The organism is Micromonospora radicis, from assembly GCF_003583405.1.
In the GTDB taxonomy this organism is placed as follows: domain Bacteria; phylum Actinomycetota; class Actinomycetes; order Mycobacteriales; family Micromonosporaceae; genus Micromonospora; species Micromonospora radicis.
This window is the reverse complement of sequence record NZ_QXEC01000001.1, coordinates 516,110-562,353: the sequence shown is the minus strand read 5'-3', so window position 1 is coordinate 562,353 and position 46,244 is coordinate 516,110. Positions and strand designations below refer to the sequence as shown.

General features: G+C 73.5%; 49 protein-coding genes and 1 pseudogene (1 of these 50 cut by a window edge). 17 read left to right on the top strand and 33 right to left on the bottom strand.

The window, feature by feature from the left end; all coding sequences use genetic code 11:
• The first annotated feature begins 250 nt into the window (after positions 1 to 250).
• The 4 genes from D2L64_RS27020 (at position 251) to D2L64_RS02590 (ending at position 2,337) form a co-directional block, all read left to right on the top strand.
• Positions 251 to 451, top strand: a complete 201-nt coding sequence (locus D2L64_RS27020) for a hypothetical protein (RefSeq protein ID WP_147376171.1) — start codon at positions 251 to 253, stop codon at positions 449 to 451.
• 43 nt (positions 452 to 494) lie between these two features.
• Positions 495 to 1,160 carry a Type 1 glutamine amidotransferase-like domain-containing protein gene (locus D2L64_RS02600; protein ID WP_119572781.1) on the top strand — a complete coding sequence of 222 codons (666 nt, stop codon included), beginning with the start codon at positions 495 to 497 and terminating at the stop codon, positions 1,158 to 1,160.
• A 179-nt stretch (positions 1,161 to 1,339) separates the two neighbouring features.
• A complete protein-coding gene (locus D2L64_RS02595) occupies positions 1,340 to 1,681 on the top strand; it encodes a hypothetical protein (protein ID WP_119572780.1) in 342 nt (113 codons plus the stop codon).
• Positions 1,678 to 2,337 carry a nucleotidyl transferase AbiEii/AbiGii toxin family protein gene (locus D2L64_RS02590; protein WP_233558722.1) on the top strand — a complete coding sequence of 220 codons (660 nt, stop codon included), beginning with the start codon at positions 1,678 to 1,680 and terminating at the stop codon, positions 2,335 to 2,337. The genes D2L64_RS02595 and D2L64_RS02590 overlap by 4 nt, the downstream gene beginning before the upstream one ends.
• 129 nt (positions 2,338 to 2,466) lie before the next feature.
• Here D2L64_RS02590 and D2L64_RS02585 read toward each other — a convergent pair whose 3' ends face one another.
• On the bottom strand, positions 2,467 to 3,369 hold the full coding sequence (locus D2L64_RS02585; RefSeq protein ID WP_119572778.1) for an SDR family oxidoreductase: 903 nt from the start codon (positions 3,367 to 3,369) through the stop codon (positions 2,467 to 2,469).
• 327 nt (positions 3,370 to 3,696) lie between these two features.
• Between D2L64_RS02585 and D2L64_RS02580 the strand changes: the two genes are divergently transcribed.
• Positions 3,697 to 3,933, top strand: coding sequence for a hypothetical protein (locus tag D2L64_RS02580; protein WP_119572777.1), 237 nt, complete (start codon positions 3,697 to 3,699; stop codon positions 3,931 to 3,933).
• Positions 3,934 to 3,994: 61 nt separating this feature from the next.
• On the top strand, positions 3,995 to 5,434 hold the full coding sequence (locus D2L64_RS02575; protein ID WP_119572776.1) for an MFS transporter: 1,440 nt from the start codon (positions 3,995 to 3,997) through the stop codon (positions 5,432 to 5,434).
• Positions 5,435 to 5,508: 74 nt separating this feature from the next.
• Here the strand turns inward: D2L64_RS02575 and D2L64_RS02570 are convergent, their stop codons facing one another.
• The 8 genes from D2L64_RS02570 to D2L64_RS02535 form a co-directional block, all read right to left on the bottom strand.
• Entirely contained in the window at positions 5,509 to 6,207 is a 699-nt protein-coding gene (locus D2L64_RS02570; RefSeq protein ID WP_119572775.1) for a hypothetical protein, read from the bottom strand.
• Positions 6,208 to 6,475: 268 nt separating this feature from the next.
• Positions 6,476 to 7,576: a DUF3626 domain-containing protein gene (locus tag D2L64_RS02565; RefSeq protein ID WP_233558721.1), complete on the bottom strand. Its 1,101-nt coding sequence runs from the start codon at positions 7,574 to 7,576 to the stop codon at positions 6,476 to 6,478.
• 74 nt (positions 7,577 to 7,650) lie between these two features.
• Complete coding sequence (locus D2L64_RS02560; protein ID WP_119572774.1) at positions 7,651 to 8,280, bottom strand: MBL fold metallo-hydrolase; 630 nt, start codon at positions 8,278 to 8,280, stop codon at positions 7,651 to 7,653.
• Positions 8,280 to 9,365, bottom strand: a complete 1,086-nt coding sequence (locus D2L64_RS02555; protein ID WP_119572773.1) for an S-(hydroxymethyl)mycothiol dehydrogenase — start codon at positions 9,363 to 9,365, stop codon at positions 8,280 to 8,282. The genes D2L64_RS02560 and D2L64_RS02555 overlap by 1 nt, the downstream gene beginning before the upstream one ends.
• 10 nt (positions 9,366 to 9,375) lie before the next feature.
• Positions 9,376 to 9,765, bottom strand: a complete 390-nt coding sequence (locus D2L64_RS02550) for an FCD domain-containing protein (protein WP_233558720.1) — start codon at positions 9,763 to 9,765, stop codon at positions 9,376 to 9,378.
• A complete protein-coding gene (locus tag D2L64_RS02545; RefSeq protein WP_119572772.1) occupies positions 9,713 to 10,576 on the bottom strand; it encodes an SDR family NAD(P)-dependent oxidoreductase in 864 nt (287 codons plus the stop codon). Before D2L64_RS02545 ends, D2L64_RS02550 begins: the two co-directional genes overlap by 53 nt.
• Entirely contained in the window at positions 10,569 to 12,053 is a 1,485-nt protein-coding gene (locus D2L64_RS02540) for a flavin-containing monooxygenase (RefSeq protein WP_119572771.1), read from the bottom strand. Before D2L64_RS02540 ends, D2L64_RS02545 begins: the two co-directional genes overlap by 8 nt.
• A 36-nt stretch (positions 12,054 to 12,089) precedes the next feature.
• Positions 12,090 to 12,482, bottom strand: coding sequence for a phosphotransferase family protein (locus D2L64_RS02535; RefSeq protein WP_119572770.1), 393 nt, complete (start codon positions 12,480 to 12,482; stop codon positions 12,090 to 12,092).
• A 120-nt stretch (positions 12,483 to 12,602) separates the two neighbouring features.
• Here D2L64_RS02535 and D2L64_RS02530 point away from each other — a divergent pair.
• Positions 12,603 to 12,773: pseudogene (locus tag D2L64_RS02530) on the top strand (4-hydroxy-tetrahydrodipicolinate synthase); the annotation flags it as partial.
• Positions 12,774 to 13,018: 245 nt separating this feature from the next.
• Here D2L64_RS02530 and ygiD read toward each other — a convergent pair.
• The 3 genes from ygiD to D2L64_RS28205 form a co-directional block, all read right to left on the bottom strand.
• Complete coding sequence (gene ygiD / locus D2L64_RS02525) at positions 13,019 to 13,882, bottom strand: 4,5-DOPA-extradiol-dioxygenase (protein WP_233558719.1); 864 nt, start codon at positions 13,880 to 13,882, stop codon at positions 13,019 to 13,021.
• Positions 13,883 to 13,959: 77 nt separating this feature from the next.
• Positions 13,960 to 14,562, bottom strand: a complete 603-nt coding sequence (locus tag D2L64_RS02520) for an MBL fold metallo-hydrolase (RefSeq protein ID WP_119572768.1) — start codon at positions 14,560 to 14,562, stop codon at positions 13,960 to 13,962.
• Positions 14,563 to 14,571: 9 nt separating this feature from the next.
• The gene (locus D2L64_RS28205; RefSeq protein ID WP_119572767.1) at positions 14,572 to 15,141 is read right to left on the bottom strand and encodes a MarR family winged helix-turn-helix transcriptional regulator; all 570 of its coding nucleotides are present in this window, start codon (positions 15,139 to 15,141) and stop codon (positions 14,572 to 14,574) included.
• Between the two features lie 112 nt (positions 15,142 to 15,253).
• Here D2L64_RS28205 and D2L64_RS02510 point away from each other — a divergent pair, with 112 nt between their 5' ends.
• Positions 15,254 to 16,909, top strand: coding sequence for an LLM class flavin-dependent oxidoreductase (locus D2L64_RS02510; protein WP_119572766.1), 1,656 nt, complete (start codon positions 15,254 to 15,256; stop codon positions 16,907 to 16,909).
• Between the two features lie 55 nt (positions 16,910 to 16,964).
• Positions 16,965 to 17,867 carry a pentapeptide repeat-containing protein gene (locus tag D2L64_RS02505; RefSeq protein WP_119572765.1) on the top strand — a complete coding sequence of 301 codons (903 nt, stop codon included), beginning with the start codon at positions 16,965 to 16,967 and terminating at the stop codon, positions 17,865 to 17,867.
• Here the strand turns inward: D2L64_RS02505 and rnhA are convergent.
• Complete coding sequence (gene rnhA / locus D2L64_RS02500; protein ID WP_199714368.1) at positions 17,864 to 18,346, bottom strand: ribonuclease HI; 483 nt, start codon at positions 18,344 to 18,346, stop codon at positions 17,864 to 17,866. The genes D2L64_RS02505 and rnhA overlap by 4 nt on opposite strands.
• A gap of 155 nt (positions 18,347 to 18,501) precedes the next feature.
• Positions 18,502 to 19,746: a lycopene cyclase family protein gene (locus D2L64_RS02495; protein ID WP_119572764.1), complete on the bottom strand. Its 1,245-nt coding sequence runs from the start codon at positions 19,744 to 19,746 to the stop codon at positions 18,502 to 18,504.
• A gap of 512 nt (positions 19,747 to 20,258) precedes the next feature.
• On the opposite strand from D2L64_RS02495, the gene D2L64_RS02490 reads away from it, so the two are divergent.
• The 3 genes from D2L64_RS02490 to D2L64_RS02480 all read left to right on the top strand — a co-directional run bounded on the left by D2L64_RS02490 (position 20,259) and on the right by D2L64_RS02480 (position 22,181).
• Positions 20,259 to 20,747, top strand: a complete 489-nt coding sequence (locus tag D2L64_RS02490) for a hypothetical protein (RefSeq protein WP_119572763.1) — start codon at positions 20,259 to 20,261, stop codon at positions 20,745 to 20,747.
• A gap of 179 nt (positions 20,748 to 20,926) precedes the next feature.
• The gene (locus D2L64_RS02485) at positions 20,927 to 21,541 is read left to right on the top strand and encodes a class F sortase (protein ID WP_119572863.1); all 615 of its coding nucleotides are present in this window, start codon (positions 20,927 to 20,929) and stop codon (positions 21,539 to 21,541) included.
• 82 nt (positions 21,542 to 21,623) lie between these two features.
• Positions 21,624 to 22,181 carry a histone H1 gene (locus tag D2L64_RS02480; RefSeq protein WP_119572762.1) on the top strand — a complete coding sequence of 186 codons (558 nt, stop codon included), beginning with the start codon at positions 21,624 to 21,626 and terminating at the stop codon, positions 22,179 to 22,181.
• 135 nt (positions 22,182 to 22,316) lie between these two features.
• Here the strand turns inward: D2L64_RS02480 and D2L64_RS02475 are convergent, their stop codons facing one another.
• The gene (locus D2L64_RS02475; protein ID WP_119572761.1) at positions 22,317 to 23,036 is read right to left on the bottom strand and encodes an MBL fold metallo-hydrolase; all 720 of its coding nucleotides are present in this window, start codon (positions 23,034 to 23,036) and stop codon (positions 22,317 to 22,319) included.
• Positions 23,037 to 23,124: 88 nt separating this feature from the next.
• Between D2L64_RS02475 and D2L64_RS02470 the strand changes: the two genes are divergently transcribed.
• On the top strand, positions 23,125 to 23,544 hold the full coding sequence (locus D2L64_RS02470; RefSeq protein ID WP_233558718.1) for a YchJ family protein: 420 nt from the start codon (positions 23,125 to 23,127) through the stop codon (positions 23,542 to 23,544).
• A gap of 25 nt (positions 23,545 to 23,569) precedes the next feature.
• On the opposite strand, the gene D2L64_RS02465 is transcribed toward D2L64_RS02470, so the two are convergent.
• The 4 genes from D2L64_RS02465 to D2L64_RS02450 form a co-directional block, all read right to left on the bottom strand.
• Positions 23,570 to 24,811: an MFS transporter gene (locus D2L64_RS02465; protein WP_119572760.1), complete on the bottom strand. Its 1,242-nt coding sequence runs from the start codon at positions 24,809 to 24,811 to the stop codon at positions 23,570 to 23,572.
• Between the two features lie 193 nt (positions 24,812 to 25,004).
• Positions 25,005 to 26,063, bottom strand: a complete 1,059-nt coding sequence (locus D2L64_RS02460; RefSeq protein WP_119572861.1) for a mechanosensitive ion channel family protein — start codon at positions 26,061 to 26,063, stop codon at positions 25,005 to 25,007.
• An 83-nt stretch (positions 26,064 to 26,146) separates the two neighbouring features.
• Complete coding sequence (locus D2L64_RS02455) at positions 26,147 to 26,923, bottom strand: hypothetical protein (RefSeq protein WP_119572759.1); 777 nt, start codon at positions 26,921 to 26,923, stop codon at positions 26,147 to 26,149.
• A gap of 47 nt (positions 26,924 to 26,970) precedes the next feature.
• Entirely contained in the window at positions 26,971 to 28,641 is a 1,671-nt protein-coding gene (locus tag D2L64_RS02450) for a serine/threonine-protein kinase (RefSeq protein WP_119572758.1), read from the bottom strand.
• A 198-nt stretch (positions 28,642 to 28,839) separates the two neighbouring features.
• On the opposite strand from D2L64_RS02450, the gene D2L64_RS02445 reads away from it, so the two are divergent.
• Both D2L64_RS02445 and dinB read left to right on the top strand, forming a co-directional pair.
• Positions 28,840 to 29,199 carry a hypothetical protein gene (locus D2L64_RS02445; RefSeq protein WP_233558717.1) on the top strand — a complete coding sequence of 120 codons (360 nt, stop codon included), beginning with the start codon at positions 28,840 to 28,842 and terminating at the stop codon, positions 29,197 to 29,199.
• Positions 29,200 to 29,296: 97 nt separating this feature from the next.
• Positions 29,297 to 30,487, top strand: coding sequence for a DNA polymerase IV (gene dinB / locus D2L64_RS02440; protein ID WP_119572757.1), 1,191 nt, complete (start codon positions 29,297 to 29,299; stop codon positions 30,485 to 30,487).
• Between the two features lie 88 nt (positions 30,488 to 30,575).
• Here dinB and D2L64_RS02435 read toward each other — a convergent pair whose 3' ends face one another.
• The 6 genes from D2L64_RS02435 to D2L64_RS02410 form a co-directional block, all read right to left on the bottom strand.
• Positions 30,576 to 31,268: a hypothetical protein gene (locus tag D2L64_RS02435; RefSeq protein WP_119572756.1), complete on the bottom strand. Its 693-nt coding sequence runs from the start codon at positions 31,266 to 31,268 to the stop codon at positions 30,576 to 30,578.
• 204 nt (positions 31,269 to 31,472) lie between these two features.
• The gene (locus tag D2L64_RS02430; protein ID WP_147376170.1) at positions 31,473 to 32,921 is read right to left on the bottom strand and encodes a hypothetical protein; all 1,449 of its coding nucleotides are present in this window, start codon (positions 32,919 to 32,921) and stop codon (positions 31,473 to 31,475) included.
• A 126-nt stretch (positions 32,922 to 33,047) separates the two neighbouring features.
• Positions 33,048 to 33,704, bottom strand: coding sequence for a response regulator (locus D2L64_RS02425; RefSeq protein ID WP_233558716.1), 657 nt, complete (start codon positions 33,702 to 33,704; stop codon positions 33,048 to 33,050).
• Entirely contained in the window at positions 33,701 to 34,915 is a 1,215-nt protein-coding gene (locus D2L64_RS02420) for a sensor histidine kinase (protein WP_119572754.1), read from the bottom strand. The genes D2L64_RS02425 and D2L64_RS02420 overlap by 4 nt, the downstream gene beginning before the upstream one ends.
• The gene (locus tag D2L64_RS02415) at positions 34,912 to 35,481 is read right to left on the bottom strand and encodes a hypothetical protein (protein ID WP_119572753.1); all 570 of its coding nucleotides are present in this window, start codon (positions 35,479 to 35,481) and stop codon (positions 34,912 to 34,914) included. The genes D2L64_RS02420 and D2L64_RS02415 overlap by 4 nt, the downstream gene beginning before the upstream one ends.
• 138 nt (positions 35,482 to 35,619) lie before the next feature.
• Positions 35,620 to 37,491, bottom strand: coding sequence for an AMP-dependent synthetase/ligase (locus D2L64_RS02410; protein WP_119572859.1), 1,872 nt, complete (start codon positions 37,489 to 37,491; stop codon positions 35,620 to 35,622).
• Between the two features lie 433 nt (positions 37,492 to 37,924).
• Here D2L64_RS02410 and D2L64_RS27015 point away from each other — a divergent pair, with 433 nt between their 5' ends.
• Entirely contained in the window at positions 37,925 to 38,299 is a 375-nt protein-coding gene (locus tag D2L64_RS27015) for a hypothetical protein (RefSeq protein WP_147376169.1), read from the top strand.
• Positions 38,300 to 38,345: 46 nt separating this feature from the next.
• Here D2L64_RS27015 and D2L64_RS02400 read toward each other — a convergent pair whose 3' ends face one another.
• The 8 genes from D2L64_RS02400 to D2L64_RS02365 all read right to left on the bottom strand — a co-directional run bounded on the left by D2L64_RS02400 (position 38,346) and on the right by D2L64_RS02365 (position 46,015).
• Positions 38,346 to 38,930, bottom strand: a complete 585-nt coding sequence (locus D2L64_RS02400) for a gluconokinase (RefSeq protein WP_119572751.1) — start codon at positions 38,928 to 38,930, stop codon at positions 38,346 to 38,348.
• Positions 38,920 to 40,149 (bottom strand): D-mannonate dehydratase ManD, encoded by a 1,230-nt coding sequence (gene manD, locus D2L64_RS02395; protein ID WP_119572750.1) that lies wholly within the window; start codon positions 40,147 to 40,149, stop codon positions 38,920 to 38,922. The genes D2L64_RS02400 and manD overlap by 11 nt, the downstream gene beginning before the upstream one ends.
• A gap of 23 nt (positions 40,150 to 40,172) precedes the next feature.
• On the bottom strand, positions 40,173 to 41,147 hold the full coding sequence (locus D2L64_RS02390; protein WP_233558715.1) for a sugar kinase: 975 nt from the start codon (positions 41,145 to 41,147) through the stop codon (positions 40,173 to 40,175).
• On the bottom strand, positions 41,144 to 41,782 hold the full coding sequence (locus D2L64_RS02385; protein ID WP_233558714.1) for a bifunctional 4-hydroxy-2-oxoglutarate aldolase/2-dehydro-3-deoxy-phosphogluconate aldolase: 639 nt from the start codon (positions 41,780 to 41,782) through the stop codon (positions 41,144 to 41,146). Before D2L64_RS02385 ends, D2L64_RS02390 begins: the two co-directional genes overlap by 4 nt.
• A gap of 2 nt (positions 41,783 to 41,784) precedes the next feature.
• Positions 41,785 to 42,933, bottom strand: a complete 1,149-nt coding sequence (gene dgoD, locus D2L64_RS02380; protein ID WP_119572748.1) for a galactonate dehydratase — start codon at positions 42,931 to 42,933, stop codon at positions 41,785 to 41,787.
• A 7-nt stretch (positions 42,934 to 42,940) separates the two neighbouring features.
• Positions 42,941 to 43,756: a carbohydrate ABC transporter permease gene (locus D2L64_RS02375; RefSeq protein ID WP_119572747.1), complete on the bottom strand. Its 816-nt coding sequence runs from the start codon at positions 43,754 to 43,756 to the stop codon at positions 42,941 to 42,943.
• Positions 43,753 to 44,658 (bottom strand): carbohydrate ABC transporter permease, encoded by a 906-nt coding sequence (locus D2L64_RS02370; RefSeq protein ID WP_199714367.1) that lies wholly within the window; start codon positions 44,656 to 44,658, stop codon positions 43,753 to 43,755. The genes D2L64_RS02375 and D2L64_RS02370 overlap by 4 nt, the downstream gene beginning before the upstream one ends.
• Positions 44,659 to 44,776: 118 nt before the next feature.
• On the bottom strand, positions 44,777 to 46,015 hold the full coding sequence (locus D2L64_RS02365) for an ABC transporter substrate-binding protein (RefSeq protein WP_119572746.1): 1,239 nt from the start codon (positions 46,013 to 46,015) through the stop codon (positions 44,777 to 44,779).
• Positions 46,016 to 46,200: 185 nt separating this feature from the next.
• On the opposite strand from D2L64_RS02365, the gene D2L64_RS02360 reads away from it, so the two are divergent.
• On the top strand, positions 46,201 to 46,244 hold the beginning of the coding sequence (locus tag D2L64_RS02360) for a FadR/GntR family transcriptional regulator (RefSeq protein ID WP_233558713.1). 715 nt of this gene lie beyond the right edge of the window; 44 of the gene's 759 nt are visible here — the first part of the coding sequence; it begins with the start codon at positions 46,201 to 46,203; its stop codon lies beyond the right edge, outside the window.

The window sequence follows — 46,244 nt, the reverse complement described above, 5'->3', positions numbered from 1 at the left end:
AGGAGCGCCCCACCCGGGCCCGTCACCGGGGACACGGCGCCCCGACCACCCGGCCGATTCCCCCCACCAGCGCCAACCGACCCACCCCCACATCAGGATAAACCCCACGATATCGGATATCCGTCACGGGTCCCCGGGGGGACGACCACAGCGCCGCACCGTACCGCCGAAACGGCGGAACCTTCTTATCTGGACACTTGGGGTTCTGGTGATTCTGCGGACACTTCTTTGAGCCCTTACTTTGTCCAGCGTGCGTGTGACGAAGGCTGACCTGCCCCAAGTTCGTCACCACACCCCACGGCTACAGGAACGGTTACGCACCGAAGAGCAGCTCATCGCCGACGTCACCGAACGCGGCTGGGCCCGCGAGATCGAACGACGCCGCTGCGCCGCCGACCGTATCCGCGGATTCCTCGACGAACTCGGCCCCGCTGGACCCGCCGACACATAATCAGTGACCGGCGGCTCCCACAACAAGACAACTGCGAGGTGCGATGAAGCTACTCCTCACCGACTCCGGCGTCCGAAACGCGAGCATCCGGGCGGCACTGGTCGATCTCCTGGGCAAACCCATCGCCGAGGCAAACGCTCTCTGCATCCCCACGGCAGGCTACGGAGGCCCGTACGGGGAGCCAGGCGGCCCATGGCGCTTCACCAGCGGACAATCACCCAGCCCTATGACGGGGTTGGGCTGGAAGTCAGTGGGCATGCTGGAACTCACCGCACTGCCAAGCCTCGATGAGGACCGCTGGACTTCCTGGGTCCGCGAGGCCGATGCCCTGCTGGTGAACGGCGGCCACACAATGTACCTGTGCCACTGGATGCGAGAGTCCGGACTGGCCGATCTCCTCCCGTCGCTACCCGACACGGTCTACGTCGGCCTCAGCGCCGGAAGCATGGTGCTGGCTCCCCGGATCGGGCAATACTTCACCGGCCCCGACGAGGACGACCACACACTGGGAATCGTCGATTTCTCGATCTTCCCGCACCTCGACACCCCAGATAGCCCGGCGTACTCCACGACCGCAGCGCAACGATGGGCCGCCGAGATCAAGGGCCCTGCGTATGCCACTGACGATCAGACAGCCATCAAAGTGACCGACAGCGGCGTCGAGGTCATCTCCGAGGGGCACTGGAAATTGTTCAACCCGGCGTCGTAAACGTCGACGATCCGTGATCACCGTCACGACTGCGCGAGAGTGTCCAGATAAATCCGGAACAGCGGGAAACCACCATTCAGGCGAAACGGGGGCGATCACCACACGACCGGAGGTGCGGCGATGGTCGGGTGGGGGCGGTGTAGGTCTACTTTCGCCCTGGCTGGGGTTACCCTGACAGCATGCAGGCCGTCTCCCCCGTCGCGACCGGCGTGGCGTACCTCGCCCGGCCCGGTCGTCCCGCCGTGGTGGCCCGCACGCTCACTGAGCTGCGGGGCCCGACGCGCGGGGTGGTGGAGTTGCCGGTGCGGCTGATGTGGAGCAGCGACCGGGCCTTCGACCTGGCCGACCCCGACCAACTGCTCTGGATGTACGAGAACGTGCTCCGGGAGACGACCAACCCCGACGACCTGCGGCAACTGGTCAACGGCCGGACGCTGCGTCGGGTGTGGCGGCGGTTGAACCTGCCCCGTGGCGTACGGGGGGCGTGGGAGAGCCGGCACCGGGGTCTGCGGTCGGCGTGACCGCGTCCCATCCGCACGACTTCTACCGCGAGGTCGCCCGGGTGGCGTTGACCGTCGCCGGAGCGTACCGGTTCGTGCTCGGCGGCGGGGTGGCGTGGGCCGCACACGGGCTGGTCACCCGCCCCACCGAGGACGTCGACCTCTTCGCCGACGTGGAGGGGGCCGCCGCCGCGGCGGCGGCCGGGGTGCGGGACGCGCTGCGCGCCGCCGGGTTCGAGGTGACCGAGGCAGACCCGGACAGCGAACTCGCCGAACTGTTCGACGGCTTCGACCGGGACATGCGGGACTTCGTCGTCACCCGCGACGACCGGCAGATCCGTCTCAGCCTGGCGCGACTCGACCGGCACCGGAGCCCGGTGGTGATGGACCTCGGCCCGGTGATGGACGTCCGCGACCTGATCGCCAACAAGACCGCCGCGCTGGTCAACCGGCGGGAGGTACGCGACTACATCGACGTGGCCTCCGCCCTGCAGCACCGGTCCGTGGCCGAGCTGCTGGAGTTGGCCCGCCAGCTGGATCCCGCGCTGGACGACGACGATGTCCGGGCCGCCGGCCGGTACCTGGACCGGATCCCGGACCGCCGGTTCGCCCGTTACGGCCTCGCGCCGCCGGAGATCGTCGAGGTTCGTCGACAGCTCGCCGACTGGCCCCGTTGATCTCGGCGGGCCCACCGCGCCTGGCCGGCCCGATCGTCATCCTCGGTCACCGCGATCCCGCCGAACCTAGCAGCGTTGAGAAGGGGCCCTCAGCTACCGCAGGTGCCGACCGGGGCCCCTGCGCACGCCTCACTTGGTGAACCGGCCGCCGGTGACGCCGAGGACCTCGCCGGTGATGAAGCTCGACTCCTGCGAGGCGAAGAAGACGTACGCGGGCGCCAGCTCGGCGGGCTGACCCGGCCGACCGACCGGGGTGTCCGTACCGAACTGTTCGACCTTCTCCTGGGGCATGGTCGCCGGGATCAGCGGGGTCCAGATCGGCCCCGGCGCGACGGCGTTCATCCGGATGCCCCGGTCGACCAGGTCGGCGGCGAGCGCCTTGGTGAAGTTCGCGATCCCCGCCTTGGTGGTGGCGTAGTCGAGCAGTTGCGGCGACGGGTCGAACGCCTGGATCGAGGAGGTGTTGATGATCGCGGACCCCTCGTCCAGGTGCGGCAGCGCCGCCTTGCAGAGCCAGAACATCGCGTACAGGTTGGTCTTGAGGACCCGGTCGAACTGCTCGGTGCTGATCCCGGCGATGCCCTTGTCCTGCGCCATCTGGTACGCCGCGTTGTTCACCAGGATGTCGATGCCGCCCAGGTCGGACAGGGCACGGTCGATCAGCGCCTGGCAGTTGCCCTCGTCGGCGATGTCGCCGCGGACCGCGACGCCCCTGCGGCCGGCGGCCTCGACCAGCCGTACGGTCTCCCGCGCGTCGGCGTCCTCCTCCGCACCGAGGTAGGAGATCAGCACGTCGGCGCCCTCCCGGGCGAAGGCGATCGCCACCGCCCGGCCGATACCGGAGTCACCGCCGGTGATCAACGCCTTCTTGCCGTCGAGCTTGCCGCTGCCCTGGTACGTCTCCTCGCCGTGGTCCGGCTTCGGTGTCATCTCGTCGGTACGCCCCGGCGGTGACTGCTGCTGGCTCGGCTGCCCCGCCTGCTGGCCGTACTGCTCGGTCGGGTCCTGCTGGGTGTGCTGGTCCTGGCTCACGGACGTCTCCTCGTGCGGGTCGAGTCGATCCGGTTCTCCCCGATCGCCCTACCCCCACCGGCTGCGCCCCACACCCGCTAAAGCATCCTAGGATCCTGGATAACATCCCTCACCCCGGGGGCCCGGGACCGTCGATCATGGAGATCCGGTCGGGGCATAGACTGCCATAACGGTCGTAACGGCGACCGAAGTTGCATGATCGACGGGAGTGGAGGCGGGAGAGGGAGAGGGAGAGGGAGAGGGTGCTGGGGAATCTTCGTTGGCGCAGGGGGTAACCGCGCGGCGCAGGCCGCCTGGGTCGGGCGGGTCGAGTGCGAGGAGGACACCATGCGTCAGGTGCAGCTGTCGGACGTCGAGGCTCGGGTTTACGACGCGGTGGCGGCCCTGGAGGCACGCGGGCAGGTGCCGTACCCGGACATGATCGCTCAGGAGTGCGGCCTCACCGAGGAGCAGTTGCAGACCCCGCTGCATCTGCTCACCGAGAAGAACCTGCTGCACCGGGAGGACTCGCCGATGGCTGGGCTCGACTTCGGTCCCCGGTTCTGCGCGCAGCAGCTGGCGTGACGGGCGCCGCCGGACGTACGTTGCCCGGCGGACGGGACCGCGCCCGAGCGACGGGAGCACGATGAGTTCGACCAGCCCCCAGCCGTACGACCAGCGACGCCGGTGGCAGGCGCTCGGCGTCGGGCTGGTCGCGGCGTTCATGACGCTGCTGGACATCAGCATCGTCAACGTGGCGATCCCGTCACTGGACCGGTCGCTGAACGCCACCCCGGCCGACCTGCAGTGGGTGCTGTCCGGCTACGCGTTGACCTTCGGGCTGGTGCTGGTACCGGCGGGACGGTTCGGTGACGTGCACGGCCGACGCAACGCGTTCGTGTTCGGCATCGCCCTGTTCACGGTGACCAGCGCGCTGGCCGGTCTCGCCCAGTCCCCCACCTGGCTGGTCGCCGCCCGGCTGTTGCAGGGCGCCGCCGCCGGTCTGGTGAACCCGCAGGTGATCGGGATGATCCAGCAACTCTTCCAGGGGTCCGAACGGGCCCGGCCGTTCGGCCTGCTCGGCGCCACCATCGGCATCTCCACCGCCGTCGGTCCGCTGCTCGGCGGGCTGCTGATCGCCGCGGGCGGCGCGGAGCACGGCTGGCGGTGGGTGTTCTTCGTCAACGTGCCGGTCGGGATCGTCGCGGTGGTCCTCGGTTGGCGACTCGTCCCGCACCGGCCGGTGGGCAAGGCGGTCCGCCGCCGTTCCGATCCGGTCGGGGTGCTGCTGCTCGGTGTCGGGGTGACCCTGGTGCTGCTGCCGCTGGTGCAGCGGGAGCAGTGGCACGGCCCGGCCAAGTGGCTGCTGCTGCCGGTCGGCCTGGTCACGCTGGCCGGTTTCGTGCTCTGGGAGCGCCGGTACGCCCGCGACGGGCCGCCGTTGTTCGACGTGCGGCTGTTCCGGCGGCAGTCGTACGCCCTCGGGTCGCTGATCGCGCTTGTCTACTTCGGCGGCTTCACCGCGATCTTCTTCATCTTCACGCTGTACCTGCAGAACGGGCGGGGCTACAGCGCGCTGGTCGCCGGCCTGGCGATCACCCCGTTCGCACTCGGTTCGGCGGTCGCCTCGGCGGTGGGCGGGCGGATCGTCAACCGGTTCGGCCGGCCGCTGGTCGCCGTCGGGCTGCTCGCCGTGGTGGTCGGGCTCGCCCTGGTGGCCCTGGCCATCGAGCTGGCGCCACACGCCCCGGTGCCCTGGGTGACCGCCGCTCCCCTGCTGCTCGCCGGCATCGGCAGCGGTCTGGTGATCGCCCCGAACCAGACGTTGACCCTGTCGCAGGTGCCGGTGCCGCAGGCGGGCAGCGGCGCGGGGATGCTCCAGACGGGCCAGCGGATCGGCTCGGCGGCCGGCATCGCCGTGGTGGGGGCGGTGTTCTTCTCGATGGTGTCCGGGGACTCCTGGTCGCGGGCCTTCGAACTCTCCCTGCTGGTCTCCGCCGGGATCATCACACTGGCGCTGCTCGTGGCCGTCGTCGACATCCGCCGGCACCGCGCCGGCGGCGACGCGGCCGCGGACCGTTCCTGAGCGGGGTACGGACGCGGATCGGCCGACCCCGGGTACCGGGGCCGGCCGATCCGTCACGCTCCTGGCGGCTCAGCTCACCACAGCTGGGAGACGATGTCCGCCGACTGCTCCTCCCACTGGGCGTAGTGGAACGGGTAGGCCGAGACCTGCACCGTCTGCGCCGCGGTGGTCAGCGGCATGTCCCGCCACCCGCCGACGTTCTTGAGCGCCTCGAAGAACGCGGTCGACGAGTACTCCGGGTCGGTGATCTGCGCGACGCTGCCCCAGCCCGTCGACGGACGCTGCTGGAACAGCCCCTGCGAGTCGTGGTCGTTGGACGCGCCCAGGTGACCCAGGTTGTACAGCTTCGACTCCTGTAGCGCGGTGGCGATGCCGATCACCGCACCCCGCTCGCCGACGCCGGTCTTCTTGGCGACCTCGATGATGGTCTTGGCGTTCTGGCGCTGGGCGTCGTCGAGCGGAACCCGCGACTGCGCGCCCTGCACGCCGTACGGGATCAGCTCCTGGCGGGTGGGCTTGCCGGCGGTCGGCCTGTCGGTGCGGCCACCGGTGGTCAGCCCGGACTCGACGGTGGTGTCCGCGCCGTCCCGGCCAGTGGCCCTGTCGATCGCCGCGACAGCGCCCTCGTGCGGGCCGGTGGTGACGGGTGCGGCGACGGCGGTCGGCCCGAGGGCCAGTCCGGCGAGGGCGGTCACGCCCACCACGCTCAGCGTGGTCTTGCGGTTCGGGTTCGTCGCGATGGCCGGGAGCCATCGAGTGAAGTCCAGCTTCACGATGGTTGCCCTTTCGATCGTTACGAGCCGCTCGGGGTTGAGCCGCTCTCGGGGGAACTGAGGCAGGCCGGTCCACGTTTGGGAGCCGGCACTATGGGGGACACAACCCAGCCGACGTGTCGGTCATTCCGGAAATGCCGCTATCCCCGAAGGCTGCGACCTGGCTCACGCCGCACGCCGGACGGCCGGCCACCACCAGGCACGAAACGGACATCGGCGACGGCGGCCGGTCGCGCGGACACCGCCAGCGCGCGGCGCCCCGGGCAGGTCAGCCGGGGTACGGCGTACCGAAGCGGACCAGGACGTGCCAGAGCTGCTTGAGGTGCTGCCGGGTGTCGGCGAGCGGACCCCGGTCCGCCCAGCGTTCCGGCTCGGTCACCAGTGACGCCGCGGCCCGGCCGATCAGCGCCGCGTGCAGCGGTTCACCCGGCCGGGCGAACTCGGCGTGCACCCGGGCGGCCAGCGGCGGGATGGCCGGCCCACGGAACTCGGCGTCGACCAGGTGCACCGGCAGGGTGAAGCCGGTGTGCCAGCGCAGCGGGAAGCCGTACCGGCGGGCCGCGGCGGCCAGTGTCGCCCCGGTGGCGGTGCCCTGGAACGAGGGGTCGGCCACCAGCTCCGCCACGTCCCGGCCCAGGTCCACGTCGGCGTGCACCTGGGCCTCGACGTAGTCGTCGAGAGCCCGTCCGACGGGTCGGGGCACCCGGGCGTGCCGGTCCCCGCCGCCGCGCGGCGCGGCGACCAGGGCGACCAGGTCCGTGCCGGACCGACCCAGGCAGGTACCGGTCGCCGCCAGCGCCGTCAGCAGCCCGGCCAGCACCGGCTCGAAGACGTCGACGGTGCCGACCTGGCTCGGGCCGAGGTGGCTGTCACCGAGACAGAACGTGGTCCGGTCGAGCACCTCGGGCCGCAGCCGCAGGTGGCAGGAGCCGAACCGGGGGCAGGCGCCGTCGGGATGGTCGAGCAGGTTCAGACCGCCGTACTTCGGCCGCTGCGCCGGGGGCACGCCCGGTCGCTGGTACGCGCCGCCGAACAGGCGCCGCTCCCAGCGGTCCCGGTCACCGCCCGGGTACGCGGTCAGACCACCGTTGGAGATGCCCGTCTCGAACTGGCTGCGGTAGCGCCCCTCGGCGGCGAGCGCCTCGGCGACCGACCGGCCGTCGGTGAGCAGCCGGTCGGGATGGAAGTTCAGGGTGACCCGACCCGACCCGGTGACCGCCGCGAGGAGGCTCGCCGGGTCGTACGCCGAACCGGCGAGCGCCCGGCCGACGGCCGCCAGCGCGGCGGGGCGGTCGCGCCGCGCCACCGCGCGGACGTGGCGCAGGGCGGCCCGTTGGGCCGGGGTCAGGGTCGGTCGCGGTGCGGGCACCGGCGCAGTCTCGCCGGGGCGGGCGGGCCGGCGCCACCCGGATTCCCGGTGCGCCGGCCCGCCCGGTCGGTCGGTCAGTGTCCCCGGGCCAGCCACTGCGGCAGCTGCGGCGCCTCGGCGCCGATGGTGGTGCTGTCACCGTGCCCGGTGTGCACGACGGTCTGCGGCGGCAGGGTGAGCAGCCGGTCGCGGATCGAGTCGACGATCGTGCCGAAGTCGCTGAACGAGCGGCCGGTGGCACCCGGGCCACCGGCGAACAGCGTGTCGCCGGTGAAGACGACGCCGAGCGTGGGCGCGTACAGGCAGCAGGCGCCGGGGCTGTGTCCAGGGGTGTGCAGCACGGTCAGGGTGGCGCCGCCGACCTCGATCCGCTGGCCGTCGCCGAGGTGGCCGCCCGGCGCCTCGTCGGGGTGCACCATGTCCCACAGCACCCGGTCGGCGGGGTGCAGCAGGACCGGCGCGCCGGTGGCCCGGGACAGCTGCGGGGCCACCCGGACGTGGTCGTCGTGGGCGTGGGTGGCGACAATCGCGACCACCCGGCGCCCGGCCACCAGCTTCAGGATGGCGTCCACGTCGTGCGGGGCGTCGACGACCACGCACTCGGTGTCGTCACCGACGACCCAGACGTTGTTGTCGACGTCGAAGGTCTGCCCGTCCAGGGAGAAGGTGCCGGAGGTGACGGTGTGCTCGACGCGGGCCGGCATCAGAACACCACCACCGAACGCAGCACGTCGCCCCGGTGCATCCGGGCGAACGCCTCCTCGACCCCGTCCAGACCGATCTCCTCGGTGACGAAGGCGTCCAGGTCCAGACGGCCCTGCAGGTACAGCTCGGTGAGCATGGGGAAGTCGCGGCTGGGCAGGCAGTCGCCGTACCAGCTGGACTTCAACGCCCCGCCCCGGCCGAAGACGTCCAGCAGCGGCAGTTCGACCCGCATGTCGGGGGTGGGTACGCCGACCAGCACGACCGTGCCGGCCAGGTCGCGGGCGTAGAAGGCCTGCTTCCAGGTCTCCGGCCGGCCCACCGCGTCGATCACCACGTCGGCGCCGAAGCCGCCGGTGGCGGCCTGGATCTCCGTCACCGGATCGGCCTCGGAGGCGTTCACGGTGTGGGTGGCGCCGAACCTGCGGGCCCAGTCGAGCTTGCGGGAGTCGGTGTCCACCGCGATGATCGTCGTCGCGCCGGCCAGTGCCGCGCCCGCGATCGCCGCGTCGCCGACGCCACCGCAGCCGATCACCGCCACCGAGTCGCCGCGGGTCACCCCGCCGGTGTTCATCGCCGCGCCGAGCCCGGCCATCACCCCGCAGCCGAGCAGGCCGACGGCGGCGGGCCGGGCGGCCGGGTCCACCTTGGTGCACTGCCCGGCGTGCACCAGGGTCTTCTCGGCGAACGCGCCGATGCCCAGGGCCGGGGCGAGTTCGGTGCCGTCGGTGAGGGTCATCTTCTGGGCGGCGTTGTGGGTGGCGAAGCAGTACCAGGGCCGGCCACGCCGGCAGGCCCGGCACACGCCGCAGACCGCGCGCCAGTTGAGCACCACGAAGTCGCCGGGTGCGACGGCGTCGACGCCCGCACCGACCTGCTCGACCACGCCGGCCGCCTCGTGGCCGAGCAGGAACGGGTAGTCGTCGTTGATCCCACCCTCGCGGTAGTGCAGGTCGGTGTGGCAGACCCCGCAGGACTGCACCCGTACCACCGCCTCGCCGGGACCGGGGTCGGGCACCAGGATGTCGGTGACCTCGACGGGCGCGCCCTTGCTCCGCGAGATGACTCCCCTGACCTGCTGGCTCACGCTCTCCTCCTCATCCGCGCCGACACGTCGCGCCGCCGCCGTACCGCGGCGTCGCCGGAGAGCCGACGACGCCGACGATCACTCCCGGAGGCGAACCTACCGCCGACGGCACGGATAAGCACAGCTCCCGGGCGGTGACCGACCCGCCCGGGTCGACGACGGCGTGCTCGGTCAGCGCCATCTGCGCCCAGCGCGGGGAGAGCCGCAAGGTGGTTTCCCCCATCCGCAGTTGCCGGTCACGCAGCCGCTGGTAAAGCTCGGCGAGGATCTCGTTGCCGGCCGCGTCGACGATGGTGGCGTGGAACGCCTGGTCGGCCGACGGTGAGGTGCCGGAAGCGGACCGTCGCTCACACCGGCGTCCGGGCCCGCGCGGCCGGATCGGCGCGCCGGGCCTCGGCACGGCCGAGGGCGGTCAGCAGCCGGCCGTGGCCGGCCGGCGCGATCCGGGCCAGCAGCTCCGGCAGCCGGGCCGACCAGCCGATCAGTACCCGCGGGCGGCGGCGGGTCACGCCGCGCAGGATCGCCTCGGCGGCGGTCGCCGGGTCGATGGTGAGCAGCCGCTCGAACCGCCGCCGGCCGTCCTCGTAGCGCACCCGGTCCACCCCGCTGCCCACCCGGGCGTCGGCGGCGATGCGGGTCCGCACCCCGCCGGGATGCACGCAGGTCACGCCGATGCCGTCGACGGCGAGTTCGTGCCGCAGCGCCTCGGTGAAGCCGCGCACCGCGAACTTGCTGGCCGCGTAGGCGACCTGGCCGGGCGGCGCGATCAGGCCGAACAGGCTGCTGACGTTGACCAGGTGGGCGCCGGGCTCGGCGCGCAGCGCCGGCAGCAGCGCGTGGGTCAGCTGGGCCACCGCCCGGAAGTTCACCTCGACGACCCAGCTGAACTCGTCGAAGGTCACCTCGTCGAAGCGGCCACCGAGCGCCACTCCGGCGTTGTTGACCAGCAGCCGGAGCCGGGGATGCCGGTCGCGGACCAGGTCGGCGACGGCCGCGGTGGCGCCCGCGTCGGACAGGTCGACCTGGTGGGTCCACACCGTCCGGCCGGTGGCGCGGATCCGATCGGCCACGCCGTCGAGCCGGGCCGCGTCCCGGTCCAGCAGGACCAGGTCGCTGCCCCGCCGGGCCAGCCCGTCGGCCAGGGCGGCGCCGATCCCACCGGCGGCACCGGTCACCACGGCGGTGCCGCCGGTGAAGTCGAACCTACGCATCGACGGACCTCCGTGGTGCCGAGTCGGCCCGGCTGAACCGGACGCCGGGGTCGGTGAGCCGCCCGTACCGCAACCGCAGCAGGTCGAGCGGGTAGTTCTGGTGCAGCCGCCAGGGTGCCCGCCGGCCCTGCCGGGGCAGGGCCGCCACGCCTCGCCGCACGTACCCGGAGCTGAGACCGATCAGCGGGGCGCGGTACCCGTCGGTCGGGGCGAGCGGGGTGACCACCCGCGTGCCGGTGCGGTCCAGGTGGCGCAGCAGCCGGCACACGTACCCGGCGACCAGGTCGGCCTTGAGGGTCCAGGAGGCGTTGGTGTAGCCGAGGGTCATCGCGAAGTTCGGTACGCCGGAGAGCATCAGGCCCTTGTACGCGACGGTCCGCGGCAGGTCGACGTCCACGTCGTCCACCCGCAGCGTCATCCCGCCCAGGGCGAGCAGTTCGAGGCCGGTGGCGGTGACCACCACGTCGGCCGGCAGGTGCGCGCCGGAGGTCAGCCGGATGCCGTCCGCGGTGAACCGGTCGACGGTGTCGGTGACCACCTCGGCACGCCCGTCGGCCAGCGCGGCGAACAACTCCCCGTCGGGGTCGACGCACAACCGTTGGTCCCAGGGGTCGTAGCGGGGGGCGAAGTGGCGGTCCACGTCGAAGCCGGCCGGCAGCCGCCGGGCCACCGACCGGCGCAGCAGCCGGCGTACCAGCCCGGGCGCGCGCCGGCTGAGCTGGTAGTTCGCCGTCAGCAGCAGGACGTTCTTCGACCGGATCAGCCGGTACGCCCAGCCCGCCGGCAGGTGGCGGCGCAGCCGGTCGGCGAGCGCGTCGCGGGCGGGCAACGCCAGCACGTAGGTGGGTGAGCGTTGCAGCATGGTCACCCGGGCGGCGCGGCGGGCCAGCGCCGGGACCAGGGTCACCGCGGTGGCGCCGCTGCCGATCACCACCACGGTACGACCGGCGTGGTCGAGGTCGGCCGGCCAGTGCTGCGGGTGCACGATCCGCCCGGCGAACCGCTCCTGCCCGGTGAACCGCGGGGTGTGGCCGGTGTCGTAGCGGTAGTAGCCGGTGCAGGCGTACAGGAAGGCACAGGTCAGGGTGACCGTCTCGGCGGTGTCGTCGCGGCGTACCAGCACCGTCCAGCGGGCCTGCCGGCTGGACCACTCGGCGCGCACCACCCGGTGCCGGAACCGGACGTGCCGGGTCACGTCGTGCTCGTCGGCGACCCGGCGCAGGTAGTCCAGGATGGTGCTGCCGGCGGCGATCGCCTTCGGCGCCCGCCACGGGGCGAACGAGTAGCCGAGGGTGAACATGTCGGAGTCGGAGCGTAAGCCCGGATAGCGGAACAGGTCCCAGGTGCCGCCGATCGCCTCGCGCGCCTCCAGCACGGCGAAGGTCTTGTCGGGGCAGCGGCGACGCAGCTGGCAGGCGGCACCGATCCCGGACAGCCCGGCGCCCACGATGAGTACGTCGACGTGGCCCGGGACCATCGCGCCTCCCGATTCGCGTGGATGCTGATCCGGACCCTATCGGGCGGCGGTGACGAGCGCGGTGGCGGCCGGCAGCAGGGCGTGTTCGGCGCGACCCAGCGTGGGGTTGGTGCCGCGGATCGCCGCCACCCCGGCGACCAGCGGTTCGGCGTGGCCGCGGATCGCCCGCAGGTAGGCCCGCATCAGCTCGCCCGCGGCGGCGGCCAGTGGCTGCCGCAGGGTCGGGCCGGGCACCCGCCGCATGACCAGGTCCGGCCCGGCGGCGTGGTGCACCCGGGGCACCGGGAAGCCGGCCGCGTGCAGGTGGGCCATGAAGCCGGACTCGACGGTGACGTCACCACCGTCGCGGTAGCGGCGCAGCACCCGGTCGCCGTCGAGGGCGTACAGGTCGGCCTCCCGTCCGGCGGCGAACGGTGTCGGCTCTGCCATGGCCGCGACGGTAACCGGCCCGCGCCATGGGTGGCGGCCGCCCCGACGAGGGCCGGGGCACCGGTGCGGATGGCGCCCGGTCACCCGCCGGTGGGCCGAGGGCCGGCGGTGAAGCGGTCGCTGGCCGCCCTGTCCGCGGCGCTGTTCGCCGAGCCCAACCCGACCGTGCTCAAGGCGGTCCTGCACGCGCAGGGCCGGATCCCCTCCCCGGCGGTCCGGCTACCGCTGCTACCCGCCGCGCCGGCCAGCACCGCCACGGCGCGGCGCCGGCTCGCCGCCGTGACTAGCTAGGCCGTGCGAGTGGCGGTGACCGACTTCGACCCAGGCTCTAACCGACGACGCAGTTCGGCTGGCCGGAGACAGACCCGCGGGTAGGCGTGATTTCACCCTGAAATTTTTATTTCACCATGAAATCAGCGCTCTGAAGGTAACCCACTCCCGGGCTGCCAGCCATGACGCCACCGCTGATCATCCAACGCTGCCTATCGATCACCGGCCCGCCGCAACCGACTTCGAGACACGACCGTGCCGGCGGATCAGAGGTTCGTGGAGTCGGCGGGTACCGCGTCGGGCAACGTGGGTACGCCGGGCAGCGACCGGTCGGCGTGCCCGGACAGGCCGAGCGTGTACGCGGTCATCGACAGCGACCCGTACGCGTAGCCGTCCACCAGCACGTCGGCCGTGGCGTCGGCGGCGCCGGCCAGGCCGGCCAGGTAGAGCAGCGGAATGAAGTGGTCGGGGGTCGGCACGGCCAGGCCGAAGTCCCGGTGGCCGTCGAGCCGGCCGGCCTCGGTCGGCGTACCGAGCATGGTCGCCTTGGCCGCCTCGTCGAAGCGCTGTGCCCAGTCGAAGCCCTGGTCGACCAGCCGCCGGTCGACGCCGCCGAGGTTGTGCACGACGTTGCCGCTGGTCACCACCAGCACGCCCCGTTCGCGTAGCGGCGCCAGTCTGGCGCCCAGCTCGAGATGATGGTCGAGGCCCTTGAACGCGTTGATGCTCAGCTGCACCACCGGGATGTCCGCCTCGGGGAAGGCGTGCACCAGCACCGACCAGGTGCCGTGGTCGATGCCCCAGGAGTCGACGTCGGCGCCGACCCAGGTCGGGTGCACCACATCGGAGATCTCCTCGGCCAGCTCCGGCAGGCCGGGCGCCGGATAGCGGACGTCGAACAACTCCTGCGGGAAGCCGTAGAAGTCGTGGATGGTCCGGGGACGGGGCATGGCGGTGACCGCGGTGGCGCCGATGTACCAGTGGGCGGAGACGACCAGGATCGCCCGGGGCCGGGGCACCGACCGGCCGAAGGCCCGCCACGCCGCCGTGTACCGGTTGACCTCCAGCGCGTTCATCGGGGTGCCGTGACCGAAGAACACGGCCGGCATCACCGTGGTAGCACTGCTCATGCTCGGCCTCCTGCCTTCGCGCTGGACCGAGCGTAGCCGGGTCACCGGTGCGCTGCGCCCGGTCCCGCCGTCGCGGCTCAGGCGGTCTCGCCCGGCGCCAGGTGGCGGTAGCCGGGAACGGTCTCGCCGAACCAGCCGTTGACGCTGGCCAGGCCCCGCTCGTTGAGCTGCGCGTCGTGGATCGGGAAGACCTCGGTGGCACCGGCCGCGGTGGCGAAGTCGATCGCCTCGGTGAGCTTGAGCCAGGACGCCTGGGCGGGCACCAGCAGGGTGTGCACCGGCCGGCCGGGCGGGTGCAGCGAGTCACCGGGGTGGTAGAGCGAGTCGGCGACCAGGTAGCCGAGGTTGGCGCAGTCGGGCTGCCCGCCGTGGATGGTGGCGTGCCGGCCGCCGACCGCGGTGACGTCGAGACCGGCGGCGGTGAACCGCTGCCCGGAGCGCACCCGGGTCACCGGCAGCGGGGCCAGGTCGGGCAGTACGGCGCCCTCCGGTACGAAGACCGGCACACCGAGCCCGGCCAGCCGCAGTACGTCGACGTGGTCGGTGTGTTCGTGGCTGACCAACACGGCGTCCGCCCCGGCCAGGGCGCGCGGCTCGCTCCAGGTGCCGGGGTCGATGACGAGCACCCCACCGTCGTGTTCGATCCGGACGCAGGCATGGGTGAACTTCGTGATCCGCACCCGGGCAGGCTATTGCGGCGCCGGGCGGCGTGCCGTCCCCGAACGCGGTGCCGGTCGGCGGCGGGCCCGCGTGTGGTGGTCGGTCGCCGCCTCGACCACCTCGCACAGGTCGGTGACCGGGTCGAGGGTCTGCGCCGCGCAGGCCGTGCGGCGCAGCAGCGCCCGCAGGGTGCCGGCCTCCTCGGTGCTCAGCGCCGACAACAGGTGGTCCTCGACGTGACGCAGCGTCTCCCGCCGTTGCCCGGCCGTCTGCCGGCCGGCTTCGGTGAGGGTGACCAGCCGGCTGCGCCGGTCGGCCGGATCCGGGCGGCGCAGCACCAGACCGACCCGCTCCAGGTCGTCGATCAGGTACGTCAGCACGGTGCGGTCGATGCCCAGCTCCTCGGCGATCGCACCCTGGTTGCGGGCCGGTTCCCGATCCGCGGCGACGAGGACCTGATAGCCGCGTGGCCCGCCGGGCAGATCGCCCAGGGTGTGCTCGGCGCCCCGCAGGTGGGCTCGGAAGAGGACGCCGAGCATCCAGCCGAGATCGTCGTTGATCGGGTCGGTCGGGGTGTCGCCGCCGCGGGGACCACTCATACCACCAGGTTAGCGCAGATCACAGACTTTATTGGTCGAAGATGTTCTGCTCGGCATATCATCTTCCCGGGAGGGTGGCGACGGGCGCCGCGCAGCCGGGAGGATGGCCACGATGAGCGACTACGGACACGAGCTGGCCTTCGGGTCGTTCCTGACCCCGGGCAACGCCGACCCGGCCCGACCGGTCGGCCTCGCCATGCTCTCCGAGCAGGTCGGGCTCGACCTGGTCACCTTCCAGGACCATCCGTACCAGCCCGCCTTCCTGGACACCTGGACCCTGATGAGCTTCGTCGCCGCCCGCACCGAACGGGTCCGGCTGGCCGCGAACGTGACCAACCTGCCGCTGCGCCCACCGGCCGTGCTGGCCCGCAGCGTCGCCAGCCTCGACCTGCTCAGCGACGGCCGGATTGAACTCGGCCTGGGCGCCGGGGCGTTCTGGGACGGCATCGAGGCGATGGGCGGACGACGCCTCTCCCCCGGCCAGGGCGTACAGGCCCTGACCGAGGCGATCGAGATCATCCGGCAGATCTGGGACACCGAGGCCCGGGGCGGCGTCCGGGTCGACGGCGAGTTCCACCGCGCGGTCGGCGCCAAACGCGGCCCGGCACCCGCCCACGACGTGCGGATCTGGCTCGGCGCCTACAAGCCGCGGATGCTCGCGCTGACCGGACGGCTGGCCGACGGCTGGCTGCCGTCGCTGTCCAACCTGCAACCCGGTGACCTCGCCAAGGGCAACGCCCTGATCGACGAGGCCGCCGCCGCGGCCGGCCGCTCCCCCACCGAGGTACGCCGCCTGCTCAACATCAACGGACGGTTCGCGGCCACCGGCCGCGCCCAGTTGCACGGCCCGGCCGAACAGTGGGCCGAGGAACTGGCCGACCTCACCCTGGCCGAGGGGATCAGCACCTTCATCCTGGCCAGCGACGACCCCGACGACCTGCGACGCTTCGGCGCCGAGGTGGCACCGGCCACCCGGGAACTGGTCGCCGCCGAACGCGCCCGCAGGTCCGCCCGGCCCGACACCACCGACCCCGCCGGCACCGTCCCGACCGGCCTCGGCGGCCGCCCGGAGGACCAGCCGCGGAACTCCGCCACCGCGACCCGACCGGGCCAGCCCTCGACCGGCCGCCCGGAGCAGCCGGCCGCCCGCCCGGCCCGGGTCGCCGCCGGACCGTTCGCCGTGGTGCCCACGCCCGACGACGGCGTGCGGCGCAGCGGCGTGCGGGTCTGGGACGAGTCGGCCCGGCCCACCGGACCGGCGCCGGAGCCCGACCGCACCTACACCGCGCACGAGCAGGCGGGGGCGCAACACCTCGTCCAGGTCCACGACGGGCTGCGCGCCGAACTGGCCCAGATCCACGACCTGGTCGAGCAGGTCGCCACCGGCCTGATCGACGTGGGCACCGCCCGCTCGCACATCAACACGATGACCATGCGGCAGAACAAGTGGACCCTCGGCACCTACTGCGAGTCGTACTGCCGGATCGTCACCACCCACCACACCATCGAGGACCAGTCGCTCTTCCCGCACCTGCGCCGGGCCGACCCTCGACTCGCGCCGGTCATCGACCGGCTCGAGTCCGAACACCACGCGATCCACGACGTACTCGAGGGGGTGGACCGGGCACTGGTCGCCTTCGTCGCCACCACCGACGGCATGGCCGAACTACGGGCCGCCGTCGACCTGCTCTCCGACACGCTGCTGTCACACCTGTCGTACGAGGAGCGCGAACTGGTCGAGCCGATCGCCCGCCTCGGCGCACACTGAGCACCCGACCGGGATGATCGACCCGGTCAGGACGACGACGCGGAGAGGACCCGGGATGGACGAGGCGACGGCGACGGCGACGTCCGGCTCGGAAGGCGACCACGCGGGCGGGTCCGGTACACCCGGCACCCGGCTGCGCGCCGACTGCGCCCGCTGCTTCGGGCTCTGTTGCGTCGCACCGGCCTTCGCCGCGTCGGCCGACTTCGCCCTCGACAAGCCCGCCGGCCAGCCGTGCCGCAACCTGCGCACCGACTTCTCCTGCGGCATCCACGCCGACCTGCGCGGGCGCGGTTTCCCCGGCTGCACCGTCTTCGACTGCTTCGGAGCCGGGCAGCGCGTCGCCCAGCAGACCTACGGGGGGCGGGACTGGCGCAGCGCGCCGCACACCGCCCGGCAGATGTTCGACGTGTTCGCGGTGCTGCGGCCCCTGCACGAGCTGCTCTGGTACCTCACCGAGGCCATCGCGCTACGCCCGCCGGCGGAGCTGCGCGAACAGTTGGCCGCCGCGCTCGCCGAGACCGATCGGCTGGCCGGGGGCAGCCCGCCGGAACTGCTCGCCCTCGACGTCGACGCGCACCGGCGTACGGTCAACGCCCTGCTGTCGCGTACCGGCGACCTGGCCCGCGCCCGGGGCGACGGTGCCGGCGCCGACCATCGGGGCGCCCACCTGGTCGGCCGCGACCTGCGCCGCACCGACCTGCGCGGGGCCAACCTGCGCGGGGCGCTGCTGATCGGCGCCGACCTGCGCGGCGTGGACCTGACCCGGGCCGACCTCACCGGCGCCGACCTGCGCGGGACGGACCTGCGCGGGGCCGACCTGACCGGCAGCCTCTTCCTGCACCAGTCGCAGCTCGACGCCGCCCGCGGCGACCGGCAGACCCGCCTGCCGACGACGCTGACCCGGCCGGCGCACTGGCCCGGCACACCACCGCGGCGGTGGCAGCGGCTGGCCGGCTAGCGGCGGGTGGCGGTGGCGGTGGCGGTGCGGGCCTCGGTCATGCCCCGGTTGGCCAGCGCGTCGGCGCGCTCGTTCTCGGGGTGCCCGTTGTGCCCCTTCACCCACAGCCAGGTGACCTGGTGCCGGGCGCACGCCGCCTCCAGCCGCTGCCATAGGTCGGCGTTCTTCACCGGCTGTTTCGCCGCGGTCAGCCAGCCGTTGCGCTTCCAGGACGCCAGCCAGCTGGTGATGCCGTTGCGCACGTACGTGCTGTCGGTGTGCAGTTCGACCGTCGCCGGGCGGGTCAGGGTCTCCAACGCCTCGATCGCCGCGGTCAACTCCATCCGGTTGTTGGTGGTCGGGGTCGCCTCACCGCCGCACAGTTCCCGCTCGTGGGAGCCGTAGCGCAGCACCGCCCCCCAGCCGCCCGGACCAGGATTGCCGCTGCACGCACCGTCGGTCCAGATCTGCACCATCCGGCCGGGCTCCTCCGCCACCATGCGGCAAACCTACCGAAGCCATCCCCCGGCCCGGCGGCCACCCGGGCCCGCGTGTCCGGCCGACCCGCACCGCGTCGGTCCGCGGTGCGGGTCGGCTCCCAGGACCCCGGCGGCGTCGGATCCGCGGGAGCACCGGTGCCGGCGACCGGGGTCGATCATGGGTCGGCGGGCGCATCGGTACCGACGACCGGCGGCGGTACCGTCCAGGTCGGACGGCGGCCCGGCGCGACCCGGTCCCGCAGCCGCCCGATCGCGTCGGCGAGGGTGGCAGTGATCATCGGCCGCATCCGGCTGGACCGCATCACGGCCAGATCCTCGGCCACGCTGGTGGCGCCGTCCAGGAACCGCAGTACCCGCGACGCCGGGTTCCGGTCGAACAGGCGGCCGAAGAACTCCGGGCCGCCGACCAGGTCGCGGTCCAGCGCCCGCAGCGCCACCGCGTCCATCCACCGGTGCCGACCGGGGTACGCGGGGCCCGGCACCGGTGGTCGACCCGCCGCCAGTTCCCGAGCCGACTGCTCCGCCTGCCGGTGCATGGCGGTGAAGGTGAACCCGGTCGACGGCCGGGTGGCGCCACCGGCGGTCCCCAACCGGACCACCCGCGGTGTCGGTCGGGCCACGAACGGCCCGTCGGTCATCGGGATGACCCCGTTCTCCACCTCCCCGACGGTGTACCGGGCCGGGTCCAACCCGAGCAGGGCGCAGTAACCCGCCAACGCCGTGTCGTAGGCCGCCCCGGTGAGCAGCGCCGGGGAGAACTCGGTGTACTCGACCAGCGCGTGCCGGCTGTCGACCGGCAGGACGTACCCGAACGAAACACCCCGGGACGGCTGCGGCGTACGGAAGTCCATCAGGACGGCCCGCCGCGGATCGAACAGCGGCCCGTGGGCCGTCAGCCACCAGCCACGGAAGTGCTGCAACCAGTTGGTACGCCCCGGGCGGTGCGGCGGTCGCGGCCGAGAGTCCAGCACCCAACCGGCCCGCAGCGTCGGTCCACCCGCGCCGGTACGCACCAGCACCCGCTCCCCGTCGTCGTCGAGCCCCTCGACACCAGCGACGACCCGGGTCACCCCGAGCCGCCGCTCCGCGTCGGCCGCCCGCTGGTAGACGCCGGCGGAGCGCAGCATCGCGTACCGCAACGGGGTCAGGTCGAGTACCCGCTGCCGACCGGGCGTGACCACCTCCACCTGCGACCAGCTGGCACTGAGCAGGTCGTCGAGGTCGTTTCCGGGCTGGTCCCAGAACGCCCACGTCCGGTCTTGGCCGCGACGACGCACCGGATCGACGACGGCCACCCGCACGTCACGCAGCCCGTGCCGGGCCAACGCCGACAGCACCAGCGAACCGGCACCGCCCCCGCCGACCACGGCCAGGTCGACCTCGACCAGCGCGCCACTCATCCTTCCCACGCTGCCACACCCCGGCCCCGGGCTGCACGGAAGGGCCCTCGGCAGCGGCCACGGCAGCGGCAGGTCCCTCTCTCGGCGGCGGAGACGCCGATGGCCGGCACCCGGGTTCGGGTGCCGGCCATCGGGGGCTCAGCCGTTCGCCGGACGGGGATCAGCCAGGGGACCGGACTTCCGCTCGCCTGACCCGGTCACCACGGGACAACAGCCCGCATCGGGCTGGGACTGCCCTACCCCGTTCGGCACCGGGGGTACAACGACGGGACGCGGGCGTCGGAATCCGCCATACCGGCCCAACGGCGTCCATCATCGCGAGGTGGGCGGGTCGGGCAGGCGGGTCGCCATCGCCTCGGGCGGCGAACACGGGACGGTAACGAGGATTTCTCATTTTCACCGGATCGGGTCCCAAGCCCACCTAGTGTTGGGCACACCGGTGCTAGTCGCGGAGTTGGCCACCCGAACGGCGTCCTACGTAGTCAGCGGACGAAGAGTGAGGGAAGACGCGTATGAAGGCAACGAAAGTTCTCGTACCAGTGGCGGGCGGTATCGCCCTCGGGGCGCTGCTGCTACCGGGTGCCGCGCTGGCCGACACCACCGTGTCACCGTCGACCACCCCGGTCGGAGGGACCGTCGTACTCACCGCGACGACCTGCAGCCCGAGTGCGGGCGACGCCATCTTCCACGTCACCGGGCCCGACCGTGACCAGAACGTCCGCTCCACCACCGTCGCGGCCGGCGGTGGGTTGAGCGCCGAGCTGTTCACCGCCGGCTTCACCCTTGGCACGTACACGGTGGCCGCCACCTGCGGCGACGGCACCTCGGACGGCAGCGCGACCTTCACGGTCACGCCGATCGGCGGCGCCCAGGCCGGTGGGCGCGACGGCAGCGGCGGCGGCACCCTGGTCGCCGGCGCGACCCTGCTCGCCACCTCGCTCGGCGGCGCCGTGATCCTCGCCCGCCGTCGTCGCCACGCGGCCGAGGCCGCGACGCTCTGACCGACACACACTCCATCCATCCTGTGACGGGTGCCCGCGCCGTGAGCCACGGCACGGGCACCCGAGCATCTCCTGCACAACACCGGACGGCGGCCGCCGCGCGGGTGGCTCCGCTGCCGTTCGCCGACGGCGGCACCGCCGTGGTGGCAGCCACAGGACATCGACGAACGGAGATCACGGTGCGCGGGTACCGCCTGGGTCGGCTCCTGGTCACGCTGCTGGCGGTGGGCGGTCTCACGCTGGTCGGCGTCGGGATCGCGCGGCTGCCACCCCGGCCGCCGCAGCCCGACGCCGCCGGCCTGCCGCACCGGGCGGCGGCCGCGCCGAGCCTGCCGCCGCTGCCCCGCGCCGAGCCCGTCGAGGTCCGGATTCCCCGCATCGGCGTACGCGCGCCCCTGGTGTCGGTCGCCGCAGACGCGGCGGGAGCGCTGGAGGTGCCACCGCTGGACCGGCCCGGGGTGGCCGGCTGGTACCGGCCGGGGGCCAGCCCGGGCGAGCTCGGCAACGCGGTGGTCGTGGGCCACGTGGACTCCCCCGCCGGGCCGGCGGTCTTCTTCGACCTGGGGCGGCTGCGCCCCGGGGACACCGTCCACATCGCCCGGGCCGATGCCACCGTGGTCCGCTTCGCCGTCGACGGCGTCGAGGCGTACCCCAAGGACGGCTTTCCCACCGACCTGGTCTACGGCCCCGGCGGCGCCGTCGGGTTGCGCCTGATCACCTGCGGTGGCCGCTTCGACCAGGACCGCGGTGAGTATGTCGACAACGTGGTCGTGTTCGCCACCCGGACGGCCTGAGACGGTGCGCCAGGTCGTGGGCGTTTGACCGCCCCGGCGCCGGGAAGACCGAGCGTCCACGGCAGATCCCGAGGAGCGACGAATGGCGGACGCAGGACGGGTCAGGAAGAACACCGGCGCGCGCAAGGCCGTACCGCCGGGCAGGACGGCCGCGAAGAAGCAGGCCACGGCGGCGAAACGGGCCACCGGAGCGACGACCGCGAAGTCGGCGGGTGGCAGGGTCACGACGACGTCGACGCGCACCGCCCGCAAGACCGCCGTCTCCGCCACAGCCACGCCGACCCGCCGGCCGACGGCCAAGGCGACCGCGGCGAAGAAGACCACCACCCCGAAGGCGGGGAACGCCGCGAAGACGGCGCCGGCGGTGAAGAAGTCCGCCGCGGTGACGAAGCGGGCCGCGGGAACCCGGAAGGCGCCCGCCGGCAAGAAGGCGACGGCGAAGAAGGCGCCCGCCGGCACGGCCACCGGGTCGCGGGCACCCGCGCAGAAGACCACCACGAAGAAGGCGGCGACCCGCAAGACGACGGCCTCGCAGGCGGCTTCCTCGCGGTCCCGCGCGGCCGCCAAGATGCCGGCGAAGAAGGCGACCACGATGGAGTCGTTCGGTAGCCGGCGCGGCGCCCGCACCGGGTCACGCTGACCCGGTGCCGGCCGGGGCTCGTCAGCGGGGCCCGCTACGAGCTGCGCCGCCGGTCCTGCTGCGCGCCCTGCGCCGCCAGTCCTGGTACGCACCGGGCGCCGCCGCAGCCCGACCCCGGCCGCCGCGATCGTGGCCCTACTCGCGGGACAGCCGCGCCAGGAATCCCCGGACCTGCTCCCGCGCCCGGTCGGTGATCTCCGGACCGTGTGTGAAGGCGGCCACGTCGTACTCCAGCTCACCGAGCACGTGGGCGGTCTGCTGGGTCATCTCGAAGTCGGTGCAGAACAGCCGCACCGGCCAGCGGACACCGGCCACGTTGAACAGCGCGTCGCCGGTGATCAGGACCCGGGTCGGCTCGTGCAGCAGCGAGACGTGTCCGGGTGAGTGCCCGGGGGTGTGCACCACCCGCAGCCCACCCCCGACCTCTTCGAGCAGATCCCCGTCGGCCAGCGGCTGGGCCACCTCGAACGCGGGGAAGCGGCCCGAGTCCAGCCGGGTGAACAGCCGGGCGCCGCGGATGCTCTGGTCTCTCGGTGGGGCCTGACCCGCCTCGGCGTACGGGACGTCGGCGGCGTGCAGGGCGAGGGGCGCACCGGTGCGCCGGGCCACCTCGGCGGCACCGCCGACGTGGTCGGGGTGGGCGTGGGTGAGCACGATCCGGGTGACGTCGGCGGGGCGTTTGCCGATCGCGGCGAGGCCGCGCACGATCCGCGCCGGGGCCCGCTTCAGCCCGCAGTCCACCAGGGTCACGCTGCCGTCGGCACCCTCGATGGCGTACGAGTTGATGAACGCCCGGCCGGCGGTGGGGATGCGCCACACACCGGGGGCGAGTGCTACTGCGGGTGACCGCGCCATCGACGCAACTTATCATCCATCCTCCCCGATGCGCGGGCCGGTCGCCCCCGGCGGGTCCGCCGCCGGACCCACCCGGGAGGATTGCGGCGTGGCCAGACGGGAGAACCGGCGGACAACGCGCGTTGACAACATCGGGTCGTGCCCGTGTGGGCTGGGCCTGCCGTACCCGGAATGTTGCGGGCGGCTGCACCGGGGCGAGGCGCAGGCACCGACGGCCGAGGCGCTGATGCGGTCCCGGTACGCCGCCTTCGCCGTCGGCGACCCGGACTACCTGCTGCGCAGCTGGCACCGCGACACCCGCCCGGCCCGGCTGCACCTCGACCCCGCGCAGCGCTGGACGGGCCTGCGGGTGCTCGCCACCGAACAGGGTGGACTCTTCGACGCCACCGGCACGGTCGAGTTCCGGGCCCACTACCGCGAGGGCGGCCGGCCCGGCACGCTGACCGAACGCAGCCGCTTCGTCCGCGCGGACGGCCGCTGGGTCTACCTGGACGTCGACCGCCCCTGACCGGCAGCGGCCGGTCAGGGGCCGGTCAGCCCACGCTCGGGGTGACCGGCGGGGCGGCCGGGTCAGCGGGTCGGGCCGGTACCGCGCCGCCGGATCGCCCGCCGACCAGCAGCAGCCCCGCGACCAGCAGGTACGGCAGGGCGGCGACGGCGAAGGCCACAGCGTTGCCGTTGGCCGTGGCGACCACGCCGAAGCCGACGTACACCGCGATGGTGGCCAGGTCGGTCGCCATCCCCGCCAGCGAGGTGACGGTGGCGCGGGCCGCGCCGGTGATCCGGGCCTGCAGCCGCGCGTCGGCCAGCACCGCGGCGAGTTGCAGTCCGCAGGCCGCCCCGGCCAGCAGGGCGAACCCGGCCGGATGCCGCAGCAGCGCACCGCCGGCCAGCGCCACTGCCGAAGCGGCCAGCAGGACCGCGTACCCGCGGGTGCGCAGCCGCTGGCCGAACGGGGCGAGCAGCCCACCGGCGACCTGTCCGGCCGCCAGCATCAGGAGCAGCAGCGGCACCGTGGTCGACACGACACCGGTGTCGCGGGCCAGCAGCGGGGTGTACTCCTCCACCGCACCCCAGATCGCGGTCACGACCGCGACCAGCAGGACGGCGGCGCGTACCCGCCGGTCGCGGCGGGCCTCGCCGACCCCCGCCCGCAGCCCCTGCCACCAGCCGGGCTCGTCGGCGTCGGCCGGAGCCGGAGTGGGTCGGCGGTGCTCGGGGAAGCCCGCGGCGACGGCGGCGGCGAGCAGGCAGGCCGCCACGCTGGCCAGGCCGACGGCGAGGTACCCGCCGAACCCGAGCACCGGCCCGGCGAGCAGAATCGACCCGAGTACGGCGACGGTGCCGGCGGTGCGGGCCCGGCCGATGACCCGGGCGTACCGGTCGGCGGCACCGACCCGGTCGAGTTCGTCGAAGACCAGCGCCTCCAGGGCACCGGAGGTGAGGGCCCCGCCGGCACCCCAGCAGACGAACCCGATCGCGAACGCGGGGTAGGACGGGACGAGCGTCCACAGGGCGAAACCGGCAGCGGTGCACAGCGGCGCGAGGCAGAGCATCCGGCGTCGGGAGGTGGCGTCGGCCCAGGCACCGGCCGGTACCTCCAGCGCGATTCCGGTCGACGACCAGATCACGAACAGTACGGAGATCTGCCCGACCGACAGGCCGCTGTCGGCGAAGAGCAGCGCGTACACCGGGTAGAGCAGGACCAGGTCGGTGAGGAACGCGTACCCGTAGAGGATCGCCGACAGGCGGCGACCGGTAGCGGTGTGGGTCATGGGGCCTTCCGGGGTGGGACGGGTCACGGTCGCCGGTGTCACGGCGAGCGTGGGCGGCCCACGGCCCCGGATGACGCATCAATGTCGCCAGGTCATGGCGCTGATCTTAGTGGCCGGCGCGATATCTGGCCACGGCGCGGACCCGCGGCGGGGACGGGAGCGGTGTTCCGGTCCCGTCCCCGCCGCGGTGCGGTCAGCGGCCGAGGGAGTCGTCGTCGTTGCGCGGCAGGACGATCGTCGAGTCGGCGTCGTCGGCACTGCGCTGGGCCGGTACCCCCGGTGTGGTCGAGGTGACCTGGGTGGCGTCCGGGTCGTCCGGGCGTGGCAGCGGCGTCGTCGGGTCGCTGTCGGCGGCGGGCACGTTGACCACCTGGGTGGCCTCCGGATCGTCGTGGACCGCCGGTCCGGCGGTCGGCGCCGGGAAGTCGGCCACTGGCCCGGCGGTGGTCGGCGTGCCGAAGCTCGGCCCGGCCGGCGCCGGTACGCTGAAGGTCGGTACGGGGGCCGGCGTGGGCGTGGCGGCGGGTTCCGCGCGGCGCGCCTCGGCCTCGCGGCGACCGGCCGAGTAGGCGCGGGCGTGCTCGGCGATGGTCCGCGACTCCTGCTCGGCACGGGACAGCCAGGACTCCCACCGGCTCTGCATCGGCCGGATCAGCCCACCGCCGACGCCGACCACCAGGATGCCACCGGCGGTGGCCAGCACGGCGATCAGCACCGGCGTGGTCACGGCGGTGGCGACACCGATCTGGTTGAGCGCGGCGATGATGCCCAGTCCGAGGATGAACGCCGAGGCGATGGTGGCCAGCAGCCGGCCGTACGACAGGCCACCGAGCGCGCCGGAGATGATGTCCTTCACCGCGGTGGCGATCGCGGCCGCCACCACCACGATGACGATCGCCACGAAGGCGCGCGGCAACCAGGCGATGATCCCGGCGATCAGATCGGAGATCGGGTTCGGTCCCCAGATACCGAACGCCAGGTAGAGAGTGAGCAGCAGGACCCCGTAGTAGGCCAGCCGGGCGACGATGTCGCTGGCGTCGTAGCGGGAGCGGGCCAGCGCCCGGCGGATGCCGCCGCGCTCGACGGCGCGGTCGAAACCGACGCGGTCCAGCAGCCGGTCCACGATCTTCAGCACCGCCTTGGCGACCAGCCAGCCGGCCACCAGGATCGCCACGAAGGCGACAGCCTTGGGCAGGAAGAGAAGTATCGAACGGAGGGTGTCCCCCACCGCGTCGCCGAAGTTGTCTCGCATCGGATCGTCCTCCACAGGAGCGGGTGGTTGGTCCGGCCCGACCTACCCGGGTGCTCCGCGGGGGAAACGTCCAGGTTGGCGGGTCAGCCCGGACAGGAGTACGTGACCTCGGTGCCGGCCTGTACCGGCGCGGGCGAGACGATGTTGACGGTGGCGGTCTCGGTGGTGCTGCCGACTCCGCTGAACGTCCAGCGCAGGGTCAGTTCCACGGTGCGCTGGCCCCAGCCGACCCGTTCGTCGAGCAGCGCGCCGGGTGCGCTGCCAGATCGCAGCCACTGGTACTGCACGACGCCGGCCCGGCCGTTGGTGTGGACGGTGGCGACCACGTCGACGGTGACGTCGCACCGCCGGTCGGCGGGTTGCGGCACGGCGACGCTCACCTGGACGATCTCCAGCGGGCTGAGTCGCTGCCAGATCCAGAGCCCGACCGCGGCGAGCAGGACGAGCGTGAGCAGTCCGGACAGTACCGAGACGAACCGCCGCCAGGCCGACGGGCGGGCGGGCCGGGGTGTCGGCGGCACCGGCCAGGCGGGCGCCGACGGCGGGGTGCTGGGCACGCCGGGACCGAACCGCAGTTCACCGCCGGGGCCGGCGGTCGGCGCCGCGAGCGCCCCGGTCCGCTCGCCACCCGTGCCCGCGGCGACCACACCGGTCACGGTGGCCGTGCCCCGGGTGGCGGTCGGCGCCGCCAGTGTTTCGGTCCGCTCGCCGGTCGACGCCGGCACCGTCGGTTCGGCGTCGCCGAGGTAGGCGGTCGGGTCGCCGGCACCGAGGAAGGCGGTGGGCTCGTCACCGCCGGCCGGTGCGGGCGGCACGTGCCGGGTGGGCAGGGCCTCGGTCGAGTCGTCCGGCTGGGTCACGGCGGCGTCTCCTGGGTGCTCGTCGGCGGGGGTGCCTGGCCCGTCGGTCAGCCGGGCGTGCAGAAGGAGTAGAGCGTCACGTAGGCCGTCGGGTCGCCGGTGGTGGTGTTGCCGGCGGCGTCGGTGGCCAGGACCGTGATCGCGATCCGGGTGCTGTTCGTCGGGCGGGGCAGGTCGGCGAGCACGCCGCGGAACTGGCCGCCGCGCAGCGGGGACATGCTCTGCTCGTACGACCGCTTCTCGACGGTGTAGCGGAGGCGGACCCGCAGGTCCCCGACGGCCGTGCGGTCGTCGGAGACCAGGGCGGTGACGGTGCTCGCGGTGGGCCCGTAGGGGCAGCCGGCCGGGTCGAGTTCGGTGGGGCTGGCCGCGACCCGGTCCACGGTGGGCGGGGTGCGGTCCGGCGGTTCCGGGCTGGGGCTGCTCGTCGGCGACGGCGGCTCCGCCGCGGGCGAGGGCGAGGCCGCTGACGGCGAGGGTGACGGCGGTTCGTCGGTGGGTGGGGCCGAAGCGGGGGCGGCAGTGGCGCCGGTGGGGGTGGCCGACGCGGCGGGGCCGGGCGCCACGGTAGGCGTCGGGACGGACGGGCTGGGCACCGCCGCGTTCGGTGCCGGAGCGGCGGTCAGTTCCGTCCGCGCCTGGAAGGCCACGCCCGCCGGCACGGCCGGGTCGTCGTCGGCCGCGTAGCCGAGCCCGGCGCCGCCGATCGCCAGCGCCGCCACCAGTCCGCCGCCCACCAGCACCGCCCGGGCCCGGCCGGTGCGCCGCGGCACGGGTGCGCCGGTGCCCGCGCCGGTGGAGACGCCCAGCGCGGTGGCGGCCACGCTGATGCCGCCGCCGGTGCCGTCCGGAAACGGGAAGAGCGCCGCCAGCAGCGCCGCCCGGCGGGCCAACTCACCCAGGCCGCGTTCCTCCCAGTCGGTGCCGTACGCCCCGGCGGCCACCTCTTCCAGGGTGGCGAGGAAGACCTGCGCGGGCTGGGGGCGGTCGGCGGGCTGCTTGGCCATGCCGTGCCGCAGCAGCCGGTGCACCGGCCGCGGCGCCGGATCGGTCGGGATCGGCGCGCGGGTGTGCTGCCGACGCAGTGTGGCCAGATCCCGCCCGTCGTACGGCGGGTGGCCGGTGAGGCACTCGAAGAAGGTCGCGGTGGCGGCGTAGATGTCACACGCCGGGCTGGCCGGCGCACCGGTCCACTGTTCCGGGGCCATGTAGCGGGGGGTGCCGGTGACGCTGCCGCCGGCGCCGGCGCCGGCCGGCAGGGCGATGCCGAAGTCGGCGAGCTTGCTCGTGCCGTCGCCGGTGACCAGCACGTTCTCCGGCTTGTAGTCGCGGTGCACCACGCCGCGGGCGTGCGCCGCGCCGAGCCCGGCCAGCGAGCCCTTGAGGACACACAGCGCCGACTCGGGCGTCGTCGGCCCCTGGGCCCGCAGCATCTGGCGCAACGAGACGCCGTTGACCAACTCCATCACGATCGCCGCACCGCCGGGGGCCTCGACGTACTCGTAGAGCCGGCACACGTACGGGTCGTCGAGGTCGGCCAGGAGCCGGGCCTCGTCCCGGAAGGCGGCCCGGACCAGTTCGTCGTCGGCGCGGGCGGCCAGATACTTGATCGCCACGGGGGTGCCGGTGGCGTCGTGGACGGCGAGTTCGACGCTGCCCGAGGCGCCGGCACCGAGCCGGCGCACCGGCGAGTAGCCGGAGACCTGCCATCCGATCATGTCGCCACTCCTCACGCCCCGCGCAGCCGGCGGTGCCGCCGGACACGCCGATCACCATCGAGAGGTGATCGGTCACGGACCCGACGTCACTGATAGCACCCCCGGTCAAGCCGCTCACCACCGGGCCCGACCCGCGCAGTACATCGTGGCCGGCGACAACGAGGAACGGCCGTTCACCCGGGACTGCGCAACTTCTGGGTGTACGCCTCGGCCGACACCTGCCCCACCGGCGTCGCCACCACCCAGAACGCCTGGCTGGCTCGGGGCGTGGACCCGGCCTCCAAGGCGGTCCGGGCCGCGCACTACGTCAAGACGCTGCGCCGCGACCTGATGAAGGTCGCCGAGGCGTGCGGCGTCGAACATCCGGGACTGATCGACGCCGACGCCGTCGAGATCCTTGGCGGCCGGACCACCTCCACCCCACTTCGCGAGGTGTACGGCTACCGCCCGGACTGGGGGTTGCCGGCGGCCGCCGACCGCAAGGCGATCGTGGAGCTGATGTCGCTGGAGGCACCCCAGGGCGGCAGCGCAACGCCGTCGCCGACCGCCCGGCGCTGACCGTCACCGACCAGCCGGCGCCGCTCGCCGCACCCCGAGTGCCCGGCAGACGAGCAGCCCAGAGCCGGTTTTAGCACAGGTGTGCGATGATGGGCCGATGTCGGGCGAGGCCACCATCCTGCATGCCGATCTGGACGCGTTCTACGCCTCGGTCGAGCAGCGCGACGACCCGCGACTGCGCGACCGGCCGGTGATCGTCGGCCGTGGCGTGGTGCTGGCCGCCAGTTACCAGGCCAAGGCCCGCGGCGTGCGCAGCGGGATGGGTGGCGCCGCGGCCCGCCGGCTGTGCCCGGAGGCGATCGTCGTGGCGCCCCGGATGTCCGCGTACAGCGCGGCCAGCCGGGCGGTGTTCGAGGTCTTCCGGCAGACCACGCCGCTGGTCGAAGGGCTCTCCATCGACGAGGCCTTCCTCGACGTGGGCGGGCTGCGTCGACTGGTCGGGCCACCCGCCGGCATCGCCGCCGAACTGCGTCGGGCGGTCCGCGACCGGGTCGGCCTGCCGATCACCGTGGGGGTGGCCCGGACGAAGTTCCTGGCGAAGGTGGCCAGCGGGGTGGCCAAGCCGGACGGGCTGCTGGTCGTGCCGCCGACCGGGGAACTGGTCTTCCTCCACCCACTGCCGGTGGAACGGCTGTGGGGCGTCGGGCCGGTCACCGCCGCGAAGCTGCGGCAGCACCGGATCCGTACCGTCGGCGACGTCGCCCGGCTCGGTGAGTCGACCCTGGTGTCGCTGGTCGGCGGCCACGCCGGGCGCCACCTGCACGCCCTGGCGCACAATCGGGATCCCCGCCCGGTACGGGTGGGCCGCCGCCGCGCCTCGATGGGCGCCCAGCACGCCCTCGGCCGATCCGGACACCAGCCCGCCGAGTTGGACGCCGTCCTCGCCGGGCTGGTCGACCGGGTGGCCCGCCGGCTGCGGGCAGCCGCCCGCAGCGGACGGACGATCACGCTGCGGCTGCGCTTCGCCGACTACCAGCGGGCCACCCGATCGCGCACCCTGGCCAAGGCGACCGCCGACACCGGCACCATCCTCGGTACCGCCCGAACGCTGCTGCGGGTCGCACTGCCGGAGATCGAACGACGCGGTGTCACGCTGATCGGCGTGGCGGTCGACAACCTGGGCGACGGGCACGTCCAGTTGACGCTGCCGTGGCACGACGACCCGTCGGCCGAGTTGGACGCCGCCTGCGACGCGGTCCGCGAACGGTTCGGCTCGACCGCCCTGACCCGCGCGGTGTTACTCGGCCGCGACACCGGTCCGGAGGCGCCGTTGCTGCCCGACCACTGAACCGGCGCCGCACCCCGGCCGGCGGGCGGCGGCACCGGAGCCGGTGCGGGCGGGTCGGCCCCACCCGCACCGGCTCCGGTGCCATAACTCACCCGCGGGCGCCGACGCCGGGATCGGCCACCATGGCCAGCCGACGGACCCGGCGCCGGACCGTGCCGCGTACCGCCGGTGCGGTCACGGTGCCGAGCCGCAGCGGTGGCACGGGTCGCCAGAGCAGGTCGACGGGAATCCCGTCCGGCCGGGTGAGCCGGTTGCGCTCCCGGTAGCCGAGGCGGCGGTAGAGGCGACGCTCGGCGGCGCTGTACGCCTCGGCGTACATCGGCAGGCCGAGGGTGTCCATCGACCGGTGGCTGCCGGCGAGGACGGCGGCGGCCTGGCCGGGCCGGTCGACGTCCGGCGGTGCCGCGAGGAAGGCCAGGTGGTTGTGGGCCTCCTGCGGGCGCCGCGCGGCGAGGACGTGGGTCAGCCGGCGGAAGCGTCCACCGTCGTTCCCGCAGGCGTCCACGAGCCGCTCGGCGTAGCGCGGCGGCGGCGGGATCGGCCGGTAGCGGTGGAACCAGACGGTGGCGGCCGTGCCGTCCTTGAGCAGGAACGCGTCGCCGAACAGCAACGCGTGTTCGATCCAGATCCGGGCCACGGCGGCGAGTACGGCGGGTCGCCGCCGTTCGTCGGGCACCAGCCACGTGCCGAGCGTGGTGGGTGCGACGGTGGCGGTCACGAGGTCGACGATCCAGTCGATGTCGCGCCAGCGGGCGCGGTCGACCGGCGGGCAGACGTGCATGGGCACTCCTGGTGAGGCGAAGAAGTCCGAGTGACGGGCCCGGCCGGTGACCCGCGAACGGGCGCGGGTACCACGGCGGAGCCGGTGCGGCGGCGAAGCCGGTGTGAGGACTGAGCCGGTGCCGCACGGCCGCGTACCGCGGCCGTCAGCTGTCGCGCCGGCCGTCGGACGTGGCGACGGCGACCGGGCGCGGTGCGGCAACGGTCAGGCTGGTCTGCTCCCGGGGCACGGCGACCGGGACCGGCGCCGCCGTACCCGGACCGGCCGGGTCAGCTGGCCGCGGACCGATGGCGGTGACCAGCCGGCCGCGCCGGCGTCGGCCGCGTTGCTGTGCGAGGTGGGCGTCGAGTCGGCGCCGCTCGACGCGGGTGCCGGGGACAGCGGTGCCCGCGGCGGAGTCTCGGCGGTCTGCGGCTCGCGGGGATCGCCCGCGCCGATTGTCCCGTGTCGCGATGTCAGCCGGTCCGCGGTGTGCCACCCGGCGGCGAGGCCCGCGGCCTGCCGCCCGGTGGCGACCTCCTCGTCGGGGCCGACGGCGTCCGGACGGTGGTCGACACCCGCCGGGACGGCGGGCTGCGCCGGGCAACAGCCCGGCTCCTCGCCCTCCGGAGGCACCGGCGCCCCGGTGACCGGCGGCTGGGGGTCGGGGTCGGGGTCGGGGTCGGCCGGCACCGTCGGCGCGGGCGGCAGGACGACGATCGGGTCGAGGAGGTCGAGCACCGGATCGAGGGGGCCGAGGATCGGGGCGAGTTCCCGCAGGATCGGGTCCAGCGCGGAGACGATCGGGTCGAGCAGCGGCGCCAGCGGGCCGAGGAGCTGTTCCAGCAGCTCGACGAGGGGGTCCACGACCGGCCGTCCGGTATCGGTGACCGGGGCGACGACCTGCTCGACCAAGGGTTCGAGCACCGGTGTGGTCACCCGCGCGACGACTTCCAGCAGCCGGCCGACCGGCGAGACCGGCGGCCCGGGTGCCGCCGGCCGCTCGGTGCGGTCCGCGGCCGGCGGGGCCGGCGGGGCCGGCGGGGCCGGCCTCCGGTCCGGCGCCGGGTCCACGGCCGGCGGCGCGGGCTCGGGTACGACGGAGTCGGCCGGCGGCACGGGCAGCGGCCCGCTGTCCTGGCCCGGAGCCGGCTCGGCCGACGGCGGCTCGGCCGACGGCGACGGCGCGACGGGGGGCGACGGCGCGACGGGGGGTGGCCCGGCCGGGTCACCCGGCGGCACGGCCGGGGTGGCCGGAGTCGCGGGGACGGTCGGGGCGAGCGGGACGGTGGGGGCCGCGGCGACGGGCGGGTCGTCGACGGGCGGCGCGGCCGGGGCGGCCGACGGTGCGCCCGTGGACGGCACCACCGGCGCGTTGGGCTTCTGGGCGGTGTCCGGTCGCTGTGGCGCGGCGTCGTCGGTGGTCGGCGGCGGAGGTGGGTCGACCGGTCGCCGGCCGGGCGTGACCACGGCGGTCACCGGGTCGAGGAGGCCGTGCACGAGGTCGGCGAGTCGGTCCACCGGACTGGCCGGGCCGGACACCGTCGGCGGCGCGGCGTGGACCGGCGCGGCGTGGACCGTGTCGTACCCGAACCAGGCGCAGGCCGCGGCGACGGTCAGGAACCCGAACCGCAGCACGGCGCGGCTCGCCCAGTTCCCCCGTCGACTCGTCACCCACTCCTCCGTACCGACCACACCGGATGCGAACGCACCCTAACGTGTCGCGACGATCCGACCACAGATCGTCGGGCGTGTCGGGCGCGAAACTCGCGGACAACTATCGCCGGACGAGGCGGACGGTCAACCACCCGGCGGCATCAGCCCTCCCCGGTAGGCAGCCGCGACGGCCTGGGCGCGGTCCCGCAGGCCGAGCTTCATCAGGACCCGGCCGACGTGGGTCTTCACCGTGGCGTCGCCGATGTGCAGCCGGGCGGCGATCTCCGCGTTGGAGAGCCCGTACGCCATCTGCACCAACACCTGCCGTTCGCGGTCGGTGAGCCGAGCCAGTTCGGCCGCGGCGGGCCCGGGCTGCGCGCCGAGGGCGGCGAACTCGGTCAACAGCGACCGGGTCACCGCCGGGTCCAGCCAGGCCTCACCAGCCGCGACCGCACGCACCGCCATGGTCAGCTCGGCGGGTACGGCGTCCTTGAGCAGGAACCCGGAGGCACCGGCGCGCAGCGCCGCCCGGACCGCGTCGTCCACGTGGTACGTGGTGAGCACGAGCACCCGTACGCCGGTGTCGTCGGCGGCGATGGCGCGGGTGGCCGCCACCCCGTCGACGCCCGGCATCCGGACGTCCATCAGCACCACGTCGGGGCGCAGCCGGCGGGCCGACGCGAGTGCCTCGGCGCCGTCGCCGCACTCGCCGACCACCTCGATGTCCGGTTCGGCGGCGAGCAGCATGGCGATGCCGGACCGTACCAGCGGCTGGTCGTCGGCGAGCAGTACCCGGATCACGACGGCACCGCGACCTCGACGGGCGGCAGCGGCAGGCGGGCGTGCACCCGGAAGCCCCGCCCCGCCACCGGCCCGGTGGTCAGCTCACCGCCGGCCACGTCGACCCGTTCCCGCAGGCCGGTCAGCCCGTGGCCGGTGGAGAGCCCGGCGGCCGCGCCGGTCGGCGTACCGCCGCTGTCGAGCACCTCCACCTCCAGTTCGTCGGCCCAGCTCAGCCGCACCTCGGCGGTGGCCCGGGGGCCGGCGTACCGGGCGGTGTTGGTCAGTGCCTCCTGGACGGTCCGGTAGGCGGCGAGCCCGACGCTGGGGTCCACCGGTCGGGGCCGGCCGTCGACGGTGAGGGTCACCCGCAGCCCGGCGGCGCGCACCCCCGCCACCAGTTCCTCGAGGTCGGCGGGCCCGGGATGGTGGGCGTCGGGGGTCGGCGTGCCGCCCGGGGCGATGACGGCGAGCATCCGGCGCAGCTCCTCCACCGCCTGCCGGCCGGCCCGCTCGATGTCGGCCAGCGCCTGTCCGGCCCGCTGCGGGTCGCTGGCCAGGATCCGGCGCGCGCCGCCGGCCTGCAACAGCATCACCGTCACCGTGTGGGCGACGATGTCGTGCAGTTCGCGGGAGATGCGGGTCCGCTCGTCGGCCACCGCGCGGTGCGCCTCGACGGCGCGCAGGCGTTCGGCCTCGGCGAGCCGGCGCCGGTTGCTGCCGGCCCACCAGCCCAGCGCCCAGGTGCCGGCGACGACGAGGGCGTAGACCAGGGCGAGGCCGACGAAGACGGCGGTCCGCCGACCGGTGTCGTCGCGGCCGGCCAGCCACGCCTCGTTGGCGGCGATGACCAGGTACGGCGCCAGCGCCGGCACGGTGGCCCAGGCCCGGTTCGCCGGGGCGTGCGCGCCCACCGCGTAGAGGGCGACCAGCACCGCGAGGACCGGCTGGTAGCCGGCGACCAGGGCGGTGCCGGCCAGCCCGAGGGCCCAGACCAGGGCGAAGACGGTCACCGGCGCCCGGCGCCGCCACAGCAGCCCGACCGGGGCCAGGGCCGCGAAGCCCAGCAGCAGGACGGTGGCGCCGTCCGGGCCGCCGGCACGGGCGAGGTCGGTGCCGGCGGTGGAGAACAGCGCCAGGTCGAGCAGCCAGACCGCCCCGGCGACCAGGACGTCGCGGCGGGCCGGGACGCGGGGCCGTGCCGACGCCGGTGCGGTCTCGGCGGTGGTCATCGGGGGCCGTGCGGCTGGCAGAAACAGAACAGGATGCAGAAGCCGCCGGTCAGCTCGCGCAGCGAGTCGAACCGGTGTTCGGCGCGGCGGGGTTCGCGCTGGGCCTGTTCCAGTTCACCCACCCGGCGCAGCAGGTCGTCGTCGACCACGTGGGCGTCGTCGGTGACGACCCGCTGCCGGCGCAGCGCCTCCCACAGGTCGCCGCCGGCCGCCTCGATCCCCTCGGCCAGGGCGGCGGCGTCGACCCGCCCGACCTGTGAGCTGTAGCCGGAGGCGTGCCCGAGCGAGGCGATCAGGGCCAGCGGCGCCTGGTCGGTCAGGGCGAAACGCCGCCACTTCCAGACCGGGGCGACCTCGACGGGCAGCCGCTCTTCCAGACCGACGGGGAAGACGACCACCTCCAGGTCGGCGTGCGGGTCGAGCAGTCGCTCGGGTGGATTGGGTACGAGCACCTGGTCGCCGTCGATCAGGACGCCGACGGCGAGATGGCCGGCGGCGCGGTCCGACGCGCGCCGGTCCTGGACGGAGACTCTGATCTCGGCGCGGATGGCCGTGTCGACGCACATTCGGGTCCTCCGGGGGCAGCGGGTGCGTGCACGGTAGTCCGGAAACGATCACTCGAATGTCGGCGAACCGCCTCCGGACAGTCCGCCTCCCGCTTGACACCCGCCCGGCCGGACACCCCTGGAAGTCTGAGCCTCGGCTCAGTGACCGTGGAACAGCGCGGCGACGTCGTCGGCGAAGTGGTCCTGCACCGACTCCCGCTTGATCTTCAGGGTGGGGGTGAGTTCCCCGTCGGCCTCGGTGAGGTCCCGACCCAGGATCCGGAAGGTCTTCACCTGCTCGGCGTGCGAGACGCTGCGGTTGGCCTGGTCGACCGCGTCCTGGATCTCGGCGCGCAGTCGCGGGTCGTCGCGGAACCCGGCGAGCGTGGCACCCGGGTGCCCGTGGGCGTCGCGCCACCGCACCCACGCCTGCGGGTCGACGGTGACCAGCGCGGCGACGTACGGCCGGCCGTCGGCCACCAACATCGCCTGGCTGACCAGGGGGTGCGCCCGGATGCGCTCCTCGATGGGCGCGGGGGCCAGGTTCTTGCCCGCCGCGGTCACCATGATCTCCTTGGTCCGGCCGGTGATCCGCAGGAAGCCGTCGTCGTCGAGGCTGCCGAGGTCGCCGGTGCGCAGCCAGCCGTCGTCGGTGAGCGTCTCCCGGGTCGCCGCCGGGTTGTTCCAGTAGCCGGGGAAGATCACCTCGCCGCGGGCGTGCACCTCCCCGTCGTCGGCGATGCGGATCCGCACCCCGGGTACCGGGCGGCCGACCGTGCCGATCCGCATCGCGGTGGGCAGGTTCACCGTCAACGCCGGGGAGGTCTCGGTCAGCCCGTACCCCTCCAGGACGACGATGCCGGTGCCGCGGAAGAAGTGCCCGAGCCGCTCCCCCAGCGGCGCCCCACCCACGATGGCCATCCGGCACCGCCCGCCCAGCGCCGCACGCAACCGCCGGTACGCGATCAGGTCGAACAGCACGTGCGCCAGGCGCAGCGGCAGTCCGGGACCGGCGGGCCGGTCCAGGGCTCGGCTGTAGCGCAGCGCCACCTGCTCGCCGATGCCGAACAGCAGGCCCCGGTGGGCGTCCTCGGCGGCGCGACGGGCCTGGTCGTGCATCTTCTCGAACATCCGTGGCACGGTGAGGACGAAGGTGGGCCGGAACCGGCGCAGTTGGTCGAGCACGGCGGACATGTCGGCGCTGTGCACCATGGTGGCCCGGTTGCGGACCATACCGACCTGGATCAGCCGGGCGAAGGCGTGGGCCAGCGGCAGGAACAGCACCGTCAACGCGCCCGGGTGCAACAGCTGTGGCAGCACCGCGCTGGCGTTGCCGATGTCGGCGGAGATGTTGCGGTGGGTCAGCACACAACCCTTGGGTGGCCCGGTGGTGCCGCTGGTGTAGACGATGGTGGCCAGGTCGTCGCCGGCCACCTCGGCGCGGCGGGCGTCGACCCTCGCCGCGTCGACGCCCCGGCCCCGGGCCGCCAGGTCGATGAGGTCGCCGGTGTCGATCCGCCAGCGCTGCCGCAGCGCGGGCAGGTCCGCCCGCATCCCGTCGACCGTGGTGGCGTGGTCGGCGGTCTCCACCACACACCCGACGGCGCCGGAGTCACCGAGGATCCAGCGGATCTGGTCGGCGCTGGAGGTGTCGTAGATCGGCACGGTGACCGCGCCGATCGACCAGAGGGCGTAGTCGACCAGGGTCCACTCGTAGCGGGTCCGGCTGAGCAGCCCGATCCGGTCGCCGTGGGCCACCCCGGCGGCGAGCAGGCCCCGGGCGAGGGCCAGCACGTCGTCGCGGAACTGCCGGCAGGTCACCGGCAGGGCGCCACCGCCTCCGGTGCGACGGACCGGCCAGGACCGGGGATCCGGGTCCGGTCGGATGAACTGCACCGCGTCGGAGTCCTCCACCGCGTTGCGCCACACCTGTTCGGCGAGGCTGCCGTCCTCGCCGCTGACGATCGGCTCAACCGCTGTCTCCCGCACGCCCGCCCACCTGCCGTCGTGTCCCGTCGCGCTGCGGTTCATCGTGCCCCGGTCACCTGCCGGGTACCCGCAAAACCGGCAAACCCGCCCCCGCCGCCGGGTTCCGTCCTGCGCACTCGCTAGTTGGAGGAAGAAGGAACGCGGGTCGAGCACGCCGAGGGTGTCGGGCACCAGCGCGGCCACGTCGGCCATGAAGGCGTCGTCGAGCACCAGCTCCTCGGCGCCGGCCGGCAGCCGGGCGTACGCCTCGTCGACCCGCCGGGCCACCTCGATCCGGGCGTCGTCCAGGGCGGTGATCTCCTGCTGCCGGAACCAGTTCTCCTGCCGGACGTAGTTGTTGTCCGCGTCGACCGCCCGGCGGCGCAGCATCCGGCCGGTGTAGTGCTCGAAGAAGTCCTGCTGGAACTCGTGGGCGAAGGTGAGCAGGTCGGCGCAGCGGCCGCCGACACCGTAGCGGGCCCGGAAGAAGCCCTTGGTGGCCAGCCGGCGGGGGCAGGTTGACGTCGAACACCGGCATGATCCGGGCCAACGCCCGCAGGCCGGGCAGTACCTCCTGCCGCCAGCTGTCCCGGTCGGCGGTGACCGGCGCCGAGGTGCACAGCGTGGCGTCCTCGTAGAGCAGGGTCCGGGGTGCCGGGACTTCGGCGCGGCCGAGTTCAGTGTGGGCGGCCACCAGTTCCCGGTCGATGTCGGCCAGCGCCGCGCGTCGTCCGGCCACGTCGGCGGCCGGGTTGCCGGCGGCGATCCGGTCGACCACGTCGACCCGGTGGGCGAGCAGGCCGAGGTACGCCAGGCCGAACTCGCCAACGAGACCTACCAGGACTTCGTCCGGCGCCACCCCGAGCGGTGATGCGGTGGCGACCCGCCCCCTCGGCCGGGTCGCCACCGCGCCCGGGTCACGGAGTGCGCGACGCCTCCGGATGCCGCTCGGCCGCCGCCGGCACGGTGGCCGCACCGCCGCGCACCGGCAGGCCGAGGCGGCGCACCGCCTCGGCGACCAGCTCCTCGGTGGACAGCCGCAGGTCGAGCAGGACGGCCCGCTCGTCCGGCCAGAGCGGTTCCAGGGTCGCCGTCTGCGAGTCGAGCAGGCTGGGCGGCATGTAGTGCCCGGCCCGCAGCGACATGCGTTCCCGGATCACCTCGGTCGGCCCGTCCAGGTGGACGAAGTCGACCCCGGGCGGTCCCTGCCGCAGCAGGTCGCGGTAGGAGCGCTTGAGCGCCGAGCAGGCCAGCACCGTCGAGACGCCCTCCCGGTGCCGGGCCGCCATCCAGTCGGCCAGGGCCCGCAACCAGGGCCAGCGGGCGTCGTCGTCCAGCGGTACGCCGGCCCGCATCCTGGTCACGTTGGCCTCGGAGTGGAACTCGTCGGCCTCGGCGAAGGTCAGGCCGGTCGACGCGGCGATGCCGTGCGCGACGGTGGTCTTGCCCGCCCCGGACACCCCCATCACCACGACGTGCCGGGTCGACGGCTCACCAGTCATGGACGGTGCCGTCCTTCAGCCGGTTGAACGGCAGGTACGCCGGCTGGTACGGGAACCGGGCGGCGGCCTCCTCGTCCAGTTCCACCCCGATACCGGGCTGGTCACCGGGGTGCAGGTAGCCGTCGGCGAAGGTGAACGACTGGCGGAACACCTCGTTGGTCAGCGCGCCGTGGCGCATGTACTCCTGGATGCCGAAGTTGTGGATGGCCAGGTCCAGGTGCAGCGCGGCGGCCATGCCGACCGGCGAGATGTCGGTCGGGCCGTGGATGCCGGACTTGATCTGGTACTGGGCGGCGAAGTCGAGCAGCTTGCGCATGGCGGTGATGCCGCCGGTGTGGGTGACCGCGGACCGCACGTAGTCGATCAGCTGCTCGCGGATCAGCGTCTGGTAGTCCCAGACGGTGTTGAAGATCTCGCCGATGGCCAGCGGTGTGGTGGTGTGCTGGCGGACCAGCCGCAGCGCCTCCTGGTTCTCCGCCGGGGTGCAGTCCTCCAGCCAGAACAGGTCGTACGGCTCGAGGGCCTTGCCCAGCTTCGCCGCCTGGATCGGGGTCATCCGGTGGTGCCCGTCGTGCAGCAACGGCAGCTCCGGACCGAACTCGGCGCGCACCGCCTCGAAGACACCGGGCAGGTGGCGCAGGTAGGCGCGGGTGTCCCAGTCCTCCTCGGCGGGCAGCGCGGTGCGCTGGGCCGGCTCGTAGTCGTAGCGCTTGCCGCCGGTGCTGGGCTGGGCGGCGACCCCGTACACGGCGTTGATGCCGGGCACCGAGGTCTGCACCCGGATCGACCGGTAGCCCTGTTCCAGGTGGGCCCGGATGGAGTCGAACAGCTCCGGCAGGTCGCGGCCGGAGGCGTGGCCGTACGCCATGATGCCGGTCCGCGACGCACCGCCCAGCAGCTGGTAGAGCGGCATGCCGGCGGCCTTGGCCTTGATGTCCCAGAGCGCGACGTCGACCGCGGCGATGGCGGCCATGGTGACCGGTCCGCGGCGCCAGTACGCCGAACGGTACAGGAACTGCCAGGCGTCCTCGATGCGGTGCGCGTCCCGCCCGATCAGCAGCGGCACCACGTGGTCACGCAGGTACGAGGCGACGGAGAGTTCCCGGCCGTTGAGCGTGCCGTCGCCCAGACCGGTGATGCCGTCCTCAGTGGTGATCTTCAAGGTGACGAAGTTGCGGTCGGGGCTGGAAACGATGACGTCGGCGGCGACGATCTTCACGAGGATGCCTTTCTCGCAGGTGGTCAGCGAAGGGTGGTGCCGGCAGCGTTGCCGGTGAGCAGGGACAGCTCGTCGCGGCGGGGCAGGCCCTCCCAGTCGCCGCGCGCGGTGACCGCGAAGGCGCCCAGCGCCACCGCGCGCCGCAGCCGGTCGACGAGGTCCAGTCCGTCGAGGTGACCGGAGAGGTAACCGGCGGTGAACGCGTCACCGGCGCCGACCGGGTCGACGGCGGTGACGGGTACGGCGGCGAGCCGCTCCACGCCGTCGCGGGTGTGTGCGCGGGCACCCGCGGAGCCGAGCTTGACCAGGACCGTCCGCACCCCGCGGCGCAGCAGCCCGGCGACGGCGGTGGCCTCGTCGGCGCCCGGATCGGCGACCAGGTCCAGCTCGTCCTCGGAGGCGATGACGATCGACGCGTACCCGGCCAGTGGGGCCAACGCCGCGCGGGCCGCCGCCCGGGGCCAGAGCCGGGCCCGGTAGTTGACGTCCAGCGACACCGTCACCCCGGCGGCGGCCGCCGCGCGGGCCGCGAACGCCGCCGCCTCCCGAGCGCTGTCGGACAGCGCCGGGGTGATGCCGCTGAGGTGCAGCACCCGGGCGCCGGCCGCGAGCGGCGCGCGCACGTCGTCGACGTGCAGCGCCGAACCGGCCGAACCGGCGCGGTGGTAGCGCACCCGGGTCAGGTCGGCGGTGCGCCGTTCCAGGAACATCAGGCCGGCGGGGCGGTCCGGATCGCGGCGTACCCCGTCGGTGCCGACCCCCTCGGCCCGCAGCTGGCGCAGCACGAACTCGCCCAGCTCGTCGTCGCTGACCCGGCCCACCCAGGCGGCGCGGTGACCCAGCCGGGCCAGCCCGATCGCCACGTTCGTCTCCGCGCCGGCCAGGTGCATGGTCAGCGGGCCGCCGACGGCCAGCGGCCCGGACGAGCGCAGCGACACCAGTGCCTCGCCGACGGTGAGCAGGTCCACGCCGCCCGGCACGGTCCGCGGCCCGCTCACCGTGGACCTGCCGCCCGAGCCGTCGCCCGGTAGGCACGGGCCCGTTGCCGCAGCGCGTCGAGGTCGCCGCCGGAGGCGGCGTCGCCCACCAGCGGGCCGCCGACACCGACCGCGACGGCACCGGCCGCCAGGTAGCCGGGCAGCTCGGCCAGGCCCACCCCGCCGACCGCCACGAACGGGATGTCCGGGAACGGGTCACGGACCGCCTTCAGGTACGCCACCCCACCCACCGAGGCCGGGAAGAGCTTGACCACGGCGGCACCGAGCCGCACCGCCGTGTACGCCTCGGTCGGGGTGAGCGCCCCGGCGGCCACCGGCAGACCCCGGCGGGCCGCCTCGGGGATCGAGTCGACCACCGCCGGGGTGACCACGAACTGCGCGCCGGCCGCCGCCACGTCGGCCACGGCCGCCGGGGTGAGCACCGTGCCGGCACCGACCAAAGTGCCGGCCGGCGCGTCCGCCCGGATCGCCGCGATGGTGTCCAGCGCGCCGGGGGTGGTCAGCGCCACCTCGACGATCGACACCCCCTCGGCCAGCAGGGCGGTGCCGGCGGCGATCGCGGCGGCGGTGTCGGTACCCCGGATGATCGCCAGCAGCCGGTCGGTGGTCAGTTGGTCGGTGAGTACGTCGGTCATGGTCACCACTCCGCGTACGAGCCGTCGACGTGCCGGAAGGTGGGGCTGCGCCAGGCGTGGCCCCGCTTGTCCGCCGCGCGTACCGCCTGCTCGTCGATCTCGATGCCCAGCCCCGGCGCGGTGAGCCGCTGCACGTACCCGTCGACGAAGGTCAGCGGCTGCTGGTCGACGCAGTAGTCCAACACCTCGGCACCGAGGTTGTAGTGGATGCCGATGCTCTGCTCCTGGATCAGGTAGTTCGGCGTGGCGAAGCCGACCTGCAGGCAGGCCGCCAGGGCGATCGGACCGAGCGGGCAGTGCGGGGCGAGCTGGACGTCGTACGCCTCGGCCAACGCGGCGATCTTGCGTACCTCGGTGATGCCGCCGGCGTGCGAGAGGTCCGGCTGGGCCACCGCGATGCCGGCCTGGAGCACGGGTAGGAACTCCTGCCGGTTGTACAGCCGCTCGCCGGTGGAGACCGGGATGGTGGTGGCCCGGACGAACTCACCGATCAGGTGGGAGTTCTCCGGCACCACCGGCTCCTCCAGGAAGAACGGCCGGTACGGCTCCAGCAGCGGGGCGACCCGGCGGGCGTTGGCCAGGGTGAACCGGCCGTGGAAGTCCACGGCCACGTCCCGGTGTTCGCCGAGCACCTCCCGGGCGGCGGCGACCCGCTGCACCACCGCGTCGAGTTCGGCGACGGAGGCGAGCGGGCTCATCCGCCCGGAGGCGTTCATCTTCACCGCGGTCAGCCCCGCCTCGACCCGCGCGGCGATCTGGTCCCGGACCTCGCTGGGCTCGTCCCCACCGACCCAGCCGTAGACCCGGATCCGGTCCCGGACCGGCCCGCCGAGCAGTTGGTGCACCGGCGCGCCGTACCGCTTGCCGGCGATGTCCCACAGCGCCTGGTCCAGGCCGGCCACGGCGCTGGCCAGGATCGGGCCGCCCCGGTAGAAGGAACCCTTGGTAAGCACCTGCCAGTGGTCCTCGATGCGCAGCGCGTCCCGGCCGATCAGCAGCTCGCTGAGCTGCTCCACGGCGGTGCGTACGGTCTCCGAGCGCCCCTCGCAGGTCGCCTCGCCCCAGCCGACGAGCCCGTCGACGGTCTCCACCCGGACGAACAGCCAGCGGGGTGCGACGAGGAAGGTCTCGACACGGGAGATGATGGTCATGGTCGGCTCAGCCCTTCGTCGCGCCCGCGGTGAGTCCGGAGACGATGTACTTCTGCACGAACAGGGCGATGACCATGATCGGCAGGGTGACCACTGTGGTCGCCGCCATCAGGCCGCCCCAGTCGATGCTGGCGTAGCCGACGAAGTCGAAGATCGCCACGGGCAGGGTCTTCGTGTCCGCGCCGGAGAGCACCAGGGCGAACATGAAGTTGTTCCAGGAGAAGATGAACGACAGGATGCCGGCGGTGGCGATGCCCGGCACCGACAGCGGCAGGGTGATCCGGCGGAACGCCCCGATGTTGGTGAGGCCGTCGACGAGCGCCGCCTCCTCCAGTTCGTCCGGCAGGCCGTCGAAGAAGCCCATCATGATGTAGACGATCAACGGCAGCGACACGAACATGTGGCTGAGGATCAGCACGGTGAAGCCGCCGACCATGCGCAGGTTCGAGAAGACGTAGTACCACGGCACCAGCAGCGAGACGCCGGGGATGACCCGGGCCATCAGCACCACCAGCGCCGACTTGCGCATGTTGAACCGGCTCATCGAGTACGCGGCCGGCACGCCCAGCAGCAGCGACAGCACGGTCGCCGCGAAGGCCACCCAGAGGCTGTTGAAGATGAACTGGAGGTAGTTGGCCTGCTGCAGGACCGTCTCGTAGTTGCCCAGGGTGGGCGTGAAGACCAACGCCTTGCTGGAGTCGTAGATGTCGACGTTGGTCTTGAACGACGCGGCGACCATCCAGATCAGCGGCAGCAGCAGCGACAGCACGACGACGACCAGCGCCACCGCGCGGAAGACCCGGAACCCGGCACTGGCTCTCATCGGGCGGCCTCCTCCTTCTTCCTACGTGCGGTGAGGACCCACATCAGGCCGATGATGATCAGGAAGAACAGGATCAGCACCGTCGAGGAGAGGCCGTACTCGTTGTAGTCGAAGCTCAGCCCGTAGGCGTACACGTTGAGCGTCTCCACCTCGTGGAACGAACCGCCACCGCGACCCTTGGTCGCGTAGAGGATGTCGAAGGTCTTCAGCGCGTCGATGCCGCGCAGCAGCACCGCCACGATCACGGTGGGCATCAGCAGCGGCAGGGTGACGTGCCGGAAGCGCTGCCAGGCGCTGGCGCCGTCGATCATCGCGGCCTCCTGCGGCTCGTCGGAGAGCGAGGTCAGGCCGGCGAGCAGGATCAACACCACCATCGGCGTCCACTGCCAGATGTCGATGAAGATCGTGGTGGGCAGGGCGGTGTGCTGCCCGGCCAGCCACGGCTGCGGGCCGATGCCGACCCAGCCGAGCACCTGGTTGGCCATGCCGATGTTGGGGTCGAAGATGAGCCGCCACATCATGCCGACGGCCACCGGGGTGGCGACCAGCGGCAGCAGGATGGCGACCCGGACCCAGCGCTCGCCGCGGAACGGCCGCCAGAGCAGCAGGGCGATGGCCATCCCGAGGACCACCTCGACCAGCAACGCCACGCCGGTGAACGCGGCGGTCCGACCCACCGCGGGCCAGAACCGGGCGGTGTCACTGAGCACGTCGAGGTAGTTGCGCAGGCCGATGAACTCCGACTCGGCCCGTACCGAACCGGACGAGTCGGTGAGGCTGAGGTACACGGTCCAGGCGAGCGGAAAGATGATCAGCGCGGCGACGAAGGCCATGGCCGGGGCCGCGAAGAGCCACTTGCGATGGTCGTTGGCCCAACGCGCCCAGCCGGGCGTGTCGGGCATGACACCAGCGCCGCGGGGCGGCCGGCTGGGTGCGGTAACAGCTGACATCAGATCTCCGTGGTGGGGAGGCCGGGCGGGGGTGGCGGGACGTCGCGTCCCACCACCCCCGCGCCCGGACTTAGCGGGCCTCGTCGTCCAGGAACTTCTGGAACCCCTGGTTGGCGGTCTCGGCGGAGGCCGCGGCGTCCTTGCCGGTGATGGCGTCGACGATCGGCTGTCCGACGATCTCGCGGGCCTGGGCGACCCGCTCGACCAGCGGCCGGTCGTGGCCCACGCCGTTGGCGAGGCTCACGGTGATCGCGTCGGCCATGTCCTTCGGGTAGGTGGCGATGCCCTCCGGGTTCTCCCAGACGGAGGTACGCGCACCCGGCACGCCGGCCTTCTGCTGCTCCAGCGTCTGGGTCTTGCCCGCCGCCCACTCGATGAACTTCCAGGCGTTGCTCTGGTTCTTCGAGGCGTCGTTGACGGCCAGCCCCCAGGAGGGGATGTTGTACGGCTTCGAGCCGGCCGGTCCGGCCGGGAACGGAGCGAACCCGACGGTGTCGGAGACCTTCGACTTGGCCGGGTCGGTGGCGTTCTTGTACAGCGAGTTGGCCTCGGTGTAGAAGGCGGCCTGACCCTGGGTGAAGATCGCCATCGCCTCGGACCAGCTCATGTCGGTGCTGATGTTGGCCGGGCCGTTCTCGCGCAGCAGCCCGCCGTAGTAGGCGTACGCCTGCTTGGCGGCGTCGCTGTTCACCGCGGCCTTGCCCGAGCCGTCGACGAAGTCGCCGCCGAAGCTGTACAGGAAGCTGGAGAACTGGGTGACGGCGGCGGCCTTACCGGTACGCGAGACGAAGCCCGCCACGCCCGGGTTGTCGGCCTGGATCTTCGCGGCCTGCGCCTTGAGCTCGTCGAGCGTCTGCGGCGGGGCGCTGAAGCCGGACTTCTCCAGCAGGTCCTTGCGGTAGTAGAGCACCTGCTGCTCGGTGATGATCGGGATGCCGACCACCTTGTCCTCGTACGTGGTGGCGCTCAGCGGGGCGGCCTGGAAGTCGGCCAGGTCGAAGTCGCCGCTGCCGTTCGCCTGCTCGGTCAGGTCGGCGAGGTACTTGTTCTTGGCGAACAGCCGCCCTTCCTGCAGGGGCCGGTACATCATCACGTCGATGTCGCTGGAGCCGGCGTTCAGCTTCACGTTGTACTGGTCCGAGAGCTGGTCCTCGCCGAGCTGGGTGACCTCGACCTTGAGGCCGGTCTCCCGCTCGAACTCGGGCAGCGCCTTCCGGATGTTCTCGGTCCAGACATGGTTGACCAGGGTCACCCGCACGGTGTCCGAGGAACCGCTGTCCGCACCGCCGCCGCAGGCGGACAACGTCATGGCGGCAACTACCGCCAGAGATGTCCCAATTATCGATCGACGTCCCACGTCCGTCTCCTTCTGTGCTGGTCACCGCCTCGGGGGACGGGGGTGACCTCGGCCTGTTACATCCGCTTAACGTCGGGATGCTAGGCCGAAAAAGCAGACTTATACAAGTGGTAGACCTAACTGATATGATCCGACGCGTGAAATCGCCCTCCCCAGGGGTCGCACCCGTTCAGGCCGCCCC

Excerpts from the sequence above, each read along its gene's own strand:
- D2L64_RS02600 (WP_119572781.1), top strand. The coding sequence starts at position 495 with ATGAAGCTACTCCTCACCGACTCCGGCGTCCGAAACGCGAGCATCCGG.
- dgoD (WP_119572748.1), bottom strand. The coding sequence starts at position 42,933 with ATGACCATCATCTCCCGTGTCGAGACCTTCCTCGTCGCACCCCGCTGG.
- D2L64_RS02595 (WP_119572780.1), top strand. The coding sequence starts at position 1,340 with ATGCAGGCCGTCTCCCCCGTCGCGACCGGCGTGGCGTACCTCGCCCGG.
- rnhA (WP_199714368.1), bottom strand. The coding sequence starts at position 18,346 with ATGGTGGCGGAGGAGCCCGGCCGGATGGTGCAGATCTGGACCGACGGT.
- D2L64_RS02420 (WP_119572754.1), bottom strand. The coding sequence starts at position 34,915 with ATGACCACCGCCGAGACCGCACCGGCGTCGGCACGGCCCCGCGTCCCG.
- D2L64_RS02370 (WP_199714367.1), bottom strand. The coding sequence starts at position 44,658 with ATGCCCGACACGCCCGGCTGGGCGCGTTGGGCCAACGACCATCGCAAG.
- D2L64_RS02375 (WP_119572747.1), bottom strand. The coding sequence starts at position 43,756 with ATGAGAGCCAGTGCCGGGTTCCGGGTCTTCCGCGCGGTGGCGCTGGTC.
- D2L64_RS02510 (WP_119572766.1), top strand. The coding sequence starts at position 15,254 with ATGAGCGACTACGGACACGAGCTGGCCTTCGGGTCGTTCCTGACCCCG.
- D2L64_RS02365 (WP_119572746.1), bottom strand. The coding sequence starts at position 46,015 with ATGACGTTGTCCGCCTGCGGCGGCGGTGCGGACAGCGGTTCCTCGGAC.
- D2L64_RS02400 (WP_119572751.1), bottom strand. The coding sequence starts at position 38,930 with ATGACTGGTGAGCCGTCGACCCGGCACGTCGTGGTGATGGGGGTGTCC.
- D2L64_RS02385 (WP_233558714.1), bottom strand. The coding sequence starts at position 41,782 with ATGACCGACGTACTCACCGACCAACTGACCACCGACCGGCTGCTGGCG.
- dinB (WP_119572757.1), top strand. The coding sequence starts at position 29,297 with ATGTCGGGCGAGGCCACCATCCTGCATGCCGATCTGGACGCGTTCTAC.
- D2L64_RS02465 (WP_119572760.1), bottom strand. The coding sequence starts at position 24,811 with ATGACCCACACCGCTACCGGTCGCCGCCTGTCGGCGATCCTCTACGGG.
- D2L64_RS02495 (WP_119572764.1), bottom strand. The coding sequence starts at position 19,746 with ATGAGTGGCGCGCTGGTCGAGGTCGACCTGGCCGTGGTCGGCGGGGGC.
- D2L64_RS02535 (WP_119572770.1), bottom strand. The coding sequence starts at position 12,482 with ATGGCAGAGCCGACACCGTTCGCCGCCGGACGGGAGGCCGACCTGTAC.
- D2L64_RS02435 (WP_119572756.1), bottom strand. The coding sequence starts at position 31,268 with ATGCACGTCTGCCCGCCGGTCGACCGCGCCCGCTGGCGCGACATCGAC.
- ygiD (WP_233558719.1), bottom strand. The coding sequence starts at position 13,882 with ATGAGCAGTGCTACCACGGTGATGCCGGCCGTGTTCTTCGGTCACGGC.
- D2L64_RS02505 (WP_119572765.1), top strand. The coding sequence starts at position 16,965 with ATGGACGAGGCGACGGCGACGGCGACGTCCGGCTCGGAAGGCGACCAC.
- D2L64_RS02410 (WP_119572859.1), bottom strand. The coding sequence starts at position 37,491 with ATGAACCGCAGCGCGACGGGACACGACGGCAGGTGGGCGGGCGTGCGG.
- D2L64_RS02545 (WP_119572772.1), bottom strand. The coding sequence starts at position 10,576 with ATGCGTAGGTTCGACTTCACCGGCGGCACCGCCGTGGTGACCGGTGCC.
- D2L64_RS02460 (WP_119572861.1), bottom strand. The coding sequence starts at position 26,063 with ATGCGAGACAACTTCGGCGACGCGGTGGGGGACACCCTCCGTTCGATA.
- D2L64_RS02450 (WP_119572758.1), bottom strand. The coding sequence starts at position 28,641 with ATGATCGGATGGCAGGTCTCCGGCTACTCGCCGGTGCGCCGGCTCGGT.
- D2L64_RS02415 (WP_119572753.1), bottom strand. The coding sequence starts at position 35,481 with ATGTGCGTCGACACGGCCATCCGCGCCGAGATCAGAGTCTCCGTCCAG.
- D2L64_RS02560 (WP_119572774.1), bottom strand. The coding sequence starts at position 8,280 with ATGCCGGCCCGCGTCGAGCACACCGTCACCTCCGGCACCTTCTCCCTG.
- D2L64_RS02575 (WP_119572776.1), top strand. The coding sequence starts at position 3,995 with ATGAGTTCGACCAGCCCCCAGCCGTACGACCAGCGACGCCGGTGGCAG.
- D2L64_RS02540 (WP_119572771.1), bottom strand. The coding sequence starts at position 12,053 with ATGGTCCCGGGCCACGTCGACGTACTCATCGTGGGCGCCGGGCTGTCC.
- D2L64_RS02490 (WP_119572763.1), top strand. The coding sequence starts at position 20,259 with ATGAAGGCAACGAAAGTTCTCGTACCAGTGGCGGGCGGTATCGCCCTC.
- D2L64_RS02480 (WP_119572762.1), top strand. The coding sequence starts at position 21,624 with ATGGCGGACGCAGGACGGGTCAGGAAGAACACCGGCGCGCGCAAGGCC.
- D2L64_RS02475 (WP_119572761.1), bottom strand. The coding sequence starts at position 23,036 with ATGGCGCGGTCACCCGCAGTAGCACTCGCCCCCGGTGTGTGGCGCATC.
- D2L64_RS02580 (WP_119572777.1), top strand. The coding sequence starts at position 3,697 with ATGCGTCAGGTGCAGCTGTCGGACGTCGAGGCTCGGGTTTACGACGCG.
- D2L64_RS28205 (WP_119572767.1), bottom strand. The coding sequence starts at position 15,141 with ATGAGTGGTCCCCGCGGCGGCGACACCCCGACCGACCCGATCAACGAC.